The sequence below is a fragment of the Pseudomonas sp. TYF_14 genome (assembly GCF_043105275.1).
In the GTDB taxonomy this organism is placed as follows: Bacteria; Pseudomonadota; Gammaproteobacteria; order Pseudomonadales; family Pseudomonadaceae; genus Aquipseudomonas; species Aquipseudomonas alloputida.
Map to the genome: position 1 here is coordinate 1 of NZ_JBICLK010000037.1, position 54402 is coordinate 54402.

General features: G+C 61.7%; 57 protein-coding genes (1 of these 57 only partly in view). 35 read left to right on the forward strand and 22 right to left on the reverse strand.

Translation table 11 applies throughout. From position 1 onward, the window contains the following. Positions 1-144: 144 nt before the first annotated feature. Together trpA and trpB are read right to left on the reverse strand one after the other, a co-directional pair. The gene (gene trpA / locus ACF8O8_RS12285; protein WP_010951488.1) at positions 145-954 is read right to left on the reverse strand and encodes a tryptophan synthase subunit alpha; all 810 of its coding nucleotides are present in this window, start codon (positions 952-954) and stop codon (positions 145-147) included. Continuing rightward, the gene (gene trpB, locus ACF8O8_RS12290) at positions 951-2168 is read right to left on the reverse strand and encodes a tryptophan synthase subunit beta (RefSeq protein ID WP_010951489.1); all 1218 of its coding nucleotides are present in this window, start codon (positions 2166-2168) and stop codon (positions 951-953) included. Before trpB ends, trpA begins: the two co-directional genes overlap by 4 nt. Positions 2169-2278: 110 nt before the next feature. Here trpB and ACF8O8_RS12295 point away from each other — a divergent pair, with 110 nt between their 5' ends. Next, a complete protein-coding gene (locus ACF8O8_RS12295; protein WP_350298403.1) occupies positions 2279-3175 on the forward strand; it encodes a LysR family transcriptional regulator in 897 nt (298 codons plus the stop codon). Here the strand turns inward: ACF8O8_RS12295 and ACF8O8_RS12300 are convergent. Next, positions 3172-3495: a YqjD family protein gene (locus tag ACF8O8_RS12300; protein WP_014589231.1), complete on the reverse strand. Its 324-nt coding sequence runs from the start codon at positions 3493-3495 to the stop codon at positions 3172-3174. The genes ACF8O8_RS12295 and ACF8O8_RS12300 overlap by 4 nt on opposite strands. Positions 3496-3645: 150 nt before the next feature. Between ACF8O8_RS12300 and ACF8O8_RS12305 the strand changes: the two genes are divergently transcribed. Next, positions 3646-3861, forward strand: a complete 216-nt coding sequence (locus ACF8O8_RS12305) for a dodecin (RefSeq protein WP_003253076.1) — start codon at positions 3646-3648, stop codon at positions 3859-3861. A 100-nt stretch (positions 3862-3961) separates the two neighbouring features. Further along, entirely contained in the window at positions 3962-4183 is a 222-nt protein-coding gene (locus ACF8O8_RS12310; protein WP_049588427.1) for a DUF1161 domain-containing protein, read from the forward strand. Between the two features lie 71 nt (positions 4184-4254). Here ACF8O8_RS12310 and ACF8O8_RS12315 read toward each other — a convergent pair whose 3' ends face one another. Next, on the reverse strand, positions 4255-5259 hold the full coding sequence (locus ACF8O8_RS12315) for an LLM class flavin-dependent oxidoreductase (protein ID WP_010951493.1): 1005 nt from the start codon (positions 5257-5259) through the stop codon (positions 4255-4257). A gap of 152 nt (positions 5260-5411) precedes the next feature. On the opposite strand from ACF8O8_RS12315, the gene ACF8O8_RS12320 reads away from it, so the two are divergent. Then, positions 5412-5837 carry an OsmC family protein gene (locus tag ACF8O8_RS12320; RefSeq protein WP_003253070.1) on the forward strand — a complete coding sequence of 142 codons (426 nt, stop codon included), beginning with the start codon at positions 5412-5414 and terminating at the stop codon, positions 5835-5837. Positions 5838-5912: 75 nt separating this feature from the next. Then, entirely contained in the window at positions 5913-6146 is a 234-nt protein-coding gene (locus ACF8O8_RS12325; protein ID WP_020191563.1) for a DUF1161 domain-containing protein, read from the forward strand. Between the two features lie 35 nt (positions 6147-6181). On the opposite strand, the gene ACF8O8_RS12330 is transcribed toward ACF8O8_RS12325, so the two are convergent. Next, on the reverse strand, positions 6182-6595 hold the full coding sequence (locus ACF8O8_RS12330; RefSeq protein ID WP_010951495.1) for a lipoprotein: 414 nt from the start codon (positions 6593-6595) through the stop codon (positions 6182-6184). Between the two features lie 55 nt (positions 6596-6650). Then, on the reverse strand, positions 6651-7064 hold the full coding sequence (locus ACF8O8_RS12335) for a hypothetical protein (RefSeq protein WP_020191562.1): 414 nt from the start codon (positions 7062-7064) through the stop codon (positions 6651-6653). Between the two features lie 85 nt (positions 7065-7149). Here ACF8O8_RS12335 and ACF8O8_RS12340 point away from each other — a divergent pair, with 85 nt between their 5' ends. After that, positions 7150-8223: an aminopeptidase gene (locus tag ACF8O8_RS12340; protein WP_392509770.1), complete on the forward strand. Its 1074-nt coding sequence runs from the start codon at positions 7150-7152 to the stop codon at positions 8221-8223. Between the two features lie 105 nt (positions 8224-8328). Here the strand turns inward: ACF8O8_RS12340 and ACF8O8_RS12345 are convergent, their stop codons facing one another. After that, on the reverse strand, positions 8329-8979 hold the full coding sequence (locus ACF8O8_RS12345; protein WP_004575264.1) for an HAD family hydrolase: 651 nt from the start codon (positions 8977-8979) through the stop codon (positions 8329-8331). A 121-nt stretch (positions 8980-9100) separates the two neighbouring features. Then, positions 9101-9649, reverse strand: coding sequence for a gamma carbonic anhydrase family protein (locus ACF8O8_RS12350; RefSeq protein ID WP_004575263.1), 549 nt, complete (start codon positions 9647-9649; stop codon positions 9101-9103). Between the two features lie 66 nt (positions 9650-9715). On the opposite strand from ACF8O8_RS12350, the gene prlC reads away from it, so the two are divergent. The 5 genes from prlC to ACF8O8_RS12375 all read left to right on the forward strand — a co-directional run bounded on the left by prlC (position 9716) and on the right by ACF8O8_RS12375 (position 16222). Continuing rightward, positions 9716-11803 carry an oligopeptidase A gene (gene prlC / locus ACF8O8_RS12355; RefSeq protein ID WP_392509771.1) on the forward strand — a complete coding sequence of 696 codons (2088 nt, stop codon included), beginning with the start codon at positions 9716-9718 and terminating at the stop codon, positions 11801-11803. Beyond that, positions 11800-12081 carry a YheV family putative zinc ribbon protein gene (locus ACF8O8_RS12360; RefSeq protein WP_010951500.1) on the forward strand — a complete coding sequence of 94 codons (282 nt, stop codon included), beginning with the start codon at positions 11800-11802 and terminating at the stop codon, positions 12079-12081. The genes prlC and ACF8O8_RS12360 overlap by 4 nt, the downstream gene beginning before the upstream one ends. A 331-nt stretch (positions 12082-12412) precedes the next feature. Next, a complete protein-coding gene (locus tag ACF8O8_RS12365; protein ID WP_350298400.1) occupies positions 12413-13471 on the forward strand; it encodes a PA0069 family radical SAM protein in 1059 nt (352 codons plus the stop codon). A 306-nt stretch (positions 13472-13777) separates the two neighbouring features. Then, the gene (locus ACF8O8_RS12370; RefSeq protein WP_003253046.1) at positions 13778-14497 is read left to right on the forward strand and encodes a carbonic anhydrase; all 720 of its coding nucleotides are present in this window, start codon (positions 13778-13780) and stop codon (positions 14495-14497) included. Positions 14498-14689: 192 nt separating this feature from the next. Further along, positions 14690-16222: a SulP family inorganic anion transporter gene (locus ACF8O8_RS12375; protein WP_392509772.1), complete on the forward strand. Its 1533-nt coding sequence runs from the start codon at positions 14690-14692 to the stop codon at positions 16220-16222. A gap of 147 nt (positions 16223-16369) precedes the next feature. Here the strand turns inward: ACF8O8_RS12375 and ACF8O8_RS12380 are convergent, their stop codons facing one another. Continuing rightward, entirely contained in the window at positions 16370-17011 is a 642-nt protein-coding gene (locus ACF8O8_RS12380; protein WP_014861534.1) for a hypothetical protein, read from the reverse strand. 369 nt (positions 17012-17380) lie between these two features. Here ACF8O8_RS12380 and coxB point away from each other — a divergent pair, with 369 nt between their 5' ends. The 4 genes from coxB to ACF8O8_RS12400 are packed head-to-tail and all read left to right on the forward strand — an operon-like array spanning position 17381 to position 21621. Continuing rightward, positions 17381-18508, forward strand: a complete 1128-nt coding sequence (gene coxB / locus ACF8O8_RS12385; RefSeq protein WP_010951505.1) for a cytochrome c oxidase subunit II — start codon at positions 17381-17383, stop codon at positions 18506-18508. Between the two features lie 43 nt (positions 18509-18551). Beyond that, positions 18552-20141, forward strand: a complete 1590-nt coding sequence (gene ctaD, locus ACF8O8_RS12390) for a cytochrome c oxidase subunit I (protein ID WP_010951506.1) — start codon at positions 18552-18554, stop codon at positions 20139-20141. Positions 20142-20150: 9 nt separating this feature from the next. After that, positions 20151-20717 carry a cytochrome c oxidase assembly protein gene (locus tag ACF8O8_RS12395; RefSeq protein WP_003253035.1) on the forward strand — a complete coding sequence of 189 codons (567 nt, stop codon included), beginning with the start codon at positions 20151-20153 and terminating at the stop codon, positions 20715-20717. Between the two features lie 16 nt (positions 20718-20733). After that, positions 20734-21621, forward strand: a complete 888-nt coding sequence (locus ACF8O8_RS12400; RefSeq protein ID WP_010951507.1) for a cytochrome c oxidase subunit 3 — start codon at positions 20734-20736, stop codon at positions 21619-21621. Positions 21622-21652: 31 nt separating this feature from the next. Here the strand turns inward: ACF8O8_RS12400 and ACF8O8_RS12405 are convergent, their stop codons facing one another. Further along, positions 21653-21856 (reverse strand): twin transmembrane helix small protein, encoded by a 204-nt coding sequence (locus ACF8O8_RS12405; RefSeq protein WP_003253030.1) that lies wholly within the window; start codon positions 21854-21856, stop codon positions 21653-21655. Between the two features lie 51 nt (positions 21857-21907). Between ACF8O8_RS12405 and ACF8O8_RS12410 the strand changes: the two genes are divergently transcribed. The 5 genes from ACF8O8_RS12410 to ACF8O8_RS12430 are packed head-to-tail and all read left to right on the forward strand — an operon-like array spanning position 21908 to position 25791. Beyond that, positions 21908-22645 (forward strand): SURF1 family protein, encoded by a 738-nt coding sequence (locus tag ACF8O8_RS12410; protein ID WP_049588418.1) that lies wholly within the window; start codon positions 21908-21910, stop codon positions 22643-22645. Then, positions 22614-23195, forward strand: coding sequence for a hypothetical protein (locus ACF8O8_RS12415; protein WP_010951509.1), 582 nt, complete (start codon positions 22614-22616; stop codon positions 23193-23195). The genes ACF8O8_RS12410 and ACF8O8_RS12415 overlap by 32 nt, the downstream gene beginning before the upstream one ends. A gap of 9 nt (positions 23196-23204) precedes the next feature. Beyond that, the gene (locus tag ACF8O8_RS12420; RefSeq protein ID WP_010951510.1) at positions 23205-24284 is read left to right on the forward strand and encodes a heme A synthase; all 1080 of its coding nucleotides are present in this window, start codon (positions 23205-23207) and stop codon (positions 24282-24284) included. Then, positions 24269-25162 carry a heme o synthase gene (cyoE, locus tag ACF8O8_RS12425; RefSeq protein WP_010951511.1) on the forward strand — a complete coding sequence of 298 codons (894 nt, stop codon included), beginning with the start codon at positions 24269-24271 and terminating at the stop codon, positions 25160-25162. The genes ACF8O8_RS12420 and cyoE overlap by 16 nt, the downstream gene beginning before the upstream one ends. Then, on the forward strand, positions 25159-25791 hold the full coding sequence (locus ACF8O8_RS12430; RefSeq protein WP_014861528.1) for an SCO family protein: 633 nt from the start codon (positions 25159-25161) through the stop codon (positions 25789-25791). The genes cyoE and ACF8O8_RS12430 overlap by 4 nt, the downstream gene beginning before the upstream one ends. Before the next feature lie 93 nt (positions 25792-25884). Here ACF8O8_RS12430 and ACF8O8_RS12435 read toward each other — a convergent pair whose 3' ends face one another. From ACF8O8_RS12435 to ACF8O8_RS12445, 3 genes are all read right to left on the reverse strand, one after another. Continuing rightward, the gene (locus ACF8O8_RS12435; RefSeq protein WP_010951512.1) at positions 25885-26655 is read right to left on the reverse strand and encodes a MetQ/NlpA family ABC transporter substrate-binding protein; all 771 of its coding nucleotides are present in this window, start codon (positions 26653-26655) and stop codon (positions 25885-25887) included. 64 nt (positions 26656-26719) lie between these two features. After that, the gene (locus tag ACF8O8_RS12440) at positions 26720-27391 is read right to left on the reverse strand and encodes a methionine ABC transporter permease (protein ID WP_010951513.1); all 672 of its coding nucleotides are present in this window, start codon (positions 27389-27391) and stop codon (positions 26720-26722) included. Further along, positions 27391-28398 (reverse strand): methionine ABC transporter ATP-binding protein, encoded by a 1008-nt coding sequence (locus ACF8O8_RS12445; RefSeq protein WP_003253013.1) that lies wholly within the window; start codon positions 28396-28398, stop codon positions 27391-27393. Before ACF8O8_RS12445 ends, ACF8O8_RS12440 begins: the two co-directional genes overlap by 1 nt. Positions 28399-28625: 227 nt before the next feature. Here ACF8O8_RS12445 and katE point away from each other — a divergent pair, with 227 nt between their 5' ends. Beyond that, positions 28626-30761 carry a catalase HPII gene (katE, locus tag ACF8O8_RS12450; RefSeq protein ID WP_392509773.1) on the forward strand — a complete coding sequence of 712 codons (2136 nt, stop codon included), beginning with the start codon at positions 28626-28628 and terminating at the stop codon, positions 30759-30761. Between the two features lie 60 nt (positions 30762-30821). On the opposite strand, the gene ACF8O8_RS12455 is transcribed toward katE, so the two are convergent. The 4 genes from ACF8O8_RS12455 to zur form a co-directional block, all read right to left on the reverse strand. Beyond that, positions 30822-31529 carry a PA5502 family lipoprotein gene (locus ACF8O8_RS12455; protein WP_011953148.1) on the reverse strand — a complete coding sequence of 236 codons (708 nt, stop codon included), beginning with the start codon at positions 31527-31529 and terminating at the stop codon, positions 30822-30824. Positions 31530-31655: 126 nt separating this feature from the next. Then, positions 31656-32438 (reverse strand): zinc ABC transporter permease subunit ZnuB, encoded by a 783-nt coding sequence (znuB, locus tag ACF8O8_RS12460; protein ID WP_392509774.1) that lies wholly within the window; start codon positions 32436-32438, stop codon positions 31656-31658. Beyond that, a complete protein-coding gene (gene znuC, locus ACF8O8_RS12465) occupies positions 32431-33204 on the reverse strand; it encodes a zinc ABC transporter ATP-binding protein ZnuC (protein WP_003253004.1) in 774 nt (257 codons plus the stop codon). Before znuC ends, znuB begins: the two co-directional genes overlap by 8 nt. After that, a complete protein-coding gene (gene zur / locus ACF8O8_RS12470) occupies positions 33201-33686 on the reverse strand; it encodes a zinc uptake transcriptional repressor Zur (RefSeq protein WP_003253002.1) in 486 nt (161 codons plus the stop codon). The genes znuC and zur overlap by 4 nt, the downstream gene beginning before the upstream one ends. A 66-nt stretch (positions 33687-33752) precedes the next feature. Here zur and ACF8O8_RS12475 point away from each other — a divergent pair, with 66 nt between their 5' ends. Continuing rightward, positions 33753-34661 carry a zinc ABC transporter substrate-binding protein gene (locus tag ACF8O8_RS12475; protein ID WP_010951519.1) on the forward strand — a complete coding sequence of 303 codons (909 nt, stop codon included), beginning with the start codon at positions 33753-33755 and terminating at the stop codon, positions 34659-34661. Positions 34662-34710: 49 nt separating this feature from the next. Here ACF8O8_RS12475 and ACF8O8_RS12480 read toward each other — a convergent pair whose 3' ends face one another. Both ACF8O8_RS12480 and ACF8O8_RS12485 read right to left on the reverse strand, forming a co-directional pair. Continuing rightward, positions 34711-35661, reverse strand: coding sequence for a homoserine kinase (locus ACF8O8_RS12480; RefSeq protein ID WP_003252998.1), 951 nt, complete (start codon positions 35659-35661; stop codon positions 34711-34713). 69 nt (positions 35662-35730) lie between these two features. Further along, the gene (locus ACF8O8_RS12485) at positions 35731-36018 is read right to left on the reverse strand and encodes a DUF2782 domain-containing protein (RefSeq protein ID WP_010951520.1); all 288 of its coding nucleotides are present in this window, start codon (positions 36016-36018) and stop codon (positions 35731-35733) included. A 75-nt stretch (positions 36019-36093) separates the two neighbouring features. Between ACF8O8_RS12485 and polA the strand changes: the two genes are divergently transcribed. Beyond that, positions 36094-38841: a DNA polymerase I gene (polA, locus tag ACF8O8_RS12490; RefSeq protein WP_350298396.1), complete on the forward strand. Its 2748-nt coding sequence runs from the start codon at positions 36094-36096 to the stop codon at positions 38839-38841. 370 nt (positions 38842-39211) lie between these two features. On the opposite strand, the gene yihA is transcribed toward polA, so the two are convergent. Continuing rightward, entirely contained in the window at positions 39212-39844 is a 633-nt protein-coding gene (gene yihA / locus ACF8O8_RS12495; RefSeq protein WP_010951522.1) for a ribosome biogenesis GTP-binding protein YihA/YsxC, read from the reverse strand. A 201-nt stretch (positions 39845-40045) separates the two neighbouring features. Between yihA and ACF8O8_RS12500 the strand changes: the two genes are divergently transcribed. The 7 genes from ACF8O8_RS12500 to ACF8O8_RS12530 all read left to right on the forward strand — a co-directional run bounded on the left by ACF8O8_RS12500 (position 40046) and on the right by ACF8O8_RS12530 (position 47278). Beyond that, entirely contained in the window at positions 40046-40348 is a 303-nt protein-coding gene (locus tag ACF8O8_RS12500; protein ID WP_003252992.1) for a cytochrome c5 family protein, read from the forward strand. A 31-nt stretch (positions 40349-40379) separates the two neighbouring features. Further along, positions 40380-40997: a cytochrome c gene (locus ACF8O8_RS12505; RefSeq protein WP_003252989.1), complete on the forward strand. Its 618-nt coding sequence runs from the start codon at positions 40380-40382 to the stop codon at positions 40995-40997. A 151-nt stretch (positions 40998-41148) separates the two neighbouring features. After that, on the forward strand, positions 41149-41781 hold the full coding sequence (gene dsbA / locus ACF8O8_RS12510; protein WP_010951523.1) for a thiol:disulfide interchange protein DsbA: 633 nt from the start codon (positions 41149-41151) through the stop codon (positions 41779-41781). 12 nt (positions 41782-41793) lie between these two features. Continuing rightward, positions 41794-42648 carry an endonuclease/exonuclease/phosphatase family protein gene (locus ACF8O8_RS12515; protein ID WP_003252985.1) on the forward strand — a complete coding sequence of 285 codons (855 nt, stop codon included), beginning with the start codon at positions 41794-41796 and terminating at the stop codon, positions 42646-42648. A 27-nt stretch (positions 42649-42675) separates the two neighbouring features. Continuing rightward, positions 42676-44613, forward strand: a complete 1938-nt coding sequence (locus tag ACF8O8_RS12520) for a GGDEF domain-containing protein (RefSeq protein WP_010951524.1) — start codon at positions 42676-42678, stop codon at positions 44611-44613. A gap of 73 nt (positions 44614-44686) precedes the next feature. Further along, positions 44687-45475, forward strand: a complete 789-nt coding sequence (locus tag ACF8O8_RS12525) for an N-acetylmuramoyl-L-alanine amidase (protein ID WP_104960550.1) — start codon at positions 44687-44689, stop codon at positions 45473-45475. A gap of 204 nt (positions 45476-45679) precedes the next feature. Beyond that, positions 45680-47278 (forward strand): EAL domain-containing protein, encoded by a 1599-nt coding sequence (locus tag ACF8O8_RS12530; protein ID WP_019437393.1) that lies wholly within the window; start codon positions 45680-45682, stop codon positions 47276-47278. Between the two features lie 14 nt (positions 47279-47292). Here ACF8O8_RS12530 and ACF8O8_RS12535 read toward each other — a convergent pair whose 3' ends face one another. Further along, complete coding sequence (locus ACF8O8_RS12535; RefSeq protein ID WP_392509775.1) at positions 47293-49074, reverse strand: KinB sensor domain-containing domain; 1782 nt, start codon at positions 49072-49074, stop codon at positions 47293-47295. Further along, a complete protein-coding gene (gene algB / locus ACF8O8_RS12540; RefSeq protein WP_010951528.1) occupies positions 49071-50417 on the reverse strand; it encodes a sigma-54-dependent response regulator transcription factor AlgB in 1347 nt (448 codons plus the stop codon). The genes ACF8O8_RS12535 and algB overlap by 4 nt, the downstream gene beginning before the upstream one ends. Before the next feature lie 210 nt (positions 50418-50627). On the opposite strand from algB, the gene ACF8O8_RS12545 reads away from it, so the two are divergent. The 5 genes from ACF8O8_RS12545 to gltP form a co-directional block, all read left to right on the forward strand. Next, positions 50628-51449: a BON domain-containing protein gene (locus ACF8O8_RS12545; protein WP_010951529.1), complete on the forward strand. Its 822-nt coding sequence runs from the start codon at positions 50628-50630 to the stop codon at positions 51447-51449. A gap of 174 nt (positions 51450-51623) precedes the next feature. Beyond that, a complete protein-coding gene (locus ACF8O8_RS12550) occupies positions 51624-51914 on the forward strand; it encodes a hypothetical protein (RefSeq protein ID WP_049588414.1) in 291 nt (96 codons plus the stop codon). Between the two features lie 43 nt (positions 51915-51957). Beyond that, on the forward strand, positions 51958-52119 hold the full coding sequence (locus ACF8O8_RS12555) for a DUF1328 domain-containing protein (protein WP_003252966.1): 162 nt from the start codon (positions 51958-51960) through the stop codon (positions 52117-52119). A gap of 2 nt (positions 52120-52121) precedes the next feature. Then, entirely contained in the window at positions 52122-52592 is a 471-nt protein-coding gene (locus ACF8O8_RS12560; RefSeq protein ID WP_010951530.1) for an inhibitor of vertebrate lysozyme family protein, read from the forward strand. Positions 52593-53337: 745 nt separating this feature from the next. Then, positions 53338-54402, forward strand: partial view of a glutamate/aspartate:proton symporter GltP gene (gene gltP, locus ACF8O8_RS12565; RefSeq protein ID WP_010951531.1) — the 5' portion only. It continues 264 nt past the right edge of the window; only the first 1065 of its 1329 coding nucleotides appear in the window; it begins with the start codon at positions 53338-53340; the stop codon falls past the right edge of the window.

The following is a 54402-nucleotide window of genomic DNA, read 5'->3' on the forward strand; positions in this document are numbered from 1 at the left end:
CGGAACTGAAGCCGTACACCTCATGTTTGCTGCGCGACAGCGCAGCCCGGAAGGGCTGGGTGATCTCCTACAACGATATCGCAGAGCCAGAGGGTGGCGCTGGCCCCGTAGGAGCGGGTTTACCCGCGAAGCAGACGACGCGGTTTAGCGGCGTGCGCCACGCACCCCTTCAGCCAATGCCGAGCACAGGCTCAATACATCGGTCACCGCCTGATCGGCGCTTTTGGCCTGGGCGATCTTGTCGACCAGTGCCGAGCCCACCACCACACCATCCGCCAAGCGGGCAATGTTCGCAGCCTGTTCCGGCGTGCGAATGCCGAAGCCAACGCTGATCGGCAGATCGGTATGCCGGCGCAGGCGGGCAATGGCTTCGGTCACATGCTCGGTGGTCGCCGAACCGGCACCGGTCACACCAGCCACCGACACGTAGTAGACGAACCCGGAGCTGCGCTCCAGCACGCGCGGCAGGCGCGCGTCGTCGGTGGTCGGGGTGGTCAGGCGGATGAAGTCGATGCCTGCGGCCTGGGCCGGGGTAGCCAGTTCGGCGTCGTGCTCTGGCGGAAGGTCGACGATGATCAGGCCATCGACGCCCGCTTCCTTGGCTTGAGTCACGAACGTGTCCACGCCAAAGCGGTGGATAGGGTTGTAGTAACCCATCAGCACGATCGGCGTGGTCTGGTTATCCACACGGAATTCGCGAACCATCTGCAGGGTCTTGACCAAGGTCTGGCCAGCTTCAAGGGCGCGCAGGGTGGCCAGCTGGATGGCCACGCCATCGGCCATCGGGTCGGTGAACGGCATGCCCAGCTCGATCACGTCGGCGCCAGCAGCCGGCAGGCCCTTGAGGATCTGCAACGAGGCGTCGTAGCCCGGGTCGCCAGCTGTGACGAAGGTGACCAGTGCCGAGCGGCCTTCGGCCTTCAGCTCGGCGAAGCGTTGTTCAAGACGGCTCATGCCTGTTTCTCCTGGGCGGCCATGTGGTTCATGACGGTTTGCATATCTTTGTCGCCGCGGCCCGACAGGCACACGACCATCAGGTGGTCCTTGGGCAGCTTCGGTGCGCGCTTGATCGCTTCGGCCAAGGCGTGGGAGCTTTCCAGGGCTGGAATGATGCCTTCCAGACGGCAGGTTGCGTGGAACGCATCCAATGCTTCGTCATCGGTGATGCTGACGTACTCGACGCGCTTCACCTCATGCAGATAGGCGTGCTCCGGGCCGATGCCCGGGTAGTCCAGGCCTGCGGAAATCGAGTGGGCATCGGTGATCTGGCCGTCTTGGTCCTGCAGCAGGTAGGTGCGGTTGCCGTGCAACACGCCCGGTACGCCGCCGTTCAGGCTGGCGGCATGCTTGTCGGTGTGTACGCCGTGGCCACCGGCTTCAACGCCGATGATCTGCACGCTCGGCTCTTCGAGGAACTCATGAAACAGGCCCATGGCATTGGAGCCGCCGCCGACGCAGGCAACCAGGCTGTCTGGCAGACGGCCTTCCTTCTCTTGCAACTGGGCACGGGTCTCTTTGCCGATGATCGACTGGAAGTCGCGCACCATGGCGGGGTACGGGTGTGGGCCAGCCACGGTGCCGATCAGGTAGAAGGTGTCTTCGACGTTGGTAACCCAGTCACGCAGGGCTTCGTTCATGGCGTCTTTCAGGGTACCGGTGCCGGCGGTAACCGGCACGATCTCGGCGCCCAGCAGCTTCATGCGGAACACGTTCGCCTGCTGGCGCTCGATGTCGGTGGCACCCATGTAGATCACGCAAGGCAGGCCGAAGCGCGCGGCGACAGTGGCGGTGGCGACACCGTGCATGCCGGCGCCGGTTTCGGCGATAAGGCGCTTTTTGCCCATGCGCTTGGCCAGCAGCACTTGGCCGATGCAGTTGTTCACCTTGTGCGCGCCGGTATGGTTGAGCTCTTCACGCTTGAAGAAAATCTTCGCTCCGCCGCAATGCTCGGTCAGGCGCTCGGCGAAGTACAGCGGGTTGGGGCGGCCGATGTAGTCGCGCTGAAAGTAAGCCAGCTCTTCAAGAAACTTGGGGTCTGCCTTGGCCGCTTCGTATTCGCGGGCCAGGTCCAGCACCAGTGGCATCAGGGTTTCGGCCACGTAGCGGCCGCCGAACGAGCCGAACAGGCCATTGGCGTCGGGGCCGGGGCGGTATTGGGACTGGGTCATGGGGCGCTCCAAGGCGTAGTGAATGAGTGATGGGCTTTACTCTAACCACGGCAAGCTCGGCTGAAAACCGATAAGATTGCGTAAACTTGTCAGAAAAACTCACAGGTAAAATGGCCCACGACCTCCCTCCCCTCAATGCCCTGCGCGCCTTCGAGGCTACAGCCAGGCTGAACAGTGTCAGCCAGGCGGCGGAAGCGCTGCACGTCACCCACGGCGCTGTCAGCCGGCAGATCAAGGTGCTTGAGGAGCATCTGGGCGTAGCCCTGTTCGTCAAGGACGGGCGTGGCATCAAACTCACAGATGCCGGTATGCGTCTGCGCGATGCCAGCGGTGAGGCCTTCGACCGGCTGCGCAGCGTGTGTTCCGAGCTCAGCCGTGATGTGAGCGAGGCGCCATTCGTGCTGGGCTGCTCGGGCAGCCTGCTGGCGCGGTGGTTTATTCCGCGGCTGGGGCGGTTGCAGGCGGATTTGCCTGAGCTGCGCTTGCACCTGTCGGCGGGTGAGGGCGACCTTGACCCGCGGCGGCCCGGGCTGGATGCGTTGCTGGTGTATGCCGAGCCACCGTGGCCAGCGGACATGCAGGTGCATGTGCTGGCCGAGGAATGCATCGGGCCGGTGCTCAGCCCGCATTTCGCAGGTTTCCAGCGCTTGCAGGGCGCGCCCGCCAAGGCACTGCTGGGCGAAGCCTTGCTGCACACCACGTCACGCCCACAAGCCTGGCCGACCTGGGCGGTGCAACAGGGCCTGGAGCCGGCGGCCATTCACTATGGCCAGGCCTTCGAGCACCTGTATTACCTGCTGGAGGCTGCCGTGGCCGGATTGGGCGTGGCGATAGCACCGCAGCCGCTGGTCGCCGATGACCTGCGGGCGGGCCGATTGAGTGCGCCTTGGGGCTTTTCACCTACCCAGGCGGCGCTGGCATTGTGGGTGCCACGGCGCGCCGCAGACGGGCGCGCCGAGCAGTTGGCGCAGTGGTTAAGGGCGGAACTTGCGCGGCAGAGCGCTTAGTTTCGCTTGCATATCAGGTAGGCCGCCAGCAGGCCCAGCGCACCAATGGCCACACCGGCGGTGGTGTAGGGGTGTTCCTGGGCGTAGTCCCGGGTGGCTTTGCCGGTCTGGCGGGTGCGCTGCTTCACTTCCTCGTACGCATCGCTCAGTAGGCTGCGCGAATGACGCAGTGCGCTTTCAGCGTTGCTGCGGATTGCCTTCACCGACTTCTGGGACTCTTCCGACGCATCATGCTTGAGGTTTTCCAAGCTTTTCAGAAGGCTCTCGATCTCCGCTTCCATGCTTTCCAGGGACGTTTTACGCAGCGAGTTGCGGTGCATGTTGACTCTCCTTTGCAGTATGGGCTGTAAGGATTGCGACCCTTGGGCTGCGTGAAAGTGCGATCGAACTTTCGCAGACAGTGACCGCTCGCAGGTAAACCAGGCCTGCGCTGCTAGGCTGAATCTCACTGTCAACCATGGAGAGCACTCATGACCGATCATCACACCTACAAGAAAATCGAACTGGTCGGGTCTTCGCCCACCAGTATCGAAGAGGCAATTAACAATGCTCTGGCCGAAGCCGGTAAAAGCATCAAGCACCTGGAATGGTTCGAAGTGGTCGATACCCGCGGCCATATCCGCGACAACAAAGCGGCGCACTTCCAGGTCACGCTGAAGGTCGGCTTTCGTATCGCCAATAGCTGAAACAACGTCGGGTTGTATGATCCCGGCGTGATGAGGTATTCAGAAAAGGGGCGCCTTGGTGGGGCCCCTTCTGATTTCATCTGCACAAGGAACGCGAGTGATGAACAAACTGATTCTGGCGCTGGGCCTGATGACCCTGGCCGGTGGTGCGCTGGCAGCGGGCAAACCGTGCGAGGAACTGAGGGCGGAAATTGCGGCCAAGCTGGATGCCAAGGGCGTCACTGGCTACAAGCTGGAGATCGTCAAGAAAGGCGAGCCGGCGGGCAAGGTGATTGGTAGCTGCGAGGCCGGTACCAAGGAGATTGTTTACCGCCGCGGCTAATTTGTTTGCTCATTCGCGGGCTTGCTCGCTCCCAAGTCAACCTATGGGAGCGGGCGAGCCCGCGACGAGGGTCACTCGGTCTTGAGGGCCTGCGCCATCAGCTCATATGACCGAATGCGGTCCGCATGCTCATACAGGTCACAGGTAAAGATCAGCTCATCCGCACCCGTCTGTTCCAGCAGCACTTCTACCTTGGCCTTTACCTTCCGCGGGCTGCCGATCATGGCCAGCCCCAGGAAGCTGCCCACCGTCTCTCGCTCATGGGGCAACCACAGCCCATCCATGCTTTCCACGGGTGGCTTCTGCATCAGGCTCTGGCCGCGAATCAGCGCCAGGATGCGCTGGTAGACCGAGGTGGCCAGGTATTCGGCCTTCTCGTCGGTCTGCGCCACCACCATGGGAATGCCCAGCATCACATACGGCTTGTCCAGCGTGGTCGAGGGCTTGAAATGGTTGCGGTACACGCGAATGGCCTCGTGCATGTAGCGTGGCGCGAAATGCGAGGCGAAGGCGTAGGGCATGCCGCGCATGCCCGCCAGCTGGGCACTGAACAGGCTGGATCCCAGCAACCACATCGGCACGTCGGTGTCGTACCCCGGTACGGCGATCACTTTTTGATCATCAGTGCGTGGCCCGAGGTAGCGCGAAAGCTCCTCGACATCGTCCGGGAAGTCGTCCGGGCCGCCAGCGCGGTCGCGTCGCAGGGCATAGGCCGTCATCTGGTCCGAACCCGGTGCACGGCCCAGGCCAAGGTCGATACGCCCCGGATACAGGCTGGCCAAGGTGCCGAACTGCTCGGCGATCACCAGTGGCGCATGGTTGGGCAGCATCACCCCGCCAGAGCCCACGCGAATACGTGAGGTTCCCCCGGCCAGGTAGCCGATCAGCACCGCAGTCGCCGAACTGGCGATGCCGTCCATGTTGTGGTGCTCGGCTACCCAGAAGCGGTTATAGCCAAAGCGCTCGACATGCTGCGCCAGGTCCAGCGAGTTGCGCAGCGATTGCGCGGGGCCAGCGTCGGCGCGTACGGGCACCAGGTCCAGGGTGGAAATCTTCAGGTCACGCAGCTGCGTCATGGAGCCTCCGCAAAAGTGGTTGGCCAGAGGCCTTTTTGACTCTGTATGGGCGCGTTCGTTGGATTCAATGCCTGCAAGCATATTGCTCTGAACTTGCGGCAGGCGGCAGGCCTCTGAACCCTAGGTAAGCAACCAAGTGACCAGGAGGCATCATGAAAAAGACAGCATCGGCGATCTGGCAAGGTGGCCTGAAGGATGGAAAAGGTCTGCTTTCTACCGAAAGCGGCGCACTCAAGCAGAACCCTTATGGCTTCAACACACGTTTCGAGGGCACACCCGGCACCAACCCGGAGGAGCTGATTGGCGCGGCCCATGCCGGTTGTTTCTCGATGGCGCTATCCATGATGCTCGGCGAGGCGGGGCTTACCGCAGAGCGGATCGACACGGCTGCAGAGGTGACGCTCGACAAGCAAGCTGACGGTTTTGCCATTACCGCGGTGCATCTGGTGCTTAGGGCCAAGGTACCCGGGGCCAGCGAGGCTCAGTTCCTGGAGATTGCCAACAAGGCGAAGGAAGGCTGCCCGGTGTCCAAGGTTTTGAATGCAAAGATCAGCCTGGATGCGGCGCTGGTGGGGTGAAACGGTGCAACGGTAGTGGTTTGCTGTAGTCTAAAGAACGTCGGCAGCGCCACTGCCCTTTCCAGGAGCCGTTCCATGATTCGCGTAGCTATCGCTGTGTTGGCTTCCCTTGTCGCCACGTCTGCGCTGGCGGCCGTCAAGCCATGCGAGGAGCTGAAAGCCGAGATCGAGGCCAAGATCCAGGCCCAAGGGGTTTCGTCCTACACGCTGGAGATCGTGCCCAACAGCGAGGTCAAGGACCAGAACATGGTCGTCGGGACCTGCGATGGTGGGACGAAGAAGATCATCTATCAAAAGAACGATCGATAAGCATCAGGGCCCCGGGCTGCGAAGCAGCCCCACACTCACGGGATGCAGAACACTTCGCTAGGCTCGTTCACCACCACCTTGCGGTTGGCGTCATACAGCAGCACCTGCGGCTCCATCACCGGCGCCCGCGCTTCCAGGCGATAGCGCTCGCCGGCCTTGAAGTTGTCAAAGCGGACGGTCAGGTAGCAGGTTCGGTCCCTGGGTTGTGACATGAGGCCGCCCGAGTAGATTTCATAATCGAAGCGCACCACCAGTTCATGCTTGCCCGGTGTCACCTGAAAGTACCGGCCATCGTCCAGGCGCTTGCCGTCGAGGCGGTCGGCCATGATCACCCGACCGGGGGTCATGGTGTACAGATCGACCCAGGCCTGCTTGGGGTCGACGGGCGGCAAGGGGCTGGCGCAAGCCCCCAGTGTACTGAGGGCGATCAGCATCATGGGCTGGCGCATGGCAAAACTCCCACTTGCGATTTACAAGTAACAAGCATAGCGCCGTTTGTGCGGTTCAGGTGCGCTGACAACCCGCCGGCAGCCCTTGACCCAGCAGTTTTTGCTGGTGGTCGTAGAGTTTTATCCAAGGGCGGAAGCCAATGCTGCCAGCCTGCAGCTGATAACGCTGCCCGGCGCTGAAGTCCTTGAAGGTCAGCTTGACCTGGCAATCGCGCCACAGTGGCTCATCGACGGGGCCGATATTGCTGGGGTTAACCGGAAACTGATAGCGCACGGTCAGTTCGTGGCTGCCGGGTTGAACCTCGAAATAGCGGCTGTCAGCCCAGTCACGCTCATCGACCTGCACGGCATCCAGCGAGGTATTGTCGTAGCGGGTGAGGTCGATCCAGGCCTGGTTCGGGTCTGGGTCTGGCAATGTTGAACAGGCAGAGATCAACAACACTGAGCCGGCGACCAATAATGCACGCATGGCGAAACTCCCCATTGGCGAGATAGTCTTGGAGCGAAATGGTCTTGAGCGAGTCAGACAGTCCCGGATGCTTCGACTTTTTCTTATGCAGCGCTCAGGCCTTGGGGCACTCGACCGCATTTTCACCCGTTTGGTTCCGCTGTTTGCGGCGTTCCTGCTGAACGGTTGCAGCAATGTCGCCTACTACGGGCAGCTGGCGCAGGGCCAGTGGCAGTTGCTGCGGGCGCGGCAGCCTGTAGAGCAGGTATTGGCCGACCCTGCTACCCCTGCACCCTTGCGCGCGCACCTGCAACAGGCCGAACAGGCGCGGCTGTTTGCCAGCCAGCAATTGAAACTGCCAGACAACCGCAGCTATCGGGTATACGCCGACCTTGGACGCCCCTACGTGGTGTGGAATGTGTTCGCCACGCCCGAGTTGTCGTTGCAACCGGTAACGCACTGCTTTCCGATTGCCGGGTGCGTGGCGTACCGCGGCTACTACCAGCAAGGCGCGGCGCGAGGCGCGGCGGCGTTGATGCGTCAGGACGGGCTGGATGTGTACGTGGGCGGCGTGGAAGCTTATTCGACCCTGGGTTGGTTCGATGACCCGATTTTGTCGTCGATGGTGGGCTGGGGCGATGAGCGCCTGGCTACGTTGATCTTTCATGAACTGGCCCACCAGCGCTTCTATGTGCTGGACGATACCGAGTTCAATGAGTCGTTTGCCTCGTTCGTCGAGCAGGAAGGCACGCGGCAATGGCGTGTGGCGCGTGGGCTGGCGGCGGTTGGCGGGGATCAGGGAAAGCAGCGCGACCAGTTTATCCGCCTGGTGTTGGCCAGCCGGGAGCGATTGCAGGCGATTTATGCGGGGCCGTTGGATGATGCACACAAGCGCCGGGCCAAGCAGGCCGAGTTTGAGCGTTTGAGGCGTGAATACCGGCAGGTGCGTGATGGCCAGTGGGGCGGTGACAAGCGCTATGACGCCTGGATGTATGGGCCGATGAGTAATGCCAAGTTGTTGCCGTTCGGGCTATATGACCAGTGGGTGCCGGCGTTTGCGGCGCTGTTTCGTGAGGTGGGTGGAAATTGGGTTCGGTTCTACGCGCGGGTCGAGCATTTGGGGCGGTTGCCGATTGAAGCAAGGAAAGCGGCGCTGCAGCGTCTGATGGTTAGCCGTTGAGATTTTTGGGCCGCTTTTGCGGCCCCTCGCGCCACAAGGCCCACAAAGGCCCTGCGGACGCCGATCAATGTGGGAGGGCCGGCTGCAGAGCAGCCCTGCTGGCCCTCAAGCCTTGCTAAAAGCCTGGTGCAAATCGGCTACCGTGGCGAAGTGGAAAGCGGGTTCTTCTGCCATCAGCTCTTCCCGGCTGCCAAACCCGTACCCCACCGCGACGGCCTGCAGCCCGTTGCTGCGCGCGCCGATCAGGTCATGCTTGCGGTCCCCGATCATCAGGGTGTGCGCCGGGTCCAGCCCTTCTTCATCCAGCAAATGGCGAATCAGCTCGACCTTGTTGGTGCGCGTGCCGTCCAGCTCACTGCCGTAGATCACCTTGAAGTGATGATCGAACGCAAAGTGCCGAGCGATTTCGCGGGCGAACTCCCATGGTTTGGAGGTGGCAATGTACAGCGTGCGGCCCTGCCCGTTCAGGGCCTCAAGCAACTCCGGCACACCTTCGAACACGAGGTTTTCGTAAAGACCGGTCACGCGGAAGCGCTCGCGGTAGAAGTTCACCGCATCCCAGGCCTTGGCTTCGTCGAAGCTGTAGAACTGCATGAAAGCCTGCAGCAGGGGTGGGCCGATGAAGTGTTCGAGGCGGGCCAGGTCCGGTTCGTCGATGCCCAGCTTGGCCAGGGCGTACTGGATCGAGCGAGTGATGCCCAGGCGTGGGTCGGTCAGGGTGCCGTCGAGGTCGAAGAGGATGTTTTGCTGGTGCATGTACAGGGTTCCACTTGAGTGCTGCGTGGCCTTCTTCGCGGGCATGCCCGCTCCCACAGGTAAAGCGCAGGCCTTGAAGGGGCCACTCAACCTGCGGGGGCGGGCATGCCCGCGAATGCGGTCATTCAGGTTGATCGTAGCCTTCGGCCAGGTGCTGGTCCTTGAGCTTCACGTAGTTGCCGGCGCTGTAGGAGAAAAATGCGCGCTCCTTGTCGTTCAGCAGCCGGGCCTGTTTCACCGGACTGCCCATGTACAGGTAGCCACTGACCAGGCGTTTGCCCGGCGGCACCAGGCTGCCAGCGCCAATGATTACTTCGTCCTCGACGATGGCACCATCCATGATGGTGCTGCCCATACCCACCAGGATACGGTTGCCCAGGGTGCAGCCATGCAGCATCACCTTGTGCCCGATGGTCACTTCGTCGCCGATGATCAGCGGGAAACCGTCCGGGTTGAAAGGCCCGGCGTGGGTAATGTGCAGCACGCTGCCGTCCTGCACGCTGGTGCGCGCGCCAATGCGGATGCGGTGCATGTCGCCGCGCACCACGGTCAACGGCCAGACCGAACTGTCTTCACCGATCTCCACGTCGCCCAGCACCACCGCCGAACGGTCGACGAAGGCCCTGGGCCCAACTTTCGGAGTGTGTTGCTGGAAGCTGCGAATGGCCATGATAGCGTCTCTCATCTGTGCCGATAGGCAGGCTGCCTGCTGCGGTCGGCGTCGATTGTAATTAAGATGGGGCAGTGTTTCTTCTGCCAAGGTATCCAAACCGTGACTGCGAACAACCCGCTTCTGCAATCCCACGATCTGCCGCCCTTCTCGCAAATTCGTTCCGAACACGTGTTGCCGGCGATCGAAGCGATCCTGGCCGACAACCGTAAAGCCATTGCCGAGATCCTCGAAAAGCAGGGCAAGAACCCTACATGGGCCGGCCTGGTGCTGGCCATGGACGAACTGAACGACCGCCTGGGCGCCGCCTGGAGCCCGGTCAGCCACCTCAATGCGGTGTGCAACAGTGCCGAGTTGCGTGAGGCCTACGAGTCGTGCCTGCCGGCGTTGAGCGCCTACTCTACCGAACTGGGCCAGAACCGCGCGCTGTTCGAAGCCTACCAGGCGCTGATCGACAGCCCTGAGGCTGCCGGCTTCGACGTGGCGCAAAAGACTATCCTCGAGCACGCCTTGCGTGACTTCCGCTTGTCGGGTATCGACCTGCCGGCGGACAAGCAGCAGCGTTACGCCGAAGTGCAGAGCAAGCTCAGCGAGCTGGGCAGCCGTTTCTCCAATCAGCTGCTGGACGCCACCCAGGCCTGGACCAAGCATGTTACCGACGAAGCTGCGCTGGCCGGCCTGACCGATTCGGCCAAGGCGCAGATGGCCGCTGCAGCCCAGGCCAAGGGCCTGGACGGCTGGTTGATCACCCTTGAATTCCCCAGCTACTACGCGGTGATGACCTACGCCAGCGACCGCGCCCTGCGCGAAGAGCTATACGCCGCCTACTGCACCCGCGCCTCCGACCAGGGCCCGAATGCCGGCCAGTTCGACAATGGCCCGGTGATGCGCGAAATCCTCGACCTGCGCCAGGAGCTGGCCGAACTGCTGGGCTACAAGAACTACGCCGAGCTGAGCCTGGCCACCAAGATGGCTGAGTCCAGCGACCAGGTGCTGAGCTTCCTGCGTGACTTGGCCAAGCGTTCCAAGCCGTTCGCCGCCCAGGATCTGCAACAGCTCAAGGCCTACGCTGCCGAACAAGGCTGCCCCGAGCTGGCCAGCTGGGACGCCGGCTACTTTGGCGAGAAGCTGCGCGAGCAGCGCTACAGCGTGTCGCAGGAAGCCCTGCGCGCCTACTTCCCGATCGACAAGGTGCTGGGAGGCCTGTTCAGCATCGTGCAGCGCCTGTACGGCATCGAAATCGCCGAGCTCAAAGGTTTCGACAGCTGGCACCCGGACGTACGCCTGTTCGAGATCAAGGAAAACGGTCAGCACGTTGGCCGTTTCTTCTTCGACCTGTACGCCCGCGCCAACAAGCGTGGCGGCGCCTGGATGGACGGCGCCCGCGACCGTCGCCGCACCGCCGGCGGCCAGCTGCAGAGCCCGGTGGCCAACCTGGTGTGCAACTTCACCCCGGCCGCGCCCGGCAAGCCCGCGTTGCTGACCCACGATGAAGTCACCACCCTGTTCCACGAATTCGGTCACGGCCTGCACCACATGTTGACTCGCATCGAGCATGCCGGCGTGTCCGGCATCAACGGCGTGGCCTGGGATGCGGTCGAGCTGCCAAGCCAGTTCATGGAAAACTGGTGCTGGGAGCCGGAAGGCCTGGCACTGATTTCTGGTCACTACGAAACCGGCGCCGCCCTGCCCCAGGACCTGCTGGACAAGATGCTGGCCGCGAAAAACTTCCAGTCGGGCATGATGATGGTGCGCCAGCTGGAGTTCTCGCTGTTCGATTTCGAGCTGCACGCAAGCCATGGCGACGGCCGCAGCGTATTGGAGGTGCTCGAAGGTGTGCGTGACGAGGTGTCGGTCATGCGCCCGCCGGCTTACAACCGCTTCCCCAACAGCTTTGCGCACATATTCGCGGGCGGTTACGCGGCGGGCTACTACAGCTACAAGTGGGCCGAAGTGCTGTCGGCTGACGCCTTCTCGCGCTTCGAGGAAGAAGGCGTGCTGAACGCCGAGACCGGCCGCGCCTTCCGCGAGGCGATCCTGGCCCGTGGTGGTTCGCGCGAGCCGATGGAGCTGTTCGTCGACTTCCGTGGCCGTGAGCCTTCCATCGATGCATTGCTGCGCCACAGTGGTCTCACCGAGGACGCTGCAGCATGAGTGAGGTAGCTGTGAACAAGACCAAGAAGCGCTTCATTGCCGGTGCCGTGTGCCCGGCGTGCAGCGAGCCCGACAAGCTGATGATGTGGAACGAAGACGGCGTACCGCACCGCGAGTGTGTGGCCTGCGGCTTTACCGACACCCTCAACGAGCAGGGCTTGTCGGTGCCGAAGGAACTGGGCACGCGGGTCAACCACCTGGCGCCGAAAGCCGCGCCGGCCAAGGTGCAGACCGTGCAGTTCTTCCCAAATCCGAAGCTGAAAAAGCCGGCTGAGTAATACGGTCATGCCGCCCGGGTGCAATGCCCGGGCTGGCATGGACAGGTACCCTGGGATTTCGAGTACCTGCGGTGTGCATCGTGCAGCGACTTTCCTGCCGAAGCGCTGCGCGATTACTTCCCGCTGAATTCTGTTGTCAGTGCGTTGCAGCAATTGGCGCAGACGTTGTTTGGTGCAGTGCTGCAGCCCTAAGCGCTGTCTGTCTGGGATGGGCGGCAATCGAGCCAGGCAGCGTATGTGCGCTGGCATGGCCTGAAGTAGTCAGACCAGAGGTGCTGGTAAGATCCCGGTGTGCACGATACTGTATATTAATACAGTATTCAGGTGAGCCATGATTCCTCCAGTACCGCAAAAGGGCCGTGGCACGGCGCACAATCCACACAACCGCTTTGCCCCTGGTCATTCGGTGGCGGAAGATGATGGCTGGTACCAGGAAGTGCCGCAAACCCAGGGTACCGAGGTGCGGATCGAGACAGCCAAGTCGGTGATCAGCCGCAACACTTCACCCGACCTCCCTTTCGATCGTTCCATCAACCCTTACCGTGGCTGCGAGCATGGCTGCATCTACTGCTATGCCCGCCCCTCACACGCCTACTGGGACCTTTCTCCCGGCCTGGATTTCGAGACCAAACTGATTGCCAAGACCAACGCCGCCGAGGTGCTGGCACAGCAATTGAGCAAACCGGGCTACGTGTGCGCGCCGATCAATCTGGGCTCCAACACCGACCCGTACCAGCCGATCGAGCGCGAACAGTTACTGACCCGGCGCTTGCTCGAAGTGTTACTGCGTTTTCGTCACCCGGTGACCATTGTCACCAAGGGTTCACTGGTGCTGCGCGACCTCGACCTGCTGGCCGAGATGGCCCGCCAGCGCCTGGCACGGGTGATGATCAGCCTGACCACGCTGGACGACGGCCTCAAACGGGTGCTCGAACCCCGAGCAGCCTCACCCGGTGCGAGGTTGAGGGCCATCCGGGTATTGCGTGAAGCGGGCGTACCGGTGGGTGTTTTGTGTTCGCCGATGATTCCGATGATCAACGACAGTGAACTGGAACGCCTGCTGGAGGCGGCCAAGGAGGCTGGCGCACAGAGTGCGGCCTACATGATGCTGCGCCTGCCGCTGGAAGTGGCGCCGCTGTTCGAGCAGTGGCTACAGGACCATTACCCGCAGCGGGCGGCGCATGTGTTGAGCCTGATCCGCCAGAGCCGCGGTGGCGAGCTGTATGACAGCCGGTTCGGCGTGCGCATGCGTGGTGAAGGAGTATTTGCCGAGTTGCTGGCGCAGCGCTTTGCCAAGGCAATGAAACGGCTGGATTTCGAAGGGCGCGAGGCGCAGGCGCTGGATTGCTCGGCGTTTTGCCCACCGGGTGGGCAGATGGCGCTGTTCTGACATGAACCCCACCCCCCACAGGGGGCTGCGCATTGCTCACAACGCAACTAATAACAACCAATAATTGCGCTAATACATATTGGCAACTGATGTTTTTTTGCTATTATCCAGTTCCCGCCTTTTTCATCTGGAACGCCCGTTCTAGAGCCTTCGAATTAAGTTTCAGTTAAGTTTTCCCCGCTAGCGTAGGTAACAAGTCCACACCGACTGTGATCTATGGCCCGTGCGTGTCATCTAAAACCCTGCATAGCCTGAATCTTTCACCGGTAAAATGGATTTACCTACACACCGTCAAGAGGATGAATCATGCCCGTCAAGGACCCATCCAAGGTCGTACCGCAGGTCCCCGCGGAAAGCGCCGATGCTGCCCTCAAGCACATCGTCGACGGCTTCCTGCGCTTTCACCATGATGTTTTCCCTGATCAGCAAGAGCTGTTCAAGAAGCTCGCCACCGCGCAAACCCCACGCGCCATGTTCATCACCTGTGCCGACTCGCGCATCGTTCCCGAGCTGATCACCCAGAGCTCGCCAGGCGACCTGTTCGTGACCCGTAACGTGGGTAACGTGGTACCGCCTTATGGCCAGATGAACGGGGGCGTTTCCAGCGCCATCGAGTACGCCGTAATGGCGCTTAAAGTGCACCACATCATCATCTGTGGCCACTCCGACTGTGGCGCCATGCGTGCGGTACTGAACCCGCAGTCGCTGACCAAGATGCCTACTGTTGGCGCCTGGTTGCGCCACGCTGAAGTGGCCCGCACCGTGGTCGAGAACAACTGCTCCTGCGGCAGCGAACACGAGACGATGCAAGTGCTGACCAAAGAGAACGTCATCGCCCAGCTGCATCACTTGCGCACCCATCCTTCGGTGGCCTCGCGCCTGGCAGCCGGTGAGCTGTTCATTCATGGTTGGGTGTACGACATCGAGACCAGCAAGATCGAAGCCTACGACGCCGCCAGCGACAGCTTCCTGCCCTTGGCCGCGGGTGAACCCGTTCCCTGCGCCACTCCGAGAGGCCGCTACTAAGCGACCCGTCCGCCGCTAGAACCTTGATAGCCGGCTGCACCCTTCAGGGGTGTGGCGCGGCCTTCGGCTGTCTTGAATTCCCTGACTGCCCTGCCGGCGTGCTCGCTGGCGGCCCGCGCCTGCGCGCTTGTCAGGGGCAAACGTGCCCACGGCCAGGGGAATGGCCGTGCGACTAGAGAAAGGAGAAACACGGTGAACATTACACAGTTGAAAGCGGCCCTGCCGCGTGAGTTGCTGGCGTCGGTGGTGGTCTTCCTGGTGGCCTTGCCGTTGTGCATGGGCATTGCGATCGCTTCTGGCATGCCGCCGGCAAAAGGCCTGATTACTGGGATTATCGGCGGTATTGTCGTCGGTTTCCTTGCTGGATCGCCGCTACAGGTCAGTGGCCCTGCTGCCGGTCTGGCGGTACTGGTGTTCGAGCTGGTACGCCAGCACGGCATGGCCATGCTCGGGCCAATCCTGTTGCTGGCCGGCCTGTTGCAGTTGCTTGCCGGTCGCTTGCGCCTGGGCTGCTGGTTCCGCGTGACCGCGCCGGCGGTGGTTTACGGCATGCTCGCCGGGATTGGCGTGTTGATCGTGCTTTCGCAGGTGCATGTGATGTTCGACACCGCACCGCAACCGTCGGGCCTGCAGAACCTGCTGGCGTTCCCGGCAACTTTGTCGGCTGCCCTGCCACAGGAGAGCACCGGCGCCGGCTGGATGGCCGGTGCGCTGGGCCTGGGGACCATCGCCATCATGTGGGGCTGGGAGCGCTTGCGGCCGCAGCGGCTGCGTTTCGTGCCGGGTGCATTACTCGGCGTGGCCAGCATGACCGCTATCAGCATGTGGCTGGCCTTGCCGGTGAACCGCGTGCAGGTACCGGCCGACCTGTCCGAGGCCATCGACTGGCTTCGTCCGGAGGACCTGTTGCAACTGGCCGACCCTACCCTGCTGGTCGCCGCCTTTGCCCTGGCGTTCATTGCCAGCGCCGAAACCTTGCTGTCGGCCGCAGCAGTGGACCGCATGCACAGCGGCCAGCGTTCGGACTTCGACCGCGAACTGTCGGCCCAGGGCATCGGCAACATGCTGTGCGGGGTGCTGGGTGCCCTGCCGATGACCGGGGTAATCGTGCGCAGCTCGGCCAACGTCCAGGCGGGGGCGCAAACCCGGGCGTCGGCAATCTTCCATGGCTTGTGGTTGCTGGCCTTCGTGGTGGCGCTGAGCAGCGTGCTGCAGCAGATACCGGTGGCGAGCTTGGCGGGGGTGTTGGTGTTTACCGGGGTCAAACTGGTCAACTTCAAGGCGTTCCGCGGGCTGGGCCGTTATGGGCGCATGCCGATGTTTACCTACGCGGCGACTGCGCTGGCGATTATCTTTACCGACCTGCTGACCGGTGTACTGCTGGGCTTTGCCCTGACCTTGCTGAAGCTGGCGTTCAAGGCGGCGCGGCTGAAGATCAACCTGGTGAGCCTGGCCAAGGATGGGCACATGGAGCTGCGCCTCAGTGGCGCGGCGACCTTCCTGAAGGTGCCGGCGCTGACCCAGGTGCTGGATACTGTACCGGCGGGCACCACGCTGCATGTGCCGCTGGGGAACCTGAGCTATATCGACCACTCGTGCCTTGAGTTGCTGGAGGACTGGAGCCGCAGTAATTCTGCCAATGGTTCGCGCTTGTTGATCGAGCAGCGGCGCCTGAAGCGTCGGATCGAGGGGCGGTTGCGGACGACGGCGGGGGTTGGGGCGTAGGAGCGGGTTTACCCGCGAATACGGTAGCGGCGGCAACGGTGATCGGCGGGTGGAGATTGGCCAGCAGGGCCGGCCCTTTCGCGGGTGAACCCGCTCCTACGACGGCCTGCGCCGAACCACCGATGCACCTAGGCCTTGACAGGTATATCAGGCCGGCTGACCCAGCTCGACACCCAGTTGGCGCGACAGGCACGGCCAGCGCTTCCACGCCGCGCCAGTTGCCGGGCTGCTCAGCTTCTCTCGATAAGCCTCCACCGATTCAACGGCAAAGCTCTCATCATTAAGCATTTCGTCGACCGAGTGGTGCACCACCTCATCCAGCTGGTTGGCAAAGCTTTCGCCAATCAACTGGTGGGCAATCAGGTTGGCGACCGTGGTGTCGACCGGGATCAACGGCTGCTGGAAGTGGCGGATGTACAAGTCATTCACCTCTTCCACCAGGCGGTGCGCCAGGTAGGCTTCATCCAGAAGGCAGTCCAGGCCTACATGCCCTTGCATCACGCTGGGCGGCTGCAGGAAGTAGGCTTCGGCAATTTTCAGTACAGGTTTGATCTGCGATTCGATCCCGGCTTCGCGGGCGACCTCGTGGGCGGCCTCCAGCAATTCCGGAACCTGATCGATGTAGGCGCTGACGAAGCGCGCCAAAGTACCCTGGGCGTCCTGCTCAGGCAGTTGGATCGAGGGGTGCAGGTGGGGCAGTTGCAGCTCGAGACGCTGTTTCAATTGGCCGGTCTGGCCTTCATGTTGATGGGCTTGGCTTACCTGCTCGCGTACAGCAGCGATGTTCATGACAACTCCAGGGACATTACGTTTCAAACGGAAGACACTAAATTAGCTCGGTATACAGAATACCTAAGACGTATTTGTTATAAGCCTCGCAAACGTGTGCGCTATCAGGCATATCGACGTGCCATTATTACGCCATGCCCTGTCAAGCACGCGGTTTTCCGGCCATTCGGTCATTTCATGAAGTTCATTTCACAGGCTTCATTGCGTGCCATTGGTCGCTGTCTATACTCCCGTTGAACGTGATTCGTTGATGAGGCCCGACTGCTTTTAGCAGGGGCTCGGTCGTCGAAGCCATGCAGTCTTGACCGCCGTTCCCTCTTGCCGCAGGCCATGCCTCCGGGACAACAAGAATTAGAAGGGGAACCCGCAATGATGCGACATCCACATGTCTGGATGGGCCTCCTGTTGTGGTCGGTTTTTGGTCAGGCCAACGCCGCCTGGACCGTGAACATGCACCCAGGGGCGACGGAAGTCTCCAACGCCGTCTTCGACCTGCACATGACCATCTTCTGGATCTGCGTGATCATTGGCATCGTGGTGTTTGGCGCGATGTTCTGGTCGATGGTCATCCACCGCCGCTCCACTGGCCAGCAGGCCGCGCATTTCCACGAGCACACGTGGGTGGAAATTCTCTGGACGGTGGTGCCCTTCCTGATTCTGGTGGTGATGGCCATTCCGGCTACCAAGACCCTGATCGACATCTATGACGCCAGCGAGTCGGACATCGACGTCCAGGTCACCGGCTACCAGTGGAAATGGCACTACAAATACCTGGGCCAGGACGTGGAGTTCTTCAGCAACCTGGCCACCCCCACCGACCAGATCCACAACAAGGCGCCAAAGGATGAGCACTACCTGCTGGAAGTCGACCAGCCGCTGGTGCTGCCGGTGGGCGCGAAAGTGCGCTTCCTGGTCACTGCTGCCGATGTGATCCACTCCTGGTGGGTGCCGGCCTTCGCGGTCAAACGCGACGCCATCCCAGGCTTTGTCAACGAAGCCTGGACCCGTATCGAAAAGCCAGGCATCTACCGCGGCCAGTGCACCGAGCTGTGCGGTAAGGACCACGGCTTCATGCCGGTGGTGGTCGAGGTCAAGTCCAAGGCGGATTACGACACCTGGCTGGGCGAGCGCAAGGCTGAAGCCGCCAAGCTCAAGGAGCTGACCAGCAAGGAATGGACCCTGGAAGAGCTGGTGGAGCGCGGCGACAAGGTCTACCACACCACCTGCGTGGCCTGTCACCAGGCCGAAGGCCAGGGCCTGCCGCCAATGTTCCCGGCGCTCAAAGGCTCGAAGATTGCCACCGGGCCGAAGGAAGGCCACCTGAGCATTGTCTTCCATGGCAAGCCCGGCACGGCCATGGCCGCTTTCGGCAAGCAGCTGTCGGAAGTCGACATCGCTGCTGTGGTCACCTACGAGCGCAATGCCTGGGGCAACAACAAAGGCGACATGGTGACGCCGAAGGACGTGCTGGCGCTGAAGCAGGCAGAAGCCAAGTGAACCGGGTTACTCGCGGCAATCAATGGATTGCAGGAGACAGGACATGAGTGCAGTGATCGACGACCACGCCCACGGCCACGACCATGCGCACGGCCCGGCCAAGGGCCTGATGCGCTGGGTGCTGACCACCAACCATAAAGACATCGGCACGATGTACCTGTGGTTCAGTTTCATCATGTTCCTGCTCGGTGGCTCGTTTGCCATGGTGATCCGCGCTGAGCTGTTCCAGCCGGGTTTGCAGATCGTGGAACCGGCGTTCTTCAACCAGATGACCACCATGCATGGCCTGATCATGGTGTTTGGCGCGGTGATGCCGGCCTTCGTCGGCCTGGCCAACTGGATGATTCCGCTGATGATCGGCGCGCCTGACATGGCACTGCCACGGATGAACAACTTCAGCTTCTGGCTGCTGCCGGCGGCCTTCCTGCTGCTGGTATCGACGCTGTTCAGCCCGGGCGGAGGGCCAAACTTTGGCTGGACGTTCTACGCACCGCTTTCCACCACCTATGCGCCAGCCAGCGTCACCTTCTTCATCTTCGCCATCCACCTGATGGGTATCAGCTCGATCATGGGGGCGATCAACGTGATTGCCACCATCCTCAACCTGCGTGCCCCCGGCATGACGCTGATGAAAATGCCGCTGTTCGTCTGGACCTGGCTGATCACCGCGTTCCTGCTGATTGCGGTGATGCCAGTACTGGCCGGCGTGGTAACCATGATGCTGATGGATATCCACTTCGGTACCAGCTTTTTCAGTGCCGCAGGTGGCGGTGACCCGGTGCTGTTCCAGCATGTGTTCTGGTTCTTCGGCCACCCTGAGGTTTACATCATGATCCTGCCCGCCTTCGGTGCGGTCAGCTCGATCATCCCGGCGTTCTCGCGCAAGCCGCTGTTCGGTTATACCTCGATGGTGTATGCCACCGGCGCCATTGCCTTCCTGTCATTCATCGTCTGGGCCCACCATATGTTTGTGGTCGGTATCCCGGTGGTCGGCGAGTTGTTCTTCATGTACGCCACCATGCTGATTGCCGTGCCCACCGGGGTGAAGGTATTCAACTGGGTCAGCACCATGTGGGAAGGTTCGCTCACCTTCGAAACGCCGATGCTGTTCGCCATCGCCTTTGTCATCCTGTTCACCATCGGGGGTTTCTCCGGGTTGATGCTGGCGATCGCCCCGGCAGACTTCCAGTACCACGACACTTACTTCGTGGTGGCGCATTTCCACTACGTACTGGTGCCTGGTGCAATTTTCGGCATCTTTGCCTCGGCCTACTACTGGCTGCCGAAATGGACCGGCCACATGTACGACGAAACCCTCGGCAAACTGCACTTCTGGCTGTCGTTCGTCGGCATGAACATGGCCTTCTTCCCCATGCACTTCGTAGGCTTGGCCGGCATGCCACGGCGCATCCCCGACTACAACCTGCAGTTCGCCGATTTCAACATGGTGTCGTCGATCGGCGCGTTCATGTTCGGCGCCACGCAGATCTTCTTCCTGTTCATTGTCATCAAGTGCATCCGCGGTGGCGCGCCGGCACCGGCCAAACCCTGGGATGGCGCCGAGGGCCTTGAGTGGTCGATACCCTCGCCTGCGCCCTACCACACCTTCCAGACACCCCCGGAAGTGAAATAGGAACCCGCCATGAACGGCCTGTCGGTGAAACGCCTGGTAACGCGCCTGTTGATGCTGACGGTGGTGATGTTCGCCTTCGGCTTCGCGCTGGTGCCGATCTACGACGTCATGTGCAAAGCCTTCGGTATCAACGGCAAGACCGGCGGCCAATACGAAGGTAGCCAGGTCAGTGACCCGACGCGTGCTGTGCGGGTGCAGTTCATGTCGACCAATGCCAGCGACATGGTCTGGGACTTCTACTCCACTGCCGACCAGCTGGAGGTCAACCCGGGGGCGGTGAACCAGATGATCTTCATTGCCCACAACCCGACCGACCGGCCGATGAGTGCGCAGGCAATACCCAGCATTACCCCGGCCGAGGCCGCGGCCTACTTCCACAAGACCGAGTGCTTCTGCTTTACCCAGCAGGTGCTGCAGCCCGGCGAACGCATCGAGATGCCGGTGCGCTTCATCGTCGACCGCGACCTGCCGGCCAGCGTGAAGCACCTGACACTGGCCTACACCTTGTTCGACATCACCGCTCGCCACCCGCCGGTCGCGCACGTTGCGGCGCAGGACGTCCAGGGCGCCCGTTAAGGGAAGGAGAACAGCAATGGCAAGTCATGAGCACTACTATGTTCCGGCGCAGAGCAAATGGCCGATCATCGCCACCATCGGCATGTTCATCACGGTATTCGGCCTGGGCACCTGGTTCAACGACATGAAGGCGGGCCACCCGGATTCCCACGGGCCGCTGATTTTCTTCGTGGGTGCGTTGTTTCTGGCCTACATGCTGTTCGGCTGGTTTGGGGCAGTGGTCAAGGAGAGCCGCGCCGGGTTGTACAGCCCGCAACTGGACCGCTCGTTCCGCTGGGGCATGAGCTGGTTCATCTTCTCCGAAGTGATGTTCTTCCTGGCCTTCTTCGGTGCGCTGTTCTATGTGCGCGTACTGGCGGGGCCGTGGCTGGGTGGCGAAGGGGCCAAAGGTGTTACGCACATGCTGTGGCCAACCTTCGAATTCACCTGGCCGCTGCTGCACACCCCCGACCCCAAGCTGTTCCCTCCCCCCAAGGAGGTGATCGACCCGTGGCACCTGCCGCTGATCAACACCATCCTGCTGGTCAGTTCCAGTGTGACAATCACCATTGCCCACCACGCCTTGCGCCGTGACCACCGCGGCCCGCTGAAATTCTGGATGGCGCTGACCATTGTCCTGGGCATCAGTTTTATCGCGCTGCAGGCCTTCGAGTACTACGAGGCCTATACCAAGCTGGGGCTGACACTGGGCTCAGGAATCTACGGTGCGACGTTTTTCATGCTGACCGGCTTCCACGGTGCCCACGTGACATTGGGCACGATCATTCTGATTGTGATGTTCGTGCGCATTCTGCGCGGGCATTTCAACCCGGAAAAACACTTCGGCTTCGAGGCAGCCAGTTGGTACTGGCACTTCGTCGATGTGGTGTGGGTGGGGTTGTTCATCTTTGTTTATGTGTTGTGAATACAAAAACCTGTAGGGGCGGGTGAGCGCTTCAGAAAGGGGCGTGGGAGACCAGTTGACCGCTGATCAAGCCCCAGGCGACCAGGCCTATTGTCAAGGCCGCCAGAGTCACCCGTACGGTCAGGGCCTTGAGCAGGCGGGTCGAGTTTTCATCATCCTTGACCAGAAACACCAGGCCACTGAACAGGCTGGCAATCGTGGCCAACAGCATCAGGACAATCGCGGCCTTGAGCATGGCGTCACTCCGGGGGGATGCGGTGATGTGGATAAGTATAGCGAGGCGCTCGTGAGGCCGTTTCGCCCAGGCTGGGTACCGACGCTGGCGGTGCTTGCACTGCTGCCGGGACTGATTACGCTTGGTTGCTGGCAACTCGGCCGTGCCGAGGAAAAGCGCGTGCTGCTGGCCACCTATGCAGAACGGCGGATTGAAGCGCCGATAGCCACCGCCCAGCTCTTCTCGAAAGAAGACAACGCCTTCCGCCGCGTGCACCTGTATGGCCGCTTCGACGCCGAGCACAGCGTGCTGCTGGACAACCGCATGCGCGACGGCAAAGCCGGTGTCGAGCTGCTGCAGCCCTTCCACGACCAAGCCAGCGGCCTGTGGTTGCTGATCAATCGTGGCTGGCTGCCATGGCTGGACCGCCGGGTGCCGGTGCACTTCGAAACCCCTGCCCAGGCCTTGGCGCTGGATGCCTCTGTGTATGTCGCGCCCGGTAGCACCTTCCAACTGCACCCGGACCCCATCGGCGGGCAATGGCCGCATCTGTTGACCGCTATCGATGCCGCGCAGCTATGGCAACAGCTTGATCGCGAAGGCTTCGCCCAGGAATTGCGCCTGGAGCCGGGCCCTGCGAGCTATCGCCTGGACTGGCCGGTTGTCGCCATGAGCCCCGAAAAACACGTCGGCTATGCCGTGCAGTGGTTTGCCCTGGCTACCGCTCTGGTTCTGCTCTACCTCTACTTCGGCTGGCATCAAAACAAGGAGAAACGCCATGGCCACCGCCACGCCACTGGACGCGCCTGAACGTAGCAAACCCAGAGCCCGTGGGCGTTTGCAGCTTTTGCTGATCCTGCTGGTGGTGCTTGGGCCAATGGTTCTGGCCACCAGCATGTACAAGCTTAAATTCTGGGTACCGGAAGGCCGCAGCTACCATGGCGCCATGATTGGCAATGGGGAAAGCCGTGCCGATCTCGGCGTGGCGGAGCAGGACGATCGCTGGCAGTTGCTGGTCAGCGCACCCCAGGCCTGCACCGAAGACTGTCAGCGCCTGGTGTACCTGGCTCGGCAGATTCAGGTCGGGCTGGGGCGTGATGCCAGCCGCGCCAGCCATGCGCTGGCCGCCGCCCAGCCGCTGAGTGCCGACTATCAGGCACTGCTCGGCCGCGAGTACCCGCAGTTGCAGCGCTACCCGCTGGATGCGCAACGCTACCAGCAGAAGGTTGCCGAGCCCGGCCCGCAGCTGTGGATCGTCGACCCGCACGGCAACCTGGTGCTGCGCTACGACGGCAAGGTCAACGGCAAGCATGTGCTGGATGACCTGCGCCACCTGCTCAAGCTGTCCAATATCGGCTAGGAGCCTGCCATGGCCAGACCTGGATTTCGCCTTGCTGTGTTCGCCACCCTGCTGGCACTGCTGGTCGTCCTGCTCGGTGCCTATACCCGCCTGACCCACGCCGGCCTCGGTTGCCCCGACTGGCCCGGGTGTTATGGCTTTATCAGCGTGCCCAAGACTGACGTGCAGTTGGCCCATGCCGAGCTGCACTTTCCTGAGCACCCGGTGGAAGCTGCCAAGGGCTGGGCCGAGATGGTCCACCGCTACTTTGCCGGTAGCCTGGCCGTGGTGATCGCCCTGCTCGCTTTCCAGGCAATGCGCCGGCATGCACGCGATGGGCAGCCTTATCGCCTGCCGATGCTGCTACTGGGTGTGGTGCTGGCCCAGGCAGCCTTCGGTATGTGGACGGTCACCCTGAAACTATGGCCGCAGGTGGTCACGGCGCACTTGCTGGGTGGCTTTACCACGTTGAGCTTGCTGTTCCTGTTGTCTCTGCGTCTGTCCCGGGCCTTTGCGCCCTTGCCGAAACTGCCGCTGAGCCTGCGCCGGATCGCTGCGCTGGCGCTGCTGGTGGTAATCGGCCAGATCGCCCTGGGCGGTTGGGTCAGCGCCAACTACGCCGCCGTGGCCTGCATCGACCTGCCGACCTGCCATGGCCAGTGGTGGCCAGCTGCGGACTTCAGCAACGGCTTCCACCTGACCCAGCACGTCGGCCCCAATTACCTTGGCGGGCAGTTGGACAGTGATGCGCGTACGGCCATCCACATCAGCCACAGGCTGGGCGCGCTGCTGGTGACCTGCGTGCTGCTGATGCTCAGCTGGAAGCTGCACCGCTGTGGTCTCCCCGGCCTGTCGCGGCTGGTGCTGCTGGCGCTGGCCTTGCAAGTGGGCCTGGGCATCAGCAACGTGGTGTTCCACCTGCCGCTGGCGGTGGCTGTTGCGCACAATGCCGGCGGGGCGATGCTGCTGCTGAGCATGGTGCTGGTGAACTACCGCATTCGAGTGGTCGACAAGGTTCGAGTGGGTGTCGGCCATGGCTGGCGTCTGCGGCCGGTGGTCGGGGTGGGTATTTCCCATCATATGAGGAACGACTCGTGGCGACGCTTCTAAGCGTACGACGGGCCCGCTGGCGCGATTACCTTGAGCTGACCAAGCCCAAGGTGGTGGTGCTGATGCTGATCACCTCGCTGGCGGGCATGTTCCTGGCCACCCGGGCGGGCGTCAGCTGGAGCGTGCTGTTGTTCGGCAACCTGGGCATCGGCCTGTGCGCGGGTGGCGCGGCAGTGGTCAATCATGTGGTGGATCGGCGCATCGATGCGCTGATGGCACGCACCCACAAACGGCCTTTGGCCCAAGGCCGAGTCGAGCCTCTGCCGGCGCTGTTGTTCGCCTTGGCCCTGGCGCTGCTGGGCATGGTCCTGCTGCTGGTGTTCACCAACGCCCTCACCGCCTGGCTGACCCTGGCCTCATTACTCGGTTATGCGGTGCTCTACACCGGCTTTCTCAAGCGCGCCACGCCACAGAACATCGTCATCGGTGGTTTGGCCGGTGCCGCTCCGCCGTTGCTCGGCTGGGTGGCGGTAAGCGGCCATGTCAGCGCCGAACCCTTGCTGCTTGTGTTGATCATTTTCGCCTGGACCCCGCCGCATTTCTGGGCGCTGGCCATCCACCGCAAGGAGGAATACGCCAAGGCCGATATCCCGATGTTGCCGGTGACCCACGGCGAGCGCTACACCAAACTGCATATCCTGCTGTACACCCTGATCCTGCTGGCAGTGAGCCTGCTCCCGTATGCCATCCACATGAGTGGCCCGCTGTACCTGGTCTGTGCCCTAGCCTTGGGCCTGCGCTTCCTGCAATGGGCTTGGGTGTTGTACCGTAGCAGCCGGCCGCACGCGGCGATCGGCACCTTCAAGTACTCTATCGGCTACCTGTTCGCGCTGTTCATTGCGTTGCTTCTTGACCACTACCTGTTGCTGAACCTATGACCCGAACCCAGAAAACCGTCTTCATCCTCGTTGCCCTGGTCGCGTTGATCCTGGGCCTGACCGTCAACAAGGTGCTTAATGGTCGTGACCAGCCCAACCCTGCCGAGCTGATCGATGCGGGCATCATCCTGCTGCCGCAGAGCCGCGCCGTGGCCGATGTCACCATGACCAACCAGGACGGCCAGCCGGTGCAGATGGATGACCTCAAGGGCAAATGGTCGCTGCTGTTCTTTGGCTACACCTACTGCCCGGACATCTGCCCGACCACTCTGGCCCAGCTGCGTCAGGTGAAGAGCGAGCTGCCCAAGGATGCCGTCGACCGGCTGCAGGTGGTGTTGGTGAGCGTGGATCCTAACCGCGACACGCCGAACCAGCTGAAGCAGTATCTGGGCTATTTCGACAAGGAATTTGTCGGCGTGGCGGGGTCGATCGAGGATACCCAGAAGCTGGCCAATGCCTTGAGCATTCCGTTCATTCCGGCGGATACCAGCAAGCCGGGGTATACCGTGGATCACAGCGGTAACCTGGCGATTGTCGGCCCGGATGGGAGACAGCGTGGGTTCATTCGGGCGCCGTTCAACAACCAGAAGCTGGGGGCGCAGTTGCCGGGGCTGGTCAAGCGGGATTGAGTCAGCCCCAAAAGCTTCGCGGGTAAACCCGCTCCTACAACGATGTGTGTAGGGGCGGGTTTACCCGCGAAGAATAGAGCTTGATAGGTCGGATCAGAACGCCGGAACCACAGCGCCTTTGTACTTCTCGATGATGAACTGCTTCACCTCAGGCGAGTGCAGTGCAGCCGCCAGTTTCTTCATGTCGTCCGAGTCCTTGTTGTCCGGGCGGGCAACCAGGATGTTCACGTAGGGCGAGTCGCTGCCCTCGATGGCCAGCGCGTCTTTTTCCGGGTTCAGCTTGGCTTCCAGCGCGTAGTTGGTGTTGATCAGGGCGGCATCTACCTGGGTCAGCACACGCGGGATGGTGGCGGCTTCCAGCTCACGGAACTTCACGTTTTTCGGGTTTTCGGCAACATCCTTCACGGTCGACAGGATGTTCTTGTTGTCCTTGAGCTTGATCACGCCAGCCTTGTCCAGCAGCAGCAAGGCGCGGCCGCCGTTGGTGGCGTCGTTGGGAATGACCACGGTGGCGCCGGAGGACAGCTCGTCCAGTTTCTTGATCTTGGTCGAATACACGCCCAGTGGCTCGATGTGCACGCCGGCCACGCTCACCAGGCTGGTGCCCTTGGCCTTGTTGAATTCATCCAGGTAAGGCTGGTGCTGGAAGAAGTTGGCGTCCAGGCGCTTTTCCGCCACCTGCACGTTCGGTTGGATGTAGTCGGTGAATTCCTTGACCTTCAGCTCTACGCCTTCTTTCGCCAGCTGTGGTTTGACGAAGTTGAGGATCTCGGCGTGCGGCACCGGGGTGGCGGCGACGGTAAGGGTATCGGCCTGGGCCGAGAAGGCCGCGACAGCGGCAGCGACAGCAAGCAGCTTCTTCATTGATCACTCCTTGTGAGGGCCGCGACGGCCCCCGAACGGGTCGGCCAGGCCGACCCCATTGGGGTTATTTACGGGAAAAATGCACGACCAGTTTGTCGCCCACGCTCTGCAGGACTTGAACCAGTACCAGCAGCAGTACCACGGTCACTACCATCACATCGGTCTGGAAACGCTGGTAACCGAAGCGGATAGCCAGGTCACCAAGGCCCCCGGCACCCACCACACCGGCCATGGCAGTGTAAGAAACCAGGGTGATGGCGGTTACCGTTATGGCCGCGAAGATGCCCGGACGGGCCTCCGGCAGCAGCGCACTGGTGATGATCTGGCGGGTGGTGGCGCCCATCGACTGGGTGGCTTCGATGATGCCGCGGTCCACTTCACGCAAGGCGGTTTCAACCAGGCGCGCAAAGAACGGCGTGGCACCCACCACCAGCGGCGGGATGGCGCCTGCAACGCCCAGCGAGGTACCGGTGATCAGCACGGTGAACGGGATCATCACGATCAGCAAAATGATGAATGGCAGCGAGCGCAGGATGTTGACCACCAGCGACAGCAGCGCATAGACGCCCTTCTGTTCGAACATCTGCTTTGGCCCGCAGAGGAACAGCAGCACGCCCAGTGGCAGGCCCAGCAGCACGGTGAAGAACAGCGAGCCGAACAGCATGATCATGGTATCGACGGTGGCCAGCCAGATTTCGGCCCAGTCGACGTTGGCAAAGAAATTCAGGGCGTCCATCAACGCAGTACCTCCATATGTACGTCAGCTGCCTTGAAGCGGGCGAACGCCGCTTCCATGTCTCCGCCGATCAGGGCGAGAGTGAGCTGGCCATAGGGGACATCCTTGATGCGGTCGATACGCCCGGCGAGGATGCTGTAGTCCACACCGGTTTCGCGAGCCACGGTGCCCAGCAGCGGCGCGTAGGTGGCGTCGCCCTGGAAGGTCAGGCGTACGATGCGGCCTGGCACGTGGGCAAAGTCGTCGCGCTGCTCGCCTTCGTCGACCTGCTCGTCTTCCTGGACGAAGCGCTTGGTGGTGGGGTGCTGCGGGTGCAGAAACACCTCGGCCACCGAGCCTTGCTCGACGATCTGACCGGCGTCCATCACTGCCACGCGGTCGCAGACACGGCGGATCACGTCCATCTCGTGAGTGATCAGCACAATGGTCAGCTTCAGTTCACGGTTGATCTCGGCCAGCAGTTGCAGGACCGAGGCCGTGGTTTGCGGGTCGAGGGCACTGGTGGCCTCGTCGCATAGCAGGATCTTCGGGTTGGTGGACAGGGCGCGGGCGATGCCGACGCGCTGCTTCTGGCCGCCGGACAGCTGCGCCGGGTACTTTTTGGCGTGGTCCGACAGGCCAACGCGAGCCAGTAGCTCGGTGACGCGCTTGTCGATTTCGCTGCGCGACAGCTCACCGGCCAGGGCCAGTGGCAGGGCGACGTTGTCGGCGACGGTCTTGGAGGCCAGCAGGTTGAAGTGCTGGAAAATCATCCCGACCTGCTGGCGGAAGCCGCGCAACTGGCTGGCGTTGAACGCGGTGACGTCTTCGCCGTCGACGATGATCGTGCCGCCGGAAGGTTCTTCCAGGCGGTTGATCAGGCGCAGCATGGTGCTTTTGCCAGCGCCGGAATGGCCGATCAGGCCGAACACCTGGCCATCTTCGATGGTCAGGCTGGTCGGATTCAGTGCGGGGATTTCCCTACCGGCAACGCGGTAGGTTTTATGTACCTGTTGGAACTCGATCACGTAGCGAACCTTGTGGGGCGCATTGAAATTTGGGTCAGCGGTTAGCTGGGGTCGCGCATTTTAGCCTTTTCCCATAGCTGTTCTTAGCATTTATTTCGTCATGCACCAATCCATCGGGCATATCGCGACAACCGGTAATCCTGATTGAACGCTCGGCAACGCCCTCCAGTCACTACTTGGACAAGCCCTGAACGGGCACGCCTTAAGACTGATGAGGAGAGCCGATCATGCCCAGCAAGAAAACGGATGCGCCCAAGCACAGCGAGGCCGCCGGTACCCAGACCCCCGACAGGGCCAACACCAATGCCAAGCTGCAGAGCCTGGAGGCCGACCGCAGCGATGCGACCGGGCAGGCGCTGCGGACCAACCAAGGCGTGCGCATTGCTGACAACCAGAACTCCCTCAAGGCGGGTGATCGCGGACCTTCGCTGCTTGAAGACTTCATCATGCGCGAGAAAATCACCCACTTCGACCATGAGCGTATCCCCGAGCGCATCGTGCACGCCCGCGGTACCGGGGCACACGGGTTCTTCCAGAGCTATGGCAACCACGCCGAGCTGACCAAGGCCGGCTTCCTGCAAGATCCGGAAAAGATCACCCCGGTTTTTGTCCGCTTCTCGACGGTTCAGGGCCCACGCGGTTCTGGCGATACGGTGCGAGATGTGCGGGGCTTTGCCGTCAAGTTCTATACAGATGAAGGCAATTTCGACTTGGTCGGCAACAATATGCCGGTGTTTTTCATCCAGGATGCCATCAAGTTCCCCGATTTTGTCCACGCGGTGAAGCCAGAGCCACACAACGAGATACCGACCGGCGGTTCGGCTCATGACACCTTCTGGGATTTCGTCTCGCTGGTGCCGGAGTCGGCTCATATGGTCATGTGGGCCATGTCTGACCGCGCCATCCCGCGCAGCCTTCGAATGATGGAAGGCTTTGGCGTGCATACCTTCCGCCTGATCAATGCCAAGGGCGTGGCCAGCTTCGTCAAGTTTCATTGGAAACCACGCCAGGGCGTGCATTCCCTGCTGTGGGACGAAGCCCAGAAACTGGCGGGCAAGGACACCGACTTCCAGCGCCGTGACCTATGGGAAGCCATCGAAACCGGTGACTACCCGGAATGGGAACTGGGCGTGCAGATTGTGCCTGAGGCTGACGAACACAAATTCGACTTCGACCTGTTGGACCCGACCAAGATCATCCCGGAGGAACTGGTACCCGTCACGCCGCTGGGCAAGATGGTGCTCAACCGCAACCCGGACAATTTCTTTGCCGAGGTCGAACAGGTGGCGTTCTGCCCAGGCCATATCGTGCCAGGTATCGACTTTACCAACGACCCGCTGCTGCAGGGCCGGCTGTTCTCGTACACCGATACCCAGATCAGCCGCCTGGGTGGGCCGAACTTCCACCAGATCCCGATCAACCGGCCGGTAGCGCCGAACCACAACAACCAGCGTGATGCGTTGCACCAGCACGTCGTGCACAAGGGCCGGGCTTCCTACGAGCCCAACTCGATTGATGGCGGCTGGCCAAAGGAAACCCCGCCTGCGGCGCAAGACGGCGGCTTCGAGAGCTATCAGGAGCGTATCGATGCGCACAAGATTCGCCAGCGCAGTGAGTCGTTCGGCGATCACTTCTCGCAGGCCCGGCTGTTCTTCCAGAGCATGAGCCCGACCGAGCAACAGCACATCATCAAGGCTTACAGCTTCGAGTTGGGCAAAGTGGAGCGTGAACATATCCGCGCCCGGGAAGTGAATGAAATTCTCGCCAACATCGACCTGAAGCTGGCGGCGGCGGTTGCGGCCAACCTGGGCCTCCCTGCGCCGAAAGCGGGTACGGTGAAGGTGAAGGGTAGCCAGCTGGCGCAATCGCCTGCGTTGAGCCAGATGAACCACCCAGGTTCGGTGGGTATCAAGGGGCGCAAGATTGCTGTGCTGGTGGCAGATGGCGTGGACGCTGCCAGCGTGGACAAACTGGTCAAGGCCCTGGAAGCGCACAGTGCCCGGCCAATGCTGCTGGGGCCGACCTCGGCGCCGGTGAAGGCGGCGGATGGCAAACAACTGCCGGTAGCGGCGTCGATGGAGGGGATGCCTTCGATCATGTTCGACGGGATTGTCGTGCCTGCGGGCAAGGCCTCTACGGATGCGCTGGCGGCTAGCGGATTGGCCAAGCATTTCGTGCTGGAGGGTTACAAGCACCTGAAGGCGCTGGTGCTGACCAAGGAATTGGCGAAAGCGTTGGGGCTCAAGGAGGACAAGGGGCTGCTGCTCGGGGATGAGCAGAAGGCAGTGGATGCCTTTGTCAAAGCGGTTGAAGGCCACCGGGTGTGGGAGCGGGAGGCGGCAGCTGAAACTGTTCCTGCCTGATAAGGCCTTTTCGCGGGTAAACCCCCTCCTGATGTAGGAGCGGGTTTACCCGCGAAGCGTTTACTGCTGATGCGGGACCAGCACCACCTGTGCCGGCAGCGAGCGCTGGATCTGATGCTTCTGCTTCAGCTCAAACCCACTGTCAATCTTGCGCACGCGTTTTTCCAGCAAGGTCTTCAGCCAAGGTGCATCCTCGGTGCGCGGTACCTGGAATACCACTTCGCACTGGTAACTCACCACATCGGCGGCAATGTCGTCCAGTTGGCGGCGCAGCGCCCGGCTGTCAGTGGTCTTCAAGGCCACCACGGTACTGGGCGCTGTCGGGTCGATGATGCGTGCCTTGGGCTTGGCTTCGGCGGCTTTCAGCGCAGCTTCAGCCTTTTCCAGTTCGGCCTTGCGGGCCTGGGTCACGGCATCCCCGCCGGTCACCGCTGGCGCCTGCGGCATCAGTGCCCGGGCGCGGGCCAGGGCGGTAGCTGCCGCGTTTACATCGCCCTTCTGCAGAACGATCTGGCTACGTTGCAGGTAAGCTTCGGCCAGTTGGCGCTGGTATTGCTCCAGGCGTGCATCATCCGGCGACTGGGCCTGCAGTGCAGCAAGCTGGTCTTCGGCGGTAGCCAGCTCATTGCTGGCGATGTTCTGTTGCAACTGCTGCCAGGCATCTGCTTGAGCAGGTGCGGTGGCCTGTTCGACCGGCGCATTGGAACAGGCAGCCAGGATCAGGGAAAACGCGGCAACAAGCAGATAACGGGAGGCGAACGGCTTCATTCCTGCGACTCTCTATTTGCGCAAAAAGCGAGCAAGTCTACACCCAGGTGCGCACGCTCGAAAATAGGCCTTACAGACCCTTTACCGGGCAAAGGTTGCAAGGCGTGCCTGCACACGCCCTGCGTTTCAGCGTTTTGGCAGGGCCAGGCTCAGCAAGAATAGCACCGCGGCGCAGACCACGATCGAGGGCCCGGCGGGGGTGTCCTTGAACCAGGACATGGCCAGGCCGCCGCACACTGCGGTGATACCCAGCAGGCTGGCACCCAGGGCCATCTGCTCTGGTGAGCGGGCGTGACGCTGTGCCGCAGCCGCGGGAATGATCAGTAGCGAGGTGATCAGCAACACGCCAACAATTTTCATGGCAACCGCAATAACCACTGCGATCAGCAGCATCAGCGCCAAGCGCAGGCCGGCCACGGGCAGGCCTTCGACCATAGCCAGTTCTTCGTGCACGGTAACCGCCAGCAGCGGCCGCCACAGCACAGCGAGCAGCAGCAGGACCAGTGCACTGCCGCCGAGGATCCAGGCCAGGTCGGTGGTGCTGATGGCCAGCAGATCGCCGAACAGGTAAGCCATCAGGTCAATGCGCACATCGTGCATGAAGCTCAGCACCACCAGGCCCAGCGACAAGGTGCTGGGGGCCAGGATACCCAGGAGGGTGTCGGAGGCCAGCGGCTGGCGTTGCTGCAATGTCACCAGCAGAATCGCCAGCAACAGGCAGCCCACGGTTACCGCCAGCGCCGGGCTGACATCCAGGGCAAAGCCCAGGGCCACACCGAGCAGCGCGGCGTGAGACAGGGTGTCGCCAAAGTAGGCCATGCGCCGCCATACCACGAAGGAGCCCAGTGGGCCTGCAACCAGTGCCAGGGACAAGCCGGCAAGCAAGGCGTAGAGAAGAAAATCAGCCATGCTTGCAGTGCTCTCCGTGAACATGGGTGCCAGGGGCGACCACCGAGCCATGCAGGTCGTGGCTGTGGTCGTGATGGTGGTGGTAGATGGCCAGGCTCGGTGCGGTCTTGCCGAACAGCTCGACGAACGCCGGATCACCGCTGACTTGCTCAGGGTGACCTGAGCAGCACACGTGGCGGTTCAGGCACACCACCTGGTCGGTAGCGCTCATGACCAGGTGCAGGTCGTGGGACACCATCAGTACGCCGCAGCCGTGGCGGTCGCGCAGGCGGGTGATGAGGTTGTAAAGCTCGGTCTGGCCGACCACGTCCACACCTTGTACCGGTTCGTCGAGCACCAGCAACTGGGGTTCGCGCAGCAAGGCGCGGGCCAGCAGCACGCGTTGCATTTCGCCGCCGGAAATAGTCTGGATCGGGCTGTCGATGACTTGCTCGGCACCCACTTCCTGCAGCGCCGACAAGGCTGCCGCGCGGTCTACACCTGGCACCAGGCGCAGGAAGCGCAGCACCGACAGCGGCAGTGTGGCATCAACCTGAATTTTCTGCGGCATGTAGCCAATGCGCAGCTTGGGTTTGCGCCATACCTTGCCGCGATGTGGCTTGAGCAGGCCAAGTACGGCCCGCACCAAGGTCGTCTTACCCGCCCCGTTGGGGCCAATCAGGGTGACGATCTGGCCTGGGGCGACCGACAGGTCGATGCTGTCGAGCACCGCCTCACCGCCAAAGGTGACGCCGACCTGCTCCAGGCGAATCAGGGCGTCGCTCATGCCGCGCTCCGGCAGTTACCGCACAGGCCGACCACTTCCACGGTCTGGGTCTCGACCGTGAAACCCACGCCTTTGGCGCTGTTGATGATGGCCTCGCTGATGCTGCTCTGCTCGAGCTCGATGGCCACATGGCAGGCCCGACAGATCAGGAACTGGCCTTGGTGCACGTGCTCGGGGTGGCTGCAGCCGATGAAGGCGTTGAGCGATGCGATGCGATGTACCAGGCCGTTTTCCAGCAGGAAGTCCAGCGCACGGTACACCGTGGGCGGCGCGGCGCGGCGGCCGTCCTGCTCACTGAGCACAGCGAGGATGTCGTAGGCGCCCAGTGGCTTGTGGCTCTGCCACACCAGCTCCAGCACACGGCGGCGCAGGGCTGTCAGGCGCAGGCCCTGGCGGGTGCACAAGGCGTCGGCTTCAGCCAGTGCGCTGTGTACGCAATGGGAGTGGTCGTGAGGACGGTTGGCCAGCGGTGTGATGGACATGGGCAGCGACGGTTCTGGACAGAGACGTTATTATGTTACCTGTTTCTGAAGATTCGAGTATCCACCGTGTCCCGATTCCTGGCTCTGTTTGTCGCTTTCATCGCATTATCCGCGCAGGCCGACGTGCGTGTGCTCACCACTATCAAGCCCTTGCAGCAGATTGCCGCTGCCGTGCAGGAGGGTGTTGGCAGCCCTGACGTGCTGCTGCCGCCCGGCGCATCCCCCCACCACTATGCGCTGCGCCCCTCCGACGTGCGGCGGGTAGGCGATGCCGACCTGTTGTACTGGATCGGCCCGGACATGGAAAACTTCCTTGCGCGTGTGCTGGGAAGCCGTAGCAAGGCCACAGTGGCTGTGCAGTCGCTGCCGGGCATGAAGCTGCGCCACTTTGGCGAGGACAGCCATTCCCATGAGGAAGAAGACCATGACGATCATGACCACGATCACCGCCCAGGTAGCCTGGATGCGCATCTGTGGCTATCGTCGGTCAATGCGCGAGTGATCGCGGCAAAAATGGCAGCTGACCTGGCCCAGGTCGACCCGGCCAATGCGGCTCGCTATCAGAGCAACCTGAAGGCCTTCGATGAACGCCTGGATGCGTTGGATGGGCGTATCAAGGCGCGCGTGGCCGGTATTGCCGGCAAGCCGTACTTCGTCTTCCACGAAGCATTCGACTATTTTGAAGCTGAATATGGCTTGAAGCACGCGGGCGTGTTCAGCGTGGCATCCGAGGTGCAACCTGGGGCGCAGCATGTGGCGGCCATGCGCAAGCGTCTTCAGGAAGTGGGCAAGACCTGCGTGTTCAGCGAGCCGCCACTTCGGCCGCGATTGGCCGAGACCCTGACTGCCGGGTTGCCGGTACGCCTTGCCGAGCTGGATGCCTTGGGTGGCACCGATCCGGTGGATGGCAAAGGGTATGAGCGCTTGCTGGAGAAGCTGGGCGGTGACCTGGCAGGCTGCCTGGAGCAGTTGTAAGCCTGTGCCGGCCCCTTCGCGGGCACGCCCGCGAAGAAGCAGACGCGGTCTACAGCGCGAACGGCAGGTGCAATGCCACCTGCTGGCGCTGCGCCAGACGCACTTCGAACTCGCTCGGATCGTGGATCATCACATCCATCCCGGCGAACGACTCGGCCGCAATCAGGCGCGACAGCCAGAAACGCACGCAGCCTACCCGCAACATTTCCGGCCACAGCTCGGCTTCGGCTGCAGTGAACGGCCGTAGCGCCGCATAAGCTGCCAGCAGCGCCTGGGCGCGTGGTACATCCACCGCGCCCTGCTCATCCAGGCACCAGTCGTTCACGGTGATGGCGATGTCATACAGCATCGGCCCGGAGCAGGCATTGTAGAAGTCGATCACACCGGTCAGGTGGGTGCCTTCGAACATCACGTTGTCGCGGAACAGGTCGGCATGCAGGTTGGCCCGCGGCAAGGCCAGGATCTGCGCCTTGTGTGCGCTGATTTCGTCCAGCGCTGGCTGCAGCAATGCGGCTTGCTCCGCAGTCAGGCGTGGCAGTAGCTCGGCACCCGAGGCCAGCATCCAGTCCAGGCCGCGGTCGGTGCGGCGCTCGATGATGTGCTCGCGGGTGGCCAGGTGAATGTGTGCCAGTAGTTCGCCGACCTGGGCGCAGTGCTGGTTGTTGGGTGCCTTGATGTGTTTGCCCGACAGCCTGGGCTGCAGCAATGCCGGCTTGCCGCACAGCTCGCGCAGGCCGTTGCCGTCGCGATCACGAATGGCATAGGGCACCGGCATGTCGGCACCGTGCAGGGTATCGAGCAGCTCGATGAAGAACGGCATGTCCTCGCTGGGCCCACGCTCGATCAGCGTCAGGACGAACTCCCCCTGTTCGAGGCTGACGAAGAAATTGCTGTTCTCGGTACCGGCGGCAATGCCCTGGAAGTCGAGCAGACGGCCCAGCTCGTACGGCGCCAGAAAGGTTTCCAGCTCAGGCCGGGTCACGGGGGTGAAGACTGACATGATGAAAAATTGCCCATACGGGCACTTCCGCCGGGAAGTGCCGGGTTGATGTGAACGGTGCGCGTCAGCTTACCACTCGAAGATCTTCCAGGACGGAATCAGCATGTCCGGCTGGTCGGATCGAATGAAATTGGCATCAGTGCCATCAGCGCGTACCAGAAAATAAGGCTTGCCGTTTTTCGGCGTGATCTTGATCGCATACAGGAAGCCGTTCTGCCGGTATTCCTGGATGGTTTTATCGCCTTCCGTGCGAATGGTCACCTCGGGATCGGCCGAGGGGGCGTCGTCCGCCGCCAGGGTGACGACAGGCATGGTTGCCAACAGGCCGAGCAGTAACAGGCGATTGAGTGTGCGCATGATAACCTAGTCCCTTTGTCGTCAATGATTCTGGCTATTCTAGCGCCGGACCCGTCGAAAAGGTTGATTCTGCTCATGAGCCAAGCGCCCCTCGTCCTGGTGGACGGTTCCTCCTACCTTTATCGCGCCTTCCACGCGCTGCCACCGCTGACCACGTCCAAGGGCATGCCGACCGGCGCGGTGAAGGGTGTGCTGAACATGCTCAAGAGCCTGCGCAAGCAATACCCCGACAGCCTCTTCGCCGTGGTGTTCGACGCCAAGGGCGGCACTTTCCGCGATGCCATGTTCGCCGAGTACAAGGCCAACCGCCCCAGCATGCCGGATGACCTGCGGGTCCAGATCGAGCCGCTGCACGCCAGCGTCAAGGCGCTGGGCTACCCGCTGCTGTGCGTGGAGGGCGTCGAGGCTGACGACGTGATCGGCACCCTGGCGCGCAGCAGCGCCGCCCTGGATCGCCCGGTGATCATCTCGACCGGTGACAAGGACATGGCGCAGCTGGTGGACGGTCACATTACCTTGGTCAACACCATGACCGGAAGCGTGCTGGACGTGGCTGGCGTGCACGAGAAATTCGGCGTCGGCCCGGAACACATTATCGACTTCCTGGCCCTGATGGGTGACAAGGTCGACAACATCCCCGGCGTGCCGGGCGTGGGCGAAAAAACGGCGGTGGGGCTGTTGACCGGCATCGGCGGCGGTCTCAGCGACCTTTACGCCAACCTGGACAAAGTGCCAGCGCTGGCCATTCGCGGCGCCAAGACCTTGCCGGCCAAGCTGGAGGAGCACCGCGACGCGGCATTCCTGTCCTACGAACTGGCCACCATCAAGGTTGACGTGCCGCTGGATGTGGAGGTCGAGGCGCTGGTGTGCGGTGAACCTGACCGCGAGGCGCTGCTGGCGTTGTACACCGAGATGGAGTTCAAGAGCTGGGTCGCCGAATTGCAGCGCGATGCGGCCAAGGCCGGTGACGATGTTGCCCCGGCCGTGGAGCCTGCGGTCAAGGTCGAGGCCAAATACGAAACCATTCTCGACCAGGCCCGTTTCGACGCCTGGCTGGAGAAGCTGCGCCAGGCACCGCTGTTTGCCTTCGACACCGAGACCACCGGCCTGGACGCCCAGCAGGCGCAGTTGGTCGGCCTGTCCTTCGCAGTCGAGCCGCATGAAGCGGCCTATGTGCCGCTGGCCCACGATTACGAAGGCGCGCCGGTCCAGCTGGACCGCGAGGCCGTGCTGCTGGCGCTGAAACCACTGCTGGAGGACCCGGCCAAGGCCAAGGTCGGGCAGAACGCCAAGTACGACATCAACATCCTCGCCAATGGCTCCCCCGCCATCGAGATGCGCGGTGTGGCCTACGACACCATGCTCGAGTCGTACGTGCTGAACTCCACCGCCACCCGTCATGACATGGACAGCCTGGCGCAGAAGTACCTCGACCACACCACGATCGCCTTCGAGGACATCGCCGGCAAGGGTGCCAAGCAGCTTACCTTCAACCAGATCAACCTGGACAAGGCCGGCCCCTACGCCGCCGAGGACGCCGACATCACCCTGCGCCTGCACCATGCATTGCAGGCCCGCCTGGCACAGACGCCGAGCGTGCAACCGGTGCTGATGGATATCGAGATGCCGCTGGTGCCGGTGCTGGCCAGGATCGAGCGCCAGGGTGCACTGGTCGATGCCGAGCTGTTGAAAGTACAGAGCGGTGAGCTGGGCGTGAAGATGGCTGAGCTGGAGCTGCGTGCCTACGAGCTCGCCGGTGAGACATTCAACCTCGGCTCGCCCAAGCAGCTGGGCACGATCCTTTACGACAAGCTGGGCATGCCGGTGTTGAGCAAGACCGCCAAGGGCCAGCCATCCACCGCCGAAGCAGTGCTCGACGAACTGGCCTTGCAAGGCTACCCGCTGCCAGAGGTGCTGATGCAGTACCGCAGCCTGAGCAAGCTCAAGAGCACCTACACCGACAAGTTACCGGGGCAGATCAACCCGCGCACCGGGCGTATCCACACGTCCTACCAGCAGGCCGTGGCGGCCACCGGCCGGTTGTCGTCGAGCGACCCGAACTTGCAGAACATCCCGATCCGCACCGCTGAAGGGCGGCGTATCCGCCAGGCGTTCATCGCCAGTCCGGGTTACAAGCTTCTGGCGGCGGACTATTCACAGATCGAGCTGCGTATCATGGCCCACCTGGCCAAGGACGAAGGCTTGCTGCATGCCTTCCGCAATGACCTGGACGTGCACCGCGCCACAGCAGCCGAAGTGTTCGGTGTGGCCCTGGAAGACGTGACCACCGACCAGCGCCGCAGCGCCAAGGCCATCAACTTCGGCCTGATCTACGGCATGAGCGCCTTTGGCCTGGCCAAGCAGATTGGCGTCGACCGCAAGCAGTCACAGGACTACATCGACCGCTACTTTGCCCGCTACCCGGGCGTGCTGGCCTATATGGAGCGCACCCGCGCCCAGGCGGCCGAGCAAGGCTTTGTCGAAACCCTGTTTGGCCGCCGGCTGTACTTGCCAGACATCAATGCCAAGAACCCTGCCCTGCGCAAGGGCGCCGAGCGCACGGCGATCAACGCCCCGATGCAGGGTACTGCTGCCGACATCATCAAGCGTGCCATGGTCAAGGTAGATAACTGGTTGAGCGAGAGCGGGCTGGATGCCCGGGTGATCCTGCAGGTGCACGACGAACTGGTGCTTGAAGTACGCGAGGACCTGGTGCAGCAGGTGAAAGATGAAATTCGCCAGCACATGAGCCAGGCCGCGCAGCTGGATGTGCCGCTGCTTGTCGAAGCAGGCGTTGGTGCGAATTGGGACGAAGCTCACTGATTGAGCAGGTAAAACTGTGTAGGATCTGCGACGTAGTGACGCGGATCCGTGCACCGCTCAGTGCCGGGGGTGCTTAAGTTTCATGAAACTATCGCAAATAGTTTTATGGGCTTCGGAACTAAACCGGTGAAGCGGAACTCAGAGTAACTGAATGGCTGGTGAAGCCCTTCGATGCTCCTATGTTGTGTTAAGTGTTGGCAGATATCTGGACCCCGCCCTAGCGGTCCGGACTTGGACCCCGAACTTCCCCCTCCCCATACGAAGTCCGGGGTTTTTTTTGCCCGGAATTTGCCGGGAGCGGGTTTACTCGCGAATGCGATGTCGAATACACCGCCGCATTCGCGGGTAAACCCGGGTCAGGCGCAAACCACTAAACGACCGGCTTGTCTTCCAGTTCCATCCAGTCCGCCAGCACACGGTAGGCGTCTTCCACGCCCAGGCGCTTGGGTGCCGAGAACAGCTGGATGGTCACGCCATCCCCCCAGCCCTTGCGGATTTCCGACTGCACTTTCAGCAATGTGTTCTTGCCGGCGCCGTGGGTCAGCTTGTCGGCCTTGGTCAGCAGGATGTGCATCGGCATGCTGCTGGCCTTGGCCCAGTCGAGCATCATCTTGTCGAAGTCGGTCATCGGGTGACGCACGTCCATCATCAGGATCACGCCACGCAGGCACTCACGGCTGCCCAGGTAGGCTTCCAGGTGTTTCTGCCAGTGCTGCTTGAGCGGAATCGGGACTTTTGCATAACCATAGCCCGGCAGGTCGACCAAACGCCGTTCATCGTCCAGACTGAAGAAATTCAACAGCTGGGTGCGCCCGGGAGTCTTCGAGGTACGCGCCAGGCTGGCATGGGTCAGGGTATTGAGGGCGCTGGATTTGCCGGCGTTGGAACGGCCGGCAAAAGCCACCTCGTAACCCTGGTCGTCCGGGCATTGTTCGACCTTGGCTGCGCTGAGGGCGAATTTGGCTTTCTGGCAGAGGCCGAGGATGGGGTTCTTGACTTGCATGGGATATCCGATGTGGGTGTTGCCTGACTTTGTAGAGCCAAGCCTGGCAAGCGGTGTCGTTTCCGTTTGGATGGCGGAAGTATATAATGCCCCAGTTTTTGTGTGCTCATTCTCCCAGCGAAGGAGAACGGGCATGGGGTGTCGAACAATAGCTCGCGCAACAGAACGCAGCGCGGCCCCCAACCCTGAAGGTCGTTCCGCATGGCGAAATGGCTGCTTGCTGTCGGTATGTTCCTGCCGTTTTTCAGCGCACAGGCTACACAGGATCCCGAGGTGTTGTACAACCGCACGTGTGCGGCCTGTCACACCGGGCAGTTGCCACAGGCACCCAGACGGGGTGACCGGGCAGCATGGGAGCCAAGGCTGGCGCAAGGCATGGATGTACTGGTGAAGCACGTGACCCAGGGTTTCAAGGCTATGCCGCCGCGTGGATTGTGCATGGACTGCAGTGCCGAGGACTACCGTTTGGTCATCCTTTGGATGAGCGGCAGTCCCGATACATAACATTTCACCCTTAGCCGTGTTGGATTAGCTGATGAACAAACTAGTCGTGAGTCTGCTGTTGACCTTGGGTGTCGCTGGTGCGGCCACTGCTGCGCAACCTATCAAAGGCGATGCCGCCGCTGGCCAGGCCAAGACCGCCGTGTGTGGCGCCTGCCACAATCCCGACGGCAACAGCCTGGCACCGAACTTCCCGAAACTGGCCGGCCAAGGCCAGCGCTATCTCGAAAAACAACTTCACGATATCAAGTCGGGCAAGCGTACCGTGCTGGAAATGACCGGCATGCTGGCCGCATTCAGCGACCAGGATCTGGCCGATATCGCCGCCTACTTCTCCAGCCAAAAAGGCAGCGTGGGGGCCGCCGATCCCAAGCTGGTCGAGCGCGGCCGCGCGTTGTTCAATGGCGGCGACCTGGAAAAGGGCATGCCGGCCTGCACTGGCTGCCACTCGCCCAACGGCGCGGGCATCGCCCTGGCCGGCTTCCCGCACCTGGGCGGGCAACACTCGCAGTACGTGGCCAAGCAGCTCACTGACTTCCGCGAAGGCAACCGCACCAACGATGGCGATGCCATGACCATGCGCACCATCGCTGGCAAGCTGAGCAACCATGACATCGAAGCGTTGGCCAGCTACATCCAGGGCCTGCATTAACTTTCGGTTAATGTTGTAGGTCAATGATGAAAGGGCGGCCGGGCTGCCCTTTTTTCCGTCCGCAGCCGTTACACTACAGAACTCGAGCCCTTCCCGGCCTGTCTCAGTGCAGGTCGCGTCGTGGCGACCCATGACTGCTCAGGAGTAAAGCATGCGTAAACTGATTCTCAGCGCTGCGCTGGTCGCCGCCAGCGTATTCGGTATGACTGCCGTTCAGGCTGCCGAGCCTGTCGCCGGCAAGGAATACATCGAGCTGAGCAACCCTGTTCCGGTTTCCGTGCCTGGCAAGATCGAAGTCGTCGAGCTGTTCTGGTACGGCTGCCCACACTGCTACCACTTCGAGCCGACCATCAACCCTTGGGCTGAAAAGCTGCCGAAGGACGTCAACTTCAAGCGCGTACCGGCCATGTTCGGTGGCCCGTGGGATGCACACGGCCAGATGTTCCTGACCCTCGAAGCCATGGGCGTCGAGCACAAGGTTCATGCTGCGGTGTTCGATGCCATCCAGAACCAGCACAAGCGTCTGACCGACAAGAACGAGATGGCCGACTTCCTCGCCACTCAAGGTGTGGACAAGGACAAGTTCCTCGCCACCTTCGACTCGTTCGCCATCAAGGGCCAGGTCAAACAGGCCAAGGAATTGGCGAAGAAGTATGAGATCACCGGCGTACCGAGCCTGGTCGTCAACGGCAAGTACCGCTTCGACCTGGGGACTGCCGGCGGACCGGAAGGCGTGCTGAATGTCGCCGACCAGCTGATCGACAAGGAGCGCGCTGCCAAGTAGGCGGCGTCACCCATGCCCCGCTTCAGAGCTACGCGTGGCATTGGCCTGCACGAGCCGCAGGTCAACGAGCATCACCTGCAGGCCCCGGGCCTGCCCGAGGATGGCCGTCTGCGGCTGCTCAGTTTCAACATCCAGGTGGGCATCAGCACCGAGCGCTACCGCCATTACCTGACGCGTAGCTGGCAGCACCTGCTGCCGCATAACGGGCGTGCCGGTAACCTGCAGAAGATCGGCAGGCTGCTGGGCGACTTCGACCTGGTGGCCCTGCAGGAAGCCGATGGTGGCAGCCTGCGCTCGGGCTACGTCAACCAGGTCGAACACCTGGCCCACTTGGGGGCCTTCCCCTACTGGTACCAGCAGCTCAACCGCAACCTTGGGCGTTTTGCCCAGCATAGCAACGGTGTGCTCAGCCGCCTGAAGCCGCAACTGCTCGAAGACCATCCGTTGCCTGGCCCGGCCGGGCGTGGCGCGATTCTGGTGCGGTTTGGCGAAGGCGAAGATGCGCTGATAGTGGTGATGATGCACCTGGCATTGGGGGCCAAGACCCGGGCCCTGCAGCTGGGTTATATCCGCGAGCTGATAGGCGGTTACCGTCACCAGGTGCTGATGGGTGACATGAACACCCATGCCACTGACCTGCTGGAGCATTCGCCGCTACGCGATTTGGGCCTGGTCGCCCCACAAGTCGAGGCCACCTTCCCCAGCTGGCGACCGCAGCGTTGCCTCGATCATATTCTGCTCAGTTCAAGCCTCACGCTGGAGCGTGTCGAGGTGCTGGCGCAGCCAATTTCGGACCACCTTCCCGTTGCTGTCGAGATTCGATTGCCTGATGCATTGACTGTGGATACGCTGCCGGTTTTGAGCTAATTGCCATCACCGTTTGCGGACCCGGGCATGACTGAAGACGCTGAGCGCTGGAAAGAAAAATACCTTAAAAGCATCGAGCAGCAAGAAAAGCTCGAGCGCCGTTGGGATGCCCGTCTTGACCTGTTGCGCCGAGGCCTGGTGCGCAGCACCCTGGCTGCTGAAGGCAGTGACAAGGTGGTAGACGAGTGCATGAAGGAAATGCGCGATGTCATTCGCAGCGACAACATGGACGCCGGCCTCGCTGGCTTGATTCCGCGCCTTGAGAAAGCGGTACTGGATTCCGAACAGCGTCGCGAAACCCGCATGAACCAGGTCAGCGATGCGCTGACCGCACTGGTTGGCCAACTGCAAGGCCTGCCCCTGCCCAGCGATATCTCGCGGCCATTGAAAAAACTGGCGAAGAAGCTCGAGGGCGGGGTTGCCCAGTCACGCGAGCTGCCGCCGCTGTTGGGCGAGTTGAGCGGCTTGCAGGGGCGCGCGCTGTCGGCCCTTGGCAAGCCGAGTGAAGAAGCCCGACCCGGTTTTCTGCAGCGGTTGTTTGGAAGCCGCGAGGAAGATGCACAGGCAGGAGCAGAGCTTGCGCCGGTAGCGTTACCTGCTGCCGAGGTTGTACCCCAGGCAGCCGGCAGTGCCGAGCCCTCGCGGCACGATGACGTCGATGCGCTACAACCGTTGCCGGCCCCTGCTGTTCCGACTGCCGAGGTGGCCGAAGCGCCCGAGCTTGAGCTGGAGGCATTTGGCCCGGCGCTGATCGAAACGGCCGAAATGCCGCCAGCCCCGTTGCCAAGGGACAAGACGCCATTGCCGGAAGCTGAAGTTTCCGCCAGCGAGTCGTTGGCTGAGGCAGAACCCTTACAAGCTCTTGAAGAAACCTTTGGTGAAGACGGCCCCTATGCCCTGCCCTACGCAGTGGAGCCGCCTTACAGCCAGGTTGCCGCGCACATCGAGCAGACCCTGATCGGTCTGCTCGATGACCTTAGCCTGCCCGAGCGACACAAGGCTCAGGCGCAGGAAATGCGCGAGCGGGTTGCTCGCGGCTTGAACTGGTATGAACTGATCCCGGTGCTGGATGACTTGGCAGTACTCATGCTGGCGATCACCGACAGCGGGCAGCACGAATTCGAAACCTACCTGCAGCAGCTCAATGAACGCCTGGAAGGTTTCCAGAGCCACCTGCACGAGGCCAGCGCCGGCCACGCGGACAACAGCACCGCTGCCCGCGAGCTGGATAGCCAACTGCGTGAGCACGTCGACGGCCTGCAGAGCAGCGTGCAAGGTGCCGCCGATGTAGACAGCCTCAAGCACATTCTGGAAAACCGCCTGGAAGGCTTGCTGGTGACGATGGACGAGCACAAGCACGAGCGTGATCGCCGCGAGCAGGAACTGGCCGGTCGCCTGCAAGGCTTGTCGGAGCGGGTGGCGAGCATGGAGCATGAGGCGCTTGGCTATCGCGAGCACCTGGAAGAACAGCGCCAGAAAGCCCTGCTGGACCCGCTCACCGGCCTGCCCAACCGTGCGGCCTGGAGCGAGCGAGTCGAACGCGAAATGCTTGACTGGCAGGAAAACGGCGGCCATCTGGCGATGGCGATTCTTGATCTGGACCATTTCAAACGCATCAACGACAACTATGGTCATCTGGCTGGGGACAAGGTCCTCAAGATCGTGGCCGACCAGTTGCGCAAGCGTCTGCGGGGCCGTGATTTCATCGCCCGTTTTGGCGGCGAGGAATTCGTCATGCTGCTGCCGCAGACTACGCCCGCAGTCGCTGCGCAAGTGGCCGAGGTGTTGCGTGCCACAGTCGAAGCCTGCCCATTCCACTTCAAGGGAGAACGGGTGGTGATCACCACCTCCATCGGCCTGGGTGCATTCCGTTCTGGCGAACGCAGCGACCAGGTGCTCAAAAGGGCCGATGCAGCGCTGTACCGGGCAAAGGAGCTGGGGCGTAATCGCGTCGAGCATGGTTAGCCAGCCGCTGTCCGGCAGGCACAGCGCAGGTGAGCACGTTATACTGTAGCGCTCATACGCTGAGGCCACTGACGTGCTTTCCACGCTTAAAAAAACCCTGATTTCCTTTTTGCTGTTGTCTGTCGCCGGTTGCTCGACGGGCCTGCGCATCGACCGCAGTCACCCTTCGGCCAATCAGGACAACCGCATCCAGTTCGTTGTCCTGCATTACACCAATGCTTCGCTGGAGCGCTCGCTGGCGCTGCTTACCCATGGTGAAGTCAGCAGCCATTACCTGATCGGCGATGGCCCGGCTACGGTGTATCAGCTGGTAGATGAAAACCGTCGCGCCTGGCATGCCGGTGAGAGCCAGTGGCAGGGGCGCACCTGGCTGAACTCCTCGTCCATTGGTATCGAGATCGTCAACCCGGGCTTCACCGACACCCCGAACGGCCGGGTCTGGCACCCTTACAGCGAGGCGCAGGTCCAGGCGCTGATCGCGCTGCTCAAGGACATTGTCAAACGCAACAACATCGAACCACGCCATATCATCGGCCATAGTGACATCGCCCCGCTGCGCAAGCTGGACCCGGGGCCATTGTTCCCGTGGAAGCGCCTGGCCGACGCCGGGCTGGGTATCTGGCCGGATGCCAACGCGGTGGCACGGCAGCAAGCCTACTTCAGCGTCAACCCGCCAAGCGTTGGCTGGTACCAGCAGGAGCTGGCACGGTTTGGCTATCAGATCGAGCAGACCGGCGTGCTGGATGTCGCCACACGTCATGTGATCGCCGCCTTCCAGATGCGCTTCCGCCCGCAGCGCTTCGACGGCATGCCGGATGCGCAGACAGCAGCGATGCTGCAGGTACTTAACCGCATGCGTTGAGTCACGGCGGGCGGGGTCCTTGTTGCAAAGCCTTGCGCTGCGAAGAGGCGAGTTGGGTCGACGCAGTTGTATCGACTTAACGGTCGCATCGCAGCCACAAGGCTGTTTCTACAAAGCGCGTGGGTGGATTGCAGTGAAGCGCCAAACGGTGAGGGTGATTATTGATTCCGTTGCTATACCTTGGTTATCAACTGGATGCCTTCGATGTCAGCCTTCATCGCCTTGCTGCGCCAAATTTTTTACCGTCCCTGGATGCTGGCCACTTTGGCAGCGCTGGCCAGCGCCGCGGTGTTGCTCTCTGCCAGCATCGGCATTGCCCTGCAACAAATGAAACAAAGCGAAAGCGAACAGATGAATGCCCAGGGCGAGCGTTTTCTGGAACGGCTCGAACAGGTGTTCGGCCAACTGCGCGAAGGGGTCGATCTGCTGCAGGCCCAACCCTTGCGCGGCTGCAGCCCGGCAATGTTGGCAGCCTTGCAGCAGGTTGGCCTGAACTCGCGGTTCATCTATGAAGCGGCTTATGTAGATGGCAATGTTGCCTGCTCCAACCGCGGTGATGAGCGAGCGTTCGTTCCCTTGCGGGCGCCAGATATCCAGGGGCCGACGTACAGCTACTGGCTTAACACCACCACCGAGCCGAACGAGAACCTGGCAGCACTGATGCTGGGTCGGGGCAAGTTTCTGGTGTCCACCTCCCGTGGGCATTTGACTGATGTGGTGGACCTGCCCCCAGGTGGCAGCCTGGTGGTGGTGCTGGACAACGGCGCCCGGGCCATTCCGGTGCTCGGCCCGCCACAGGTATGGCCACCGCCCTCGGCCTGGTCGACCAGCCACAAGTCGCTGCTGGAACTCAGTGATCGGCTGATCTACCGAATGCCGACCAAGTCGCCGGATTACCAGTTGGTGCTGATTGCCCCGAGGGCCAGTCTGCCGTTGAAGATGAACGGCATGCTCTGGTTGCTGTTCCCCGGTAGCGTGCTGGCGGCCTGCTGCATCGGTTGGTTGGTACTGCAGTTGATTCTGCAACGACGGTCGATGAGTTCAGAGTTGCAGAATGCCTTGCGTCGTGGAGAGCTGCAGGTGCTCTACCAGCCAATCATCGAGCTCGACAGCCGGCGCTGTGTGGGCGCCGAGGCCTTGGTGCGCTGGCGCCGCCCGGACGGCACCCTGACCAGCCCGGACCTTTTCATTCCGCTGGCGGAGAATACCGGGCAGATTCGCCAGATCACCGACTTTGTCCTGCAGCGTGTGCTTGAACAGCTCGGACAGCTACTGCGCTCGCACCCCAAGCTATACATATCGATAAACCTGGCGGCCTGCGATGTGATGGTGCCACGTATTGGCCGGGTGGCGGCGCGCTTGCTGGCCTTGCATCGAGTGGCGCCCAGCCAGATTGCCTTCGAGGTGACCGAGCGCGGCCTGATCGACGTGGTGGTCGCCCGTGACAATCTGCAGGCGCTACGTGCCGTGGGGCACCAGGTGTTGATCGACGACTTTGGTACCGGTTATTGCAGCCTGGCCTACCTGCAAACCCTGCCAGTGGACTGCCTGAAAATCGACAAGGCATTCATCGACGCTCTGGGCCACGATGCCGCCAGTAGCGGTGTGGCCCCGCATATCATCCGCATGGCCCATGACTTGCACCTGCGGGTAATTGCCGAAGGAATCGAGTTCGAGGACCAGGCGGTGCTGCTGAACAGCGAGGGGGTCAATTATGGCCAGGGCTGGTTGTTTGCCCGGCCGTTGAACGCCCGGCAGTTTGCCGAGTTGGTGACTCGTGGGCACCTGCCGCGGCGGGTGTAGGCGCGTCGAAGCGATCAGACCGGCAACGCCATGTAGAACTGGGTCCCCTGCCCCGGCCGTGAAAACACGCCCATGCGCCCGCCGTGCAGCTGCACAATTTCCTTGCACAGTGCGAGCCCCAGCCCAGCGCCGCCTTTCTTGCGACCTACCTGCACGAAAGGCTCGAAGATGCGCGCTTGTTGCCCATAGGAAATGCCCTCTCCGTTGTCCTCTACGCTGATGATCACCCGTTCTGCATGCCGTCTGGCATGCAGGCGGATGCGCCCGCCGTTGGCGGTATGGCGGATGGCGTTGTGCAGCAGGTTGTCCAGCACCCGGTCCAACTGGGCGACGTCGGCCTGGATGCGCGGTAGCGGCGGGTCCAGTTCCTTGATCAACTCGATCTGCTTGTGCGCGGCCTGTTCGGCAAAGCGCGATTGCGCGTGGTCCAGCAGGTCGTCGATGGCACAGGGGGCCAGCTCGAGCTTTTGCAAACCGCTCTGATAACGGGAGAAGTTGAGCAGGTCGTTGATCAGTTGGGTAAGACGCTGCATTTCTTCGCCGATGGTTTCCAGCAGGTCGTTCTCGCGGGCTTCGGGCGGGAACTTGACCCGCTCGCGCAGCAGGCCGAAGGCCATGTGCATGCCGGTCACCGGGGTACGCAGTTCGTGGGAGGCACGCAGCACGAATTCGCTGCGCACCCGCTCGAAGGCCCTTTGCTCGGTCACATCGTGCAGCACCATCACCGCGCCGAGGATTGGTCCCTGCGGGTGGCTGACCGGGGTCAGGCTGTAGGTGAGCAGACGTGATTCTTCATCGACCTCCATGTTCAGGTCGTCCGGTGGCCGGTCGAGGCTGCCCCCGCGCAGAACCTGGCGCAGTTGTTGCTCAAGCTCGGGTCGCTGCAGGGCTTCGACCAGGCTGCTGCCCAAGCGGCTGTCGTTCCAGCCCAGCTGGCGCTGCGCCACCGGGTTGAGGTGCTCGAGGCGGCCCTGACGGTCGATGATCAGCAGGCCGTCGTCGATGCTGTCGAGTACCGCCTGTAAACGCTGCTGGCCGGCCAGCAGCTCGTCGACGTTGGTGGCCTGGTGCTTGCGCAAGGCATCGGCCATCAGACCAAAACGGCGGGTCAGCTGGTTAAGCTCGGCGGCCTGGGTAACCGGCAACGTAACGTCGAAATTGCCCTTGCCTAGCTGGTCGGCCGCCTTGGCCAAGGCTTCGATCGGCTGGCCGAAACGCCGGGCGATGTTGTGCGCGGTGATAAACCCCAGTACCAACACCACCAACCCCATCAGGCCGAGTACACCACTGACTAGCAAGGCGCGGTCACGGGTGCGTTCCTCGCTACGGGTAATCAGGTCCAATGCCTGCTTGTGAGAATCGATGAGGTCGGTGCGCACCTGATTGAACGCGGCCCCAAGCGGCTGATCGACACCCATGCTGCGAGCGGGTGTGGCGCTGTCGCGATAGGTCTGGAGGAAGGCCTGGTAGTTGCTGCTGGCCTTGCTGAAACCGGTGCGCTCACCGCCTTGCTCCAGCCCTTGGTTGAGCAGGTCCTGGAAGTTTTCCTGCAGCAGCCGCAGGCTTTCCGGGGCGGTGTCTTCATCGAGAATCAGCATCAGCTGTTCGCCCAGGTTCTGGCGCAACTTCAGCCCCACTTCCAGGGCATGGGTGGTGTCGCGCACCAGTCGCTGTTGCACTGTAGCCATCTGCAGCATGCTGACCAGACCCAGTAGCAGCCCCAGCAACGCCACGGTGACGAGCGTCGAGATGCTGAGGAAAAGCCGCGTACGCAGCTTCATGGGCGGCCATTTCATAGGTTGTACTGCTTGCGCTTGCGGTACAGGGTAGAAGCATCGATGCCCAAGGTCTTGGCGGCTTGGTCGAGGGTATCGCTGGCGGCCAGTACGGCACCGATATGGGCACGCTCCAGCTCATCCAGGCTAAGTGCGGCACCTACGCGCGGGGCACTGCCGGCGGGTTGTTCACCCATGCCCAGGTGGCTGATCTCCACGCGTTCCTGCGGGCAGATGATGCTGGCCCGTTCCACTACGTTGCGCAGTTCACGAATGTTGCCAGGCCAGCGGTAGTTGAGCAGGGCGGTTCGCGCCTCGTCACTGAAACCGCGGGCGGGCCGGGAGTATTCCTTGACGAAACGGGCGAGGAAGCGGTCGGCCAGGATGAGGATGTCTTCACTGCGCTCGCGCAGCGGGGGCAGGTGCAGGGTAATCACGTTCAAGCGATACAGCAGGTCTTCGCGAAAGCGGCTTTCGCGCACCATCTCTTCAAGGTTGAGGTTGGTGGCAGCCAGGATACGTACATCGGCACGCCGGGTAACCGGGTCGCCGACGCGTTCGTATTCCTTGTCCTGGATGAAACGCAACAGTTTGGGCTGCAAGGTCAGCGGGAAATCGCCGATCTCGTCGAGGAATAGCGTGCCCCCGTCAGCCTGGCTGACCCGCCCGAGGGTGCTTTCGCTGGCGCCGGTGAAGGCGCCGCGGGTATGACCGAATAGCTCGCTTTCCATCAGCTCGGCGTTAAGCGACGGGCAGTTGATGGTCACGCAGGCTTTGCGTGCACGCTTGCTCCAACCATGGATGGCCCGTGCCAGCTCGCCCTTGCCGGTACCCGATTCGCCAAGGATGAGGATGTTGGCGTCAGTGATGGCGACTTGGCGGGCGGTTTCAAGCACCGCCATCATGGCCGGGCTATGGGAGTCGAGGCCGTCCTTGGGTTTGCGTATTTCACCTTCCAGCGCTTCCAGGCGTGCAGAAAGCTGGCGCACCTCCAATTGCTTGGCAGTGGCCAGGCGCAACTGGTCGGGGCTGCATGGCTTGACCAAGTAGTCTGCAGCGCCGGCCTGGATTGCGTCTACTGCAGTGTCGATCGCCGAGTGCGCGGTGACGATCACCACCCGCATCCACGGGGCCTGGATACGCATCTGTGCCAGCACGTCGAGGCCGTTGTCTTCACCCAGGCGCAAATCGAGGAAGCATAGGTCGAACACCTGGCGTTGCAGTAGGGTTTCTGCCTGGGCGGCGCTGTTCGCCGTGGCCACGCTGTAGCCCTCGTCTTCCAGGCAGTAGCGGAACGTGCGCAGGATCGCGGACTCGTCATCCACCAGCAGAATTCGGCCTTGGTTGTCCTGGGCTGATTCCATTTCCTGTGCTCCTTAGGGAAAGATCTTTATTTAGTGTGGGAAAAATCGGGCAAGTTGCATGGTCAATTCTGAAGGATTCTGTCCTTTGCATGCTAGCCAGTGGCCAAACGATGTCTACAAGCCGTGATTCTTCAATGATTTGCTTAGAGGCACGCGCTGGCACATTGGTTGCGATGATTTTCAGATTTTGCCCACGAAGGAGGCGCTGTCATGCCCTTTTCCCTGCGTACAGCCGTTTTGGCCGCCACCCTGCTGCCAATCTTTACCCCGGCATTCGCCGACCCTGTGCAGGACGCGCGCCTGGAAGGCGCCCTGCAAACCGCCTTGTCACTGAACCGCATGCTTGATTCATTTCGCATCAAGGTTGAAGTGGACGGCAAGCAGGCGCGGCTTTCCGGTGAGGTGGAGAACGAGGTCGAGCGGCAGCTGGCCGAGGACGTGGCCCGTGCTACCCGGGGCATCGAACAGGTAGAGAACCTGCTGCAGCTCAATGCCCAACTGGTGGAGCGTCCGCAGGAGCTGCGTGCCTACGCCCAGCGCCTGGAGGACGTGACCCTGGCGGCGGTGATCCGTGCTCGGCTGTTGTGGAGCCGTACCACCGAAAAGGCACCTATAGAAGTACAGAGCAGCGAGGGTGTGGTGACGTTGCGTGGCAAGGTCGACAGTGCCGAAGCCAAGGAGTTGGCGGGCGTGGTAGCGCGTACCACCGACGGCGTGTACCTGGTCAACAACCTGGTCAGCCTCGATACCGCCGCCATGGCCAAGGCGCGGGAAACACCGGCGGGCGCGCCAATCGGGCCGCAGCCAAGCGACAGCTGGATCATCGACAAGATCCAGAGCAGTTATCGCTTCAGCCGCAACCTCGATGGCCTGAACCTGAAGGTGGCCAGCGAAGCAGGCATGGTGCGGCTCTCGGGCGAGGTGGTCAGCGCGGAGCAGAAAACCATCGCCGTGGAGATCGCCCGGCAAATCATCGGCGTACGGGGCGTGGATGCTGACCTGCTGAAAGTCGCGACCAAGGTGGAAGGCTGATCGTGCAATTCGCACGACCACACAGGCGTCATCGTGCAGGATACGTCCTCACAGTGTTTTTTAATAATCACTAACTAGTTGATTTATAAGGATTTTATTTAAATCAAAAGGCTGGCATGCAGGCTGCAATTACCTGTTCAGGTTTGAACAAAAAATACAGCAGGAGGAGCCAGCATGAACCGCCAATCCGTCAACCGCTCGCAGAGCGCTGCACTGCCTTTGCGCCAGATGCTGACACTCGGCATGGCGATGCTGCTGACCTTGGCCGCTGGCCTCTTCTATTACAGCTTGCAGACGGCGCGTCTGGCTGAGCAGGTGGCGGCTCAGACTGCCCTGTTGACGCAAATTCAGGCAACTCGTGCCAACACCTTGGTCAAGGCCGCTGACTGGCAGCCCGCTGGCCAGGCCATTGTCTCACCGGCCACTGTGGAAAAAGTTGTTCCCCAGGAGCGCTGGGTTTTCTGACCAGGCGGCCGGATCGATTCCGCAAAAAGAAAGGAGAACTACCATGCTGAGTTGGGCTATCACTTTCCTCATCATCGCCATTGTCGCCGCTGTATTGGGCTTCGGTGGTATCGCGGGCGCTGCTACAGGTATCGCCAAGATCCTGTTCATTGTCTTCCTGGTGTTGTTTGTAGCCTCCTTCTTCTTTGGACGCGGACGAGGTTGAAGATGAGCAGGAAGCTTCGTTCAGCCGTGGTCGCCGCCCTGCTGCTGGGCGGCAGCGCGGCGGCCATGGCGGCCAATGACGGCCAGGTTCGGGTCGACCAACTGCTCGGCTCGGACCCGGAGTACCGGGAAACCTGGCAGGACACCCTCGAAGGCGAGGAACGCCTGCCCGATTGGGTGGTCAATCTGACCGGCAGTTCTCAGCAGCAGATGTCTGCCGTTACTGAGGACGGCGACAAGTATCTGGTCGGCCCGCTGTGCGAAAAACAGGACAATTGCACCTACAAGCGGCTGATCGTGGCGTTCAGCTGGGACAAGGATGATGCCTACGGGATGCTCGTCGAGGTGCCCGAAGGTTTGCCGAGCGACAAGTCGCCCACCCGTCATGCGCAGTACCGCTGGCTGGGCGAACCTGACGACGGCATGAAGGCAATGCTGCAGGAGCAGCTCAAGCGTGACCCGAACTGGTACTGAGCATTTGTTGCCGGTACGGATGAAAGGTCACTCACTGTCACGTAATAGAAGCTGAAGCTTTCTATAGTTCAGCCTTCTATGATGCGCCGCCCCGAGGAGGGGTAGCACATGACCAAGGGGTCGGGCTGCTCTGATTGTTACAGGACCGGAGTGGCCTAGGGGTACAGGGAGTGCCTCCAGTAATGGGCCGGGTCAGGAAAGGCGGAATCGGAAGTCTCAGGTCGGCGGTGTCACAGGGATACCTTGCCAGACCTGACTTCCGAGGAGCCGTGTAGGAAACGTCGCTTCCCTTGCGCGTTTTTTCCCCTGGGACACATTTTGTCTCGACCGTACATCAAATTTTTTTCGACCTTCTTGGTGCTGCTACAAGTGGCATTTCCGCCATTCGGATTGTCGAACAGGCCATCTTTCGTGTCCTATCTGTCCCGCCAAATCTGCCGAAATATGGCGGTTTGGTCTTGTTCGGGATTCCGAATGTTATAAATCAAGCACTTGCGAAGCTGCCGGCTAGGTCGAAAACAGTATGCATGAACGGCATGGGCTATGCGTTTCAGGCATTAGCTTTCGCCCCTTGCCGTCGCAATAGTTGCCGCCTTTTTCGCTGGCCAGAGCGCCCTGTCGCTCGCCTGCGGTGTCCTTACATGACGTCGCCTGACGGAAGCCTTTATTGCCCGTGACCTTGCCCATGGCTCTGTTACGCGTGTTTCCGCCAGGTGCCATGACCACTAAAACAAAGGGTAAAGACATGAAGAAGGCAAAACTGAGCCTCGCCTGGCAGATCGTCATCGGTCTGGTCCTGGGTGTTGCAATCGGCGCGCTACTGAATCATTTCAGTGCAGAAAAGGCATGGTGGATCAGCAACGTCCTTCAGCCCGCTGGTGACATCTTCATCCGCCTGATCAAGATGATCGTCGTCCCGATCGTGATTTCGTCGCTGATCGTGGGCATCGCCGGTGTTGGCGACGCGAAGAAACTGGGCAGCATCGGCCTGAAGACCATCATCTACTTCGAAGTGGTGACCACGATCGCCATCGTCGTAGGCCTGGTGCTGGCCAACCTGTTCCATCCGGGTGCCGGCATCGACATGAGCACCCTGGGCACTGTGGATATCTCCAAGTACCAGGCGACAGCGGCCGAAGTACAACATGAGCACGCGTTCATCGAAACCCTGCTCAACCTGATTCCGTCGAACATCTTCGCAGCGCTGATGCGTGGCGAAATGCTGCCGATCATCTTCTTCTCGGTGATGTTCGGCCTGGGTCTGTCGAGCCTGCAGGCAGAGCTGCGTGACCCGCTGGTGCGTACCTTCCAGGCTGTTTCGGAGACCATGTTCAAGGTCACCCACATGATCATGAACTACGCCCCGATCGGCGTGTTCGCCCTGATTGCGGTGACCGTGGCCAACTTCGGTTTCAGCTCGCTGCTGCCGCTGGCCAAGCTGGTGGTGCTGGTGTACTTCGCCATTGCCTTCTTCGCCTTCATGGTACTGGGCCTGGTTGCCCGCCTGTTCGGCTTCTCGGTGATCAAGATCATGCGCATCATGAAAGATGAGCTGATCCTGGCCTACTCCACCTCCAGTTCGGAAACCGTGCTGCCGCGGGTGATCGAGAAGATGGAGAAGTACGGCGCGCCGAAGTCGATCTGCTCGTTCGTGGTACCGACCGGCTATTCGTTCAACCTCGACGGTTCGACCCTGTACCAGAGCATCGCGGCGATCTTCATTGCCCAGTTGTACGGTATCGACCTGTCGTGGAGCCAGCAGCTGCTGCTGGTGCTGACCCTGATGGTCACTTCCAAAGGTATCGCGGGT

Coding starts and splice junctions, on each gene's coding strand:
- trpA (WP_010951488.1), bottom strand. CDS start 954: ATGAGCCGTCTTGAACAACGCTTCGCCGAGCTGAAGGCCGAAGGCCGC.
- trpB (WP_010951489.1), bottom strand. CDS start 2,168: ATGACCCAGTCCCAATACCGCCCCGGCCCCGACGCCAATGGCCTGTTC.
- ACF8O8_RS12295 (WP_350298403.1), top strand. CDS start 2,279: ATGGCCCACGACCTCCCTCCCCTCAATGCCCTGCGCGCCTTCGAGGCT.
- ACF8O8_RS12300 (WP_014589231.1), bottom strand. CDS start 3,495: ATGCACCGCAACTCGCTGCGTAAAACGTCCCTGGAAAGCATGGAAGCG.
- ACF8O8_RS12305 (WP_003253076.1), top strand. CDS start 3,646: ATGACCGATCATCACACCTACAAGAAAATCGAACTGGTCGGGTCTTCG.
- ACF8O8_RS12310 (WP_049588427.1), top strand. CDS start 3,962: ATGAACAAACTGATTCTGGCGCTGGGCCTGATGACCCTGGCCGGTGGT.
- ACF8O8_RS12315 (WP_010951493.1), bottom strand. CDS start 5,259: ATGACGCAGCTGCGTGACCTGAAGATTTCCACCCTGGACCTGGTGCCC.
- ACF8O8_RS12320 (WP_003253070.1), top strand. CDS start 5,412: ATGAAAAAGACAGCATCGGCGATCTGGCAAGGTGGCCTGAAGGATGGA.
- ACF8O8_RS12325 (WP_020191563.1), top strand. CDS start 5,913: ATGATTCGCGTAGCTATCGCTGTGTTGGCTTCCCTTGTCGCCACGTCT.
- ACF8O8_RS12330 (WP_010951495.1), bottom strand. CDS start 6,595: ATGCGCCAGCCCATGATGCTGATCGCCCTCAGTACACTGGGGGCTTGC.
- ACF8O8_RS12335 (WP_020191562.1), bottom strand. CDS start 7,064: ATGCGTGCATTATTGGTCGCCGGCTCAGTGTTGTTGATCTCTGCCTGT.
- ACF8O8_RS12340 (WP_392509770.1), top strand. CDS start 7,150: ATGCAGCGCTCAGGCCTTGGGGCACTCGACCGCATTTTCACCCGTTTG.
- ACF8O8_RS12345 (WP_004575264.1), bottom strand. CDS start 8,979: ATGCACCAGCAAAACATCCTCTTCGACCTCGACGGCACCCTGACCGAC.
- ACF8O8_RS12350 (WP_004575263.1), bottom strand. CDS start 9,649: ATGGCCATTCGCAGCTTCCAGCAACACACTCCGAAAGTTGGGCCCAGG.
- prlC (WP_392509771.1), top strand. CDS start 9,716: ATGGGGCAGTGTTTCTTCTGCCAAGGTATCCAAACCGTGACTGCGAAC.
- ACF8O8_RS12360 (WP_010951500.1), top strand. CDS start 11,800: ATGAGTGAGGTAGCTGTGAACAAGACCAAGAAGCGCTTCATTGCCGGT.
- ACF8O8_RS12365 (WP_350298400.1), top strand. CDS start 12,413: ATGATTCCTCCAGTACCGCAAAAGGGCCGTGGCACGGCGCACAATCCA.
- ACF8O8_RS12370 (WP_003253046.1), top strand. CDS start 13,778: ATGCCCGTCAAGGACCCATCCAAGGTCGTACCGCAGGTCCCCGCGGAA.
- ACF8O8_RS12380 (WP_014861534.1), bottom strand. CDS start 17,011: ATGAACATCGCTGCTGTACGCGAGCAGGTAAGCCAAGCCCATCAACAT.
- coxB (WP_010951505.1), top strand. CDS start 17,381: ATGATGCGACATCCACATGTCTGGATGGGCCTCCTGTTGTGGTCGGTT.
- ctaD (WP_010951506.1), top strand. CDS start 18,552: ATGAGTGCAGTGATCGACGACCACGCCCACGGCCACGACCATGCGCAC.
- ACF8O8_RS12395 (WP_003253035.1), top strand. CDS start 20,151: ATGAACGGCCTGTCGGTGAAACGCCTGGTAACGCGCCTGTTGATGCTG.
- ACF8O8_RS12400 (WP_010951507.1), top strand. CDS start 20,734: ATGGCAAGTCATGAGCACTACTATGTTCCGGCGCAGAGCAAATGGCCG.
- ACF8O8_RS12405 (WP_003253030.1), bottom strand. CDS start 21,856: ATGCTCAAGGCCGCGATTGTCCTGATGCTGTTGGCCACGATTGCCAGC.
- ACF8O8_RS12415 (WP_010951509.1), top strand. CDS start 22,614: ATGGCCACCGCCACGCCACTGGACGCGCCTGAACGTAGCAAACCCAGA.
- ACF8O8_RS12420 (WP_010951510.1), top strand. CDS start 23,205: ATGGCCAGACCTGGATTTCGCCTTGCTGTGTTCGCCACCCTGCTGGCA.
- ACF8O8_RS12430 (WP_014861528.1), top strand. CDS start 25,159: ATGACCCGAACCCAGAAAACCGTCTTCATCCTCGTTGCCCTGGTCGCG.
- ACF8O8_RS12435 (WP_010951512.1), bottom strand. CDS start 26,655: ATGAAGAAGCTGCTTGCTGTCGCTGCCGCTGTCGCGGCCTTCTCGGCC.
- ACF8O8_RS12440 (WP_010951513.1), bottom strand. CDS start 27,391: ATGGACGCCCTGAATTTCTTTGCCAACGTCGACTGGGCCGAAATCTGG.
- katE (WP_392509773.1), top strand. CDS start 28,626: ATGCCCAGCAAGAAAACGGATGCGCCCAAGCACAGCGAGGCCGCCGGT.
- ACF8O8_RS12455 (WP_011953148.1), bottom strand. CDS start 31,529: ATGAAGCCGTTCGCCTCCCGTTATCTGCTTGTTGCCGCGTTTTCCCTG.
- znuB (WP_392509774.1), bottom strand. CDS start 32,438: ATGGCTGATTTTCTTCTCTACGCCTTGCTTGCCGGCTTGTCCCTGGCA.
- znuC (WP_003253004.1), bottom strand. CDS start 33,204: ATGAGCGACGCCCTGATTCGCCTGGAGCAGGTCGGCGTCACCTTTGGC.
- zur (WP_003253002.1), bottom strand. CDS start 33,686: ATGTCCATCACACCGCTGGCCAACCGTCCTCACGACCACTCCCATTGC.
- ACF8O8_RS12480 (WP_003252998.1), bottom strand. CDS start 35,661: ATGTCAGTCTTCACCCCCGTGACCCGGCCTGAGCTGGAAACCTTTCTG.
- ACF8O8_RS12485 (WP_010951520.1), bottom strand. CDS start 36,018: ATGCGCACACTCAATCGCCTGTTACTGCTCGGCCTGTTGGCAACCATG.
- polA (WP_350298396.1), top strand. CDS start 36,094: ATGAGCCAAGCGCCCCTCGTCCTGGTGGACGGTTCCTCCTACCTTTAT.
- yihA (WP_010951522.1), bottom strand. CDS start 39,844: ATGCAAGTCAAGAACCCCATCCTCGGCCTCTGCCAGAAAGCCAAATTC.
- ACF8O8_RS12500 (WP_003252992.1), top strand. CDS start 40,046: ATGGCGAAATGGCTGCTTGCTGTCGGTATGTTCCTGCCGTTTTTCAGC.
- ACF8O8_RS12505 (WP_003252989.1), top strand. CDS start 40,380: ATGAACAAACTAGTCGTGAGTCTGCTGTTGACCTTGGGTGTCGCTGGT.
- dsbA (WP_010951523.1), top strand. CDS start 41,149: ATGCGTAAACTGATTCTCAGCGCTGCGCTGGTCGCCGCCAGCGTATTC.
- ACF8O8_RS12515 (WP_003252985.1), top strand. CDS start 41,794: ATGCCCCGCTTCAGAGCTACGCGTGGCATTGGCCTGCACGAGCCGCAG.
- ACF8O8_RS12520 (WP_010951524.1), top strand. CDS start 42,676: ATGACTGAAGACGCTGAGCGCTGGAAAGAAAAATACCTTAAAAGCATC.
- ACF8O8_RS12530 (WP_019437393.1), top strand. CDS start 45,680: ATGTCAGCCTTCATCGCCTTGCTGCGCCAAATTTTTTACCGTCCCTGG.
- ACF8O8_RS12535 (WP_392509775.1), bottom strand. CDS start 49,074: ATGAAATGGCCGCCCATGAAGCTGCGTACGCGGCTTTTCCTCAGCATC.
- algB (WP_010951528.1), bottom strand. CDS start 50,417: ATGGAATCAGCCCAGGACAACCAAGGCCGAATTCTGCTGGTGGATGAC.
- ACF8O8_RS12545 (WP_010951529.1), top strand. CDS start 50,628: ATGCCCTTTTCCCTGCGTACAGCCGTTTTGGCCGCCACCCTGCTGCCA.
- ACF8O8_RS12550 (WP_049588414.1), top strand. CDS start 51,624: ATGAACCGCCAATCCGTCAACCGCTCGCAGAGCGCTGCACTGCCTTTG.
- ACF8O8_RS12555 (WP_003252966.1), top strand. CDS start 51,958: ATGCTGAGTTGGGCTATCACTTTCCTCATCATCGCCATTGTCGCCGCT.
- ACF8O8_RS12560 (WP_010951530.1), top strand. CDS start 52,122: ATGAGCAGGAAGCTTCGTTCAGCCGTGGTCGCCGCCCTGCTGCTGGGC.